Below are 57,671 nucleotides of genomic sequence, written 5' to 3'. Positions count from 1 at the left end.
ATATGCTATCTCAGAATCCAGTTTGAAGAGATGTTTTATATACATAACTGGAAGCTCAATAGGTAATTTTATTAGGGAAAATTGTTTAGAAGCCGCTGCTAAATTATTAATTCATAAACCCTTAATGTCAATAGGAGAGATTTCTGATTTGTCAGGATATTTGAATCCTAGTAAATTTTCTGAGTCATTCAAAAAACATTTTGGGCAAACTCCTCAAGAATATAGAAAAAAATCAATCTGACCTTTTTAGAGCAAATAAAGAGCTGTCAGGTTATAAAGAAAATATCCATCTTACTTTATAATAAAGTTGAGATGGATATTTTTTTGTAAATATTCTCTATACACATTCTATGTACATTTTATTAATTGACGGAGGTGTTTTATGAACAATAAAAAAATGACTACAAAAGATGTAGTAACAGTAGCTATTATGATTGCCTTGTTTTATGCAATTTCTATTGTTGTTGGAATGAGTATGGTTGCTGTTCCAGTTGTGTATATTTATGGTACTGCTGGAATCGAAATGTTTATAGGAGCTATTTTCTACTTGGTAGCAGCTAACAGACTTAATAAACATGGGCTATTATTTATATGGATATTAATTTATGGTCTTATCACAGCAGCTATGGGTTATGTGTTTATGCTTCCATATTTTATTGGACTTGCTATTTTGTGTGAAATAGTAATGATAGGCAAAGACACTTATATAAATCCAATAAGAAATATGATTGGCTGGAGTGTTTATGGTGCTGGTATGTTCATGGGAATAGGAGTTCCATGTTGGATAGCTTGGGAATCTTATCAAAAGCAAGCTTTAGAGAGTGGGTTTGCAGATAGGACATTAACATTGCAATATAATTTGGTATCTTCACCAAAACTACTATTATTAGGTGTAACAATAACCGTTATATTATCTGCTTTAGGTGTTTTGTTTGCACAAAAAATTCTTAAAAAACACTTTAAAAAGGCGGGTATTTTAGAGTAAATGGAGATATATGGGAAATGAAAATAGAAAAAATAAGTGGAATAACTTGTCTTTTTTTAACTATAATTTCCTGTATGGTGTCAATATTTACAAAAAGTTACTATATGCATGCTCTGTTTGTAGGATGGCTTTGTATGCTTTTAGCATATTTTGGTTTTATCAAGCAGAGCATTATTTATTTTATGATATATAGTTTTACTACATTTTGGTTATTAAAAATGATACCTAGTGGTGTAGTTATAATTTCTCCAATGCTTTTGGGAATGTTGTATAAATTCATAGTTCCAATCATGGCAGGATTTTTAACTTTTAAGATACCATCAGGAAAATTAATTTCAATATTTCACAAATTAATGTTGCCACGAAATTTTGTACTTATATTAACGGTAATTATTCGATTTGTACCAACAATTGCTGGGGAATTTAGAACAATAAAAGAAGCTATGAAAGTAAGGGGATTTACAGGTAACTTCTTTCATATTTTATCAAATCCTTTGAGGACTCTTGAATATGCCATAGTTCCTTTAATTTTTCGTTCTATAAAAGTAGGAGATGAATTATCAGCAGCAGCGATTGTTAGAGGAATTGAAAACCCAATAAAAAGGGATTCATATTATAGTAACAAGTTGTGTAAATTAGACATAATTATAATAACTGCAAGCTTTGTTTTATTTATATTATGTCTTATATGAGAGGTGCATCATTGAATAATAAACTGGAAATTAGGAAATTATCTTTTTCGTATAATAGCAATAAAGATGAACAGTTGAAAGATATAAATTTAGACATTAAAGATGGTGAATGTTGTGTAATTATAGGGGAGTCGGGATGTGGCAAGTCTACTTTGACAAGAGCTATAAATGGATTAATTCCAAATTTTTACGAAGGAAATTTAGATGGAGAAGTATTTATTGATAGCAAATCTATAAGAAATTTAAAATCATGGGAGATAGCAAAGTTAGTCGGTAATGTATTTCAAGATCCTAGAAGCCAATTTTTTGCCAATGAAGTTAATGGAGAAATTGCATTTGGACCGGAAAATTTGGGATATAAGCGTGATGAAATAATAAGAAGAGTAAATGAATCAAGTGAGAAAATGAATATTGATAAATTGCTAAATAATAGGATATACAATTTATCCTATGGAATTAGGCAAAAAGTAGCAATTTGTTCAGCGAGAGCTATCGAACCATCTATATATGTATTTGATGAACCATCTGCAAATCTTGATTTGAAATCAATATATAAATTTTCAAAACTTATAATGGACTTAAAAAACGAAGGGAAAACTATAGTAATTGTTGAGCATAGGTTATTTTATTTAAAAGGAATAGCTGATAGGTATTTATTGATACAAAATGGATCTTTAACAAATAGTTATAAAGCAGAAGAATTTGAAAAAATTAGTTCAAAAGACTTAAATGCATTGGGCTTACGCTCAATAAATCTTGATGATATTGTTGTAGATGACCACAAAGTTAAAGAAAAAGAAATTAGTAGTGACAATTTTTTTGATTTTGAGGTGAAAAATATTAGTAAAAAATATAAAAATAATTTCGTACTAAAAGATGTGTCACTTAAATTTGATAGCAATGAGACTATTGCTTTAGTAGGAATAAATGGAACAGGTAAAAGTACACTCGGTAAAATTTATTCTGGGATTCAAAATCAGACTGATGGAGAAATAAAGATAAATGGACACAAAGCTAATAAAAAGATGAGGTTAAGTAAAGTGTGGTATATTCCTCAAGATTTAGACTCTCAATTATTTGGGGAAGATTTGATGGATGAATTATTAACTGGGTTAAAAAATAGAGAAGATTATATCACGAAAGCAGAGGAACTTTTAAAAAAAGTTGGATTATTTGATATAAGAGATAAGCATCCAGCAACTTTATCAGGTGGTCAAAAACAAAGACTAGTTCTATGTGTAGCTATGTTGAGAGAAACCCCTTTTATTATATTGGATGAGCCGACATCAGGGCTTGATTTCAGGAGTATGGATAAGGTGGGGAGATTAATCAAAGAGGAACAAAGAAAAGGAACAAAATTTTTGATAATTTCTCATGATATTGAATTTATAGCAAAGACGTGTGATAGACTTGTAAAACTAGAGAATGGGATAATAACAGAAGATTTTTATATTGATAATATAGGACAGCTGTTAAGAGCTATGGAGGCTAAATAATTTAGGAGGTGCGTAATGGAAGTTTTAAAAAAGCATATAGGACAAATTTTATCGTCAGTTATTATAGCAATAATTGGTGTTTTTTGTGGTGTTGTACCATATTTTGCTTTGGCTAAGATTACTCAAAATATAGCAATTAATAATACAGATTTAGAATTCTATGTAAGACCAATTTTGCTTATTTTAGGTGGATTAATAGGAAGTGTTATTTTTCATGAGATTTCAACTTTAATTTCTCACAATTTAGCATTTCGCATAATAGAGGACGAGAGGAAGAAACTTGTAAGAAAAATTAATAGATTATCAATGGGAGAGATTGAAAAACGATCTAGTGGAGAATGGACTCAGTTTATGGTAGAAACTTTGAATAAAATTGAGCAACCGATAGCTCATGTTATTCCTGAAGTAATAGCTAATCTTATCATTCCAATCGCTTTAGTAGTTATTGTTTTTATTATAGATTGGAGAATTGGAATTGCAAATCTTATAACCTTACCTCTAGGGGTGTTATTTTCAATTCTAATGATGGGCGGATATGAAGAAAAATCACGAAATTATCAAGAAGCCGCAAAAAACATGAATACAACAGCTGTTGAATATATTAGAGGTATTCAAGTTATAAAGGCATTCAATAAATCTGCATCATCATATGGAAAATTTGTAGATGCTGTAAATAGTAATAGAGACAGTATGCTAAATTGGTATTTAAGTGTTTGTTTCTATATGACAGCAGCAATGGAAGTTTTACCATCAACTTTATTATTTGTTTTACCAACTTCTTTATACTTGTATATGAATGGAAGTATTGAAGTAGGCAATCTAATAATGTGTGTTTTATTATCTTATGCCTGCTACAAACCTTTGATTAAAGCTATGAGTCATATGGATACTATGGCGAATGTGAGAGTTGTAATTGATGAAATAAAAAATGTTATTGAGTTACCAGAGTTAGAACGAGGTAATGGAGAGGAGAAAATAAGATCATACGATATTAATTTTGAAAATGTATGTTTTGCCTATAATGATAAGAAAAAAGTTTTTGATAACTTATCCTTTAGTGCAAAAGAAAATAAACTTACAGCTATTGTTGGTTATTCTGGCGGTGGAAAATCCACTATTGCTAAGCTAATTGCGGGATATTGGAACATTAATAAAGGGAAAATATCCGTAGGAAATGTAAATCTTAAAGATGTTTCTCTTGAAAAGAACATGGAACTTGTAACCTATGTATCACAAGAAAATTATCTATTTAGGAAAAGTATTATAGATAATATGAGAATGGCAAATCAAAATGCTAGTATTGAAGAGATAAAAGATGCTTGTAAAAAAGCTTCTTGTCATGACTTTATTATGAGTCTTCCTAATGGATATGAAACCATAATAGGAGAATCTGGAAGCAATTTATCTGGCGGTGAGAGACAAAGACTTACAATAGCTAGAGCTTTGCTTAAAGACAGCCCAATAGTTTTATTAGACGAAGCTACAGCATATTCTGATCCAGATAATGAAGCTGAAATTCAAAAATCGATAGATGCATTAGTAGAAAATAAAACTGTTATCATGATTGCTCATAGACTTTCTACAATAATAGGGGCAGATAAGATTATAGTATTAAACAATGGGGAAATTGAAGCGGAAGGAACTCATAAAGAACTTCTTGAAAAAAGTGAAACATATGCAAAAATGTGGAAATCACATATAAGTTTATCAAACGATAGGGGTGAGTAGATGAAAGAATTAATTCACAAATTATATTGGATTGCTGGAAAAGAATCTTCCAAAATTAGCAAGATGTTTTTCTTTGAAGTATTAAAAAGTATATTTGAAGGAATATCCCTTGGGGCTACAATGTTGCTTTTACTTAAAATATTTCAAAATATATATGAAGGAAGAAATATTAAACAAGAAGACATCTATGTCGTATTTGCTATAGCCCTACTAAGTGTAGTAGGCAAAATATTATCTAGTTATATGGCGGATAGAAATAAATATATCGCAACTTACAATATGGGAGCAGAAAATAGGCTATATATAGGTGATCAGTTAAAAAAAGTGAATATGGGATATTTTAGCAGCAACCGCCTTGGAAATATTTCAGGCGGATTAACCACAGTTATAGGTGAACTTGAAACCGTAGGTGTTAATATAATAGAAACTTTATTTGTAGGAGTAATTCAAACTATAATAATGGCGATATTCATGATTCCATTTGATATAGTTACAGGTTTTATAATTTTAGGAACTTTATTCTTGGGAATGTTATGCAATGCTATCTTTCAAAAGAAATCAGACGAGTTGACTAAAAAATTACAAGCTTTAAAAATAAATCTAAATGCATCTACTTTGGAGTATGTTAAAGGTATTAGTGTTATTAAATCATTTGGAAAAAGTGGTGAAATGACTAAAGAATTGGACAGAGAGATTTATAAAAATAGAAGAGGTTTTATAAATGTTGAAAAAACTGTAGCACCTGCTGCTTTGATATTTCTAATTATATTTAAATTGGGGATTTGTCTTATTATATTTTCAGCTATTTATAGATTTTGTATAGGAGAAATTGATCACTATAAAGCTGTAATGCTTGTAGTATCTAGTTTTATTGTTTTTTCCGGTTTTGAAATGGCTGGAAGTATGCAAAACGTTAGAGGAATAGCTATACAAAACTTGGATTCAATTGCTAAACTTAGGAATTTACCAACAATTTCAGAAGGCACAAGAACAAGTTTTGAAAAAGGAGATATAAATCTAAAGGACGTTGACTTCTCATATGACGAACAGAACTTATTTAACCGTTTAAATTTAGATATTCCAAAAGGTAAGACTACAGCAATTGTAGGTGGTTCTGGAAGTGGAAAAACAACACTTTGTAATTTGATAGCTAGATTTTGGGATGTAGATTCTGGAGAAATATTGATTGATGATAATAACATAAAAGATTTTAGGTATGACAATCTGTTATCTAATTTCACTTTTGTTTTTCAAGACGTCTATTTATTTGATGACACTATAAAAAACAACATTAAGTTCGGAAATCCAGAAGCTAGTGATGAGGAAGTTATTAATGTTGCTAAGCAAGCACAGTGTCATGAATTTATTATGAAGTTGTCAGATGGTTATGACACAGTTTTACAAGAGGGTGGTTCAAATTTATCTGGAGGAGAGCGTCAGAGAATATCTATAGCAAGAGCTATGCTAAAACCAAGCAGAATTGTTATTCTTGACGAAGCTACTTCAAGTGTAGATCCAGAAAATGAACAACAACTTATAACTGCTTTAAACAATTTGTTAAAAGATAAAACTGTAATTGTGATTGCACATAAACTTGATACTATTAAAAATGCTGATCAAATTGTTGTTATGGATAAAGGAAATATTGAAAGTATTGGTAAACATAAAGAGCTTATGGAAAAATCACACATATACAAGAGTTTTATTGAGAAAAGAGAAAAAGCTACTGGTTGGAAAATTGAATAAAATTTAATAGAGGATGATTTTATGAAACAAGATATGAAAGAACAATTATTAACAAAAAGACCTATAGATTTACTTTTTCAATTATCTATCCCTGCTGTAATAGGAATGATAGTAATAGGTCTTTATCCACTAATGGATGGAATTTTTGCAGGAAATATTATAGGACAAACAGCAATGACAGCTTGTGGTGTAGCTATGCCACTTACATTTTTCAATAGTGGTGTATCTACACTTATTGGTGTAGGTTCAGCATCGGTTTTATCAAGAGCTATAGGAAAGGGCGACAAAAAAACAGTTGATAAAATTATGGGGAATTTAATCTTTTGGGTTATTCTATTCTCATCAATTATTACAATAGGCGGAATTTTACTTGCACCACATTTTTTAGATATGGTTGGAGCAAGTGGAGAAATTAAAGAATATGGTATCAGATATTTACGAGTAATTTTTATTGGTTCTTTATTTGTAAACTTTACTCAATCAGCAAACATGGTTATGCGTGGAGAAGGATTAATGAAAAAAGCAATGCTCATTATGGGGCTAGGAGCTTTTTTAAACATAATTCTTGATCCCATTCTAATGAAATTAATGGGAAAATATGCAATTGAAGGGGCTGCACTTGCAACTATTACAGCACAATTTGTTCAAGCAATAATAACACTCCATTACTTCAAATATAAAAGTAAAGCAGTAAAAATAAATAAAATCAAACCTGATCAGGAAATAAAAAAAGAAATGTTTGGCGTAGGGTCATCTGCTATGATGATGCAAATTTTATTTATGATTCAACAAACAATGCTATATAAAATGTCATTTAAATATGGAGGAGATACAAATGCTATCTTAATGGCAGCAACTTTAAGAATATATGCCTTTTCCTTTATTCCACTTTGGGGAATGAGTCAAGGCTTGCAACCTGTTGTTGGTACAAACTTTGGAGCAAAAAGATATGACAGGGTAAAGGAGGCAATGAAGGTATTCTCCATTGGAGGACTTGTTCTTGCAGCCATATTTTGGCTACCAGTCTTATTATTTTCAAAAAACATCCTTTCCCTATTTGGAGTAGAAGAAAGTATTATAACTCAGGGAGTAGGAAACTTTAGACTATTTTATTCTATATTTATCTTATATGGAGTAATGGTTATGTCTATAACATTCTTCCAAGCAATAGGAAATGCTAAAAAGGCAGGCATAATCGTCATGCTAAGACAATTATTTTTATTCGTACCTGCCATGATTATTTTACCAATGATATTTGGAGTTAAAGCAGTATGGTTTGCAGAACCCCTTGTAGATTTAATTATGATAATAGCTGGTGTAGTAATGATGTTTGGGGAATTAAATAGGATGGATAAAATTAGTTTGAAAAATTCAAGTAATGAATATTAAGTGGTTTATTTAAAAGAATGGAGGGAAATATGCAAATAAATATAATTAAAGTACATTTACCTTTTTTCTTTGGTTTACACTATTTACAAGTTAGATAACTCAGTTAAAAAATTAAATACAATTACTATTAGAAAGAGTTTTTTTCATTCTAGAGGACTAACCATGCCCAAGAGCAGGAGTCCTCCTTTTTTTGTCTGAAAACATAAAGACAAAAAAGAATGGAGGAAACATAAATGACAAAAGAATATTACCTTTATGTCGGTGGGCAAAAAATCAAAGTAAGCGAGCAGATATACAAAGTCTACTGGCAAGAAAGAGAACATGAAAAATATTTAGAGCAGGTGGACAAGAAAAACCACTTGCTCTTTTTTTCGTCCCTAAATCATGATGGGAATTTTGAAGATAATCTAGAAGATAAAAATGATGATGCAGAAAAAGTTATAGCTACACAAATGAAGATTAAGAATAAAAAATGTATCAACCCTTACCCTTTAATCAGGATTTAGGTTGATACACAAAATTATTTACAGACCCTTATAAGCGTTAAGCGTATATTAAGTTATTCTTCTAATTTTTTAGTATCATCTTCTAATTCCAAGAATTTATCAAAATCACTTTTGTAGAGTCTATCTTGTATAATTCTATATTTTTCAAACTCACTCTCTGCGTGCTTTTTAGCAAGAGCTGCAGAGACTTTTCCTGCATCGTTTAGAATTTCTTTATCCCATAATTGTAAAAATCCATTTAATCTTTTTTCCCAATCTTCCATAGTCATAGGGATATGTCTTTCTGCTTGCAGCTCTGCCATGTCCAAATATGATGAAACAATTCTTTGCATTTGATTTAATTCTTCTTCGTTTAGATAATTTTTTGCAACGACTACATCATATTTATGAATTTTTGAATCTGGTGATCCTTCCCAAGTAGTAAGTCCCATATTTTTAGTTTTGTGATTGGCTCTATCTACAATTAATTCAGCTGCAGTTTTTCCATGAATTGCATAGTGCAATTTATTTTGAATAGCGGCAAAAAATCTTTTTGTTGCTTTTGCAGATGGATCATAGTCTAAAGATGTGGCATAAATATCTGTGATTTTTTGATAGAATCTTCTCTCAGATAATCTAATCTCACGAATTTTTACAAGTAATTTTTCGAAATAATCCTTGGTAAGTTTTGTACCAGAATTCTTGAGCCTTTCATCATCCATTGCCCAACCTTTAATTGTAAAATCTTTTACAATTTGGTTTGCCCACTTTCTAAATTGGACGGCACGTTCGTTATTAACTTTAAACCCTACTGCAATAATTGCTTGCAGATTATAGTGCTTTGTTTCCCTTGAAACATTTCTAGAACCTTCTTTTTGAACTATTAGGAAATTCCTAATAGTTGCTTCTTCTTGTAATTCACTATCGGCATAGATTTTTTTAAGATGTTCATTTATTGTGGCGACACTAACATTATAAAGAGCTGCCATCATCTTTTGAGTTAGCCAAATATTCTCATCTTCATATCTAATTTCAATAGCTTCTTGATCATCACCATTTGCTGCAATAAAAGTCAAGTATTCAGCAGCAGATGATCTAATTTGAAGTTCTTTTTTTTCTTGATTTTCGTTTTTGTTTTTATCAATTTCTTTACTCATAATTTCCTCCAAGTATAAATTTCATTCTACCTTTAAACACTGGAATACTAATCAAGAATACAATTACATAATGTATAAAGGAATTTATCATCATACTTTTTGTTATTGGTAATTGATGATAAGTTTGACCGATTATCTTAAAAGCGTTTAGTGTGTTTGTTATAAAATCTAGTGCCAACCATAGGGCAACTGATGATCCTATAAAAGCAATTATATAGTTTAAAAGTTTACTGATTTTTGGTAGCTTTTGATTTATTAAAATTAGCAATATTCCATAAATTATTACTACCGTAATTGAAAGGGGAATAGCTAATTTGTTATCTAGTTTATCTTTTATGGATATATAAAATCCTAAACCTACAACTATAAAATCAATCAAAAATGCTGAGATTTTTACAGAGTAGGTAGTGATGAGATAGTAGAAAACTATTCCAGAAAGGATTAATAAAAAATATCCTGCAATAAAAATTCCCATAGAGTCTCCTAATAATAATCATCATGTTCAGGGCGATAGTTTTTAAGAAAATCTCCCTGAGGTGTATTAACATTAATTGGTTTATTAAACTTGCCCATTTTTGCTAACTCAGAAATTTTTAAATTTAGTAAATTTATATCCACACCTAATTGTCCAGCAATTTCATAATCACAAACTTGATCATTGATATTATCGAAGACATCTTCATCACTTATTAATAAATGAGCTGCAAAAATATTAGCTTCAGTTTCAAATTTATTTGTAGGGTTTAGCACTGTTTGGTCATGAAAAGCTCCACCACTCATGCAATAATCTCTGTGAAGTTGATCGTGACCTAATTCATGTGCTAATATAGTCTTTCTATTAAAATTTGTGTTGCTACTAATAAAAATAAATCTGTTCCTTTGAATATAATGGTACATTCCTAAAAGTATTTCTGTTTTAGGTAGATATACCAGGTTAATATTCAAAGCTTCTATTAATTCGATAGGATCTCGTGTCTTATATTTTTTTATAAGTCGATTAACCTTATCATATATATAGCGATTCATACTCATAAAATCACCTAATCTTTTTTCTTACGACCGTATTTCTTATTTTCTCTTTTAGCCTCCCAATAAGCACGAGTAATAGCTTCAAAAGCAGCATCTTTATCTTCATCAGAAATTTCTCCACCTGCAAATAAAGAGCTTAGACCTTCTGTTAATGCTCTAGCTTTTTCTAATTCTCTTTTGCCACCCATGTTATAAACTCTATTTAAAAACTCATCACTTTCTTCTAGAAGGTAATTGTAATCACAGTCCATAACTTCAGCTATTTTTTTGTAAACCTCGACATCTCTTGGGTATCTTTCTCCGTCTTCATAATGTACAAGAGTTCTTGTACTTATTCCTATCATTTTTGCAAAATCTGCTTGACTTAACTTTTCTTTTTCACGAAAATCCTTTAATCTATCCGCAAAAGCCATAACTTTAACCTCCTGTACTAATGTGCATTTATAACTTTTAATACGAACAATAGTGCTTGAATTATTTTTCAATTTGAGATATAATACAAACTGAACTTATATTCATATTATAGCACAAACATTCAAGTTTGTAAATAAATTGTATTGGGGTGATTTGATTGAGAATAAGTAAAACTTTAAAGAATATAATGAACATGTATGCAGATAGCAACTTGAAATTTGAAGAAATCAGTTCAGCTGCAAAACTTATTTTAAGTTTATATAGACAAGTTACCTGGGCAGTAGATAGCAGGGCAAATTTTATGATGTTTGAGAGTAAAGAAAACTATGGATCAACTTCAGAATCTGCTTACTTGTATCTTTCTACATTTGCTCCAGAAAAAGTTGAAGAAAAGTTTAATAATAGAGTTTCCAATGTAATGGATAGTAAGCTTATGCTTTTAATAATTTATGATTCCTGTGTTAGGCTAAAAGTTTATCCAGAATATGGAGAAATTTATCATAAGATTATTTATAATTACTACATTTCTGAAAAAAAGATTACTGATGAAGCTTGTATGAGAAGTGTATCTTTAGAGAGAACTGTTTATTACCAAAGAAAAAAGGAAGCAATTGCATTGGTTGGTGTAATAATTTGGGGATATACTTTACCGACTGCTATTAGCCAACTTGAAGACGGTCGTAGCATTGAAGAAATAATGAACATCTAAGAAATTAATTTATGACGAACTTATTGCGTACTATTTCCGAATGAAAAAAGTACCATATACGAATTTTATGTGTACTTAAGTGCATATATAATATCCATGATGGGTGATTAGCACCTAAATTTAATATTGGCATTTATTGACTGAAAGAATTTATTTTCTTTCGGTCTTTTTTTATGCCCAGGAGAATATATGCAAAGAATTAGAAGCCCTCCTTGTGTGAATTTCATTTTCGAACAAAAGAAATTCATGTCAACAAGGAGGAAAAATTAATGGACAAAGAATATTATTTATTTGTAGAAGGGAAGAAAGTGGTTGTTAGCAAAGAGGTATATCTTGCTTATCATAGTGAATTGAATAAAGAGAAATATCAAATGAGAAGAGACAGGTTAAATAACTGTTTCTTTTTTTGTTCCTATAATCATGATGGTAATTTTGAAGAAAATTTAGAAGATCTGGAATTTGATGTTGAAAAAATTATCGAAACAAAGGAAATGATTGAAGAAGTAAGAAGAGCTATTTCTAAACTCAACCCTATTGAAAGGGATTTGATAGAAAGTCTTTTCTATAAAGAAGAAACAATTAGAGAAGTAGCTGATAAACTGAATATTTCTCATCCAGCCGTTATTAAAATGCGTAATAAAGTCTTAGAAAAACTAAAGGAAATGTTAGAAGACTTTTAGATGACAATTGCCAAGAGGGTCTAATTTTCACTGTTACTTATGCAGTGGGAATTGGACCTTTTCATTTAACCAAATTTATTTTTGAAAATTGGTTACCAAGAAAGACTTCTTTTCACTGTTAAGTATAAGAGGGTAATTTTAAACAATTTTGTTTCATCAAGATAAGTATTTTCTGATGGTCAAATTTTTAAAATATTAATAACTCTCGATAAATTTTGAACCTTAACAATTGAATAGACCAAGACAAGACATTAATCATTTTTGGAGCGTAATAACCTATCCGCCAAGATCTTTCTGCTGAATAATTCGGCAAAACAAGTACTGCTAAGCTAAAAGCAAGGGAAGAAGAAAGGGAGCGATAAGTAAGAGTTTGAATATAGGGAGGGATACCCTATTCGCTATGAAGAAAATGAGGATAATGATACTTCTAAGGTTGAAGCCGGCTCATCCTGAACAGAGGCGGAGGTGAGATTCCTATGTTGCTAATCCAAGGCACTTGTCAATGTCAAAAAACTTTAATTTTATATTGTGAGGTAAAACCTATGAATACAAAAGAAAAGAAGAAATGTAAACCTAAAGAGCAAATATCAAAAGAAGATTATTCTAAAAAAATTACTTACACTCAAAGTGATAAAGAGTCCCTCGACTTACTAGATATTGTTGAGCTTTATTTATGTAGAGCTTGTATAAGGCTATAAGCTGGGGTGCTGACTTAAAAACTTGGGTGCGGTAAAATATAAGTGGTAGAAGAACTCCTTAATGACTATTTGCCCAAATACAAATTAAGGAGGTTTTGTGATGGAAAAATTTGCTTGTATGTATCTTCGTTTATCAAGAGAGGATGGAGATAGCACAGAAAGTAATTCTATTTCAAATCAAAGACAGATTATCAAATCATATGCAAGGGACAATGATTTTAAAGTTGTTGCTGAATATGTAGACGATGGCTTTTCAGGATCTAATTTTGACAGACCAAAATTTAAGAAGATGATTCAAGATCTTGAAGAGAAAAAGTTCAAAACAATTATTGTGAAGGACTTATCCCGTTTTGGGAGGGATTATATCGAATCAGGTAAATATCTTCAAAAGATATTTCCAGAAAAAGGTATAAGGTTTATATCCGTAAACGATAACTATGACAGTGAAAATGCAGATGTAAGCGATACACACCTAATTCTTCCGATAAGAAACTTTATTAATGATTCTTATTGTAGAGATATTTCTATGAAAGTTAAATCTTCAAAAGAGATCAAAAGAAAGAATGGTGAATTTATTGGTGCATTTGCTCCTTTTGGTTATAAGAAGGACAGCAAAAACAAACATAAGTTAGTCGTTGATACAGAAGTTTCGCACATAATTGAAAGAATCTTCAATATGAAGATAGACGGCTACTCATCTAAGGCTATTGCAGATTTTTTAAATAGCATAGGTTGTGTAACACCATCTAAGCATAAAGAAAATTCTGGCGATAATCATACTACTGGTTTTATTGTTAAAGACTCTAAATGGGACGCAAAAATGGTCAATAGGATTATTACAAACAAGGTCTATATAGGAGTGCTTGAACAAGGGAAAACTAGAAAACTAAATTACAAGTCTAAGAGAGAAGTAGAAGTAAATGAAGAAGATTGGATTGTAATAAACGACTCTCATAAGCCTATTATTTCAAAAAGCATTTATGCTTTGGCTAATAAGATGATGCTCCGAGATGTAAAACAATCAGCAGATATACCACATATTTTATCAGGAATGCTTTATTGCAAAGATTGTGGATCTTCAATGGTTAGAAGAAAGGTTAAGTCCAAGAATGGATATAATATTTTTTATATTTGTTCTCACTATAATAACAAAGGAGATTGCACAAGACATAGTATAAAAGAAGACTATCTACTGGATATGACTCTTTTTGCACTTAAAGATTATTTGAAAAAATATAATGAGCTACTAAGTCAAGTTAATAAGTTAGATGTATCAAAAGTTACATTTAATATTGACTTTGAAAGCTTAAACTCAGAAAAAAGAAAGTATGAAAGACTTAGACAATCTTTATATATGGACTTAGAAGATGAACTTATAACTTCTGAAGAGTTTGAAAGGTTCAGAAAAAATTATCTTATTAAAATCAGGGAAATAGAGAAACAAATTGCTACAAAGAAAAATATACTTGCCAACTTGCAAGAAAAGATGAAAAATAAGGACAGTTTGGTTTCCGAAATTGTTCCCACTGATTTAAGTAGTCTAAATAGGCTAACAATTGTATCTTTTATAGATAGAATTGAAATCGGAGAAAATAATGAGATTAATTTTGTCTTTAATAATTTGGAAACAGTTAACTTACTGAAGACCCTTATAAAAGAAAAAAGTGAAAGCAAGTTCGAAGTAAAGAAGAATTTGATTTCAATAAATAAGGTATTTGGAAATGCTCTTGAAAATAAGACTCCAATGCAATTAGCTGGAGGTGTTTTATAATGGCAAGAACTTCCAAAAGATATATTGAAAAGAAAAGCGAAAAGACAGAAAGAAAAGTCTTTAAGGCCGGAATTTATACAAGGCTATCCAACGAAAGAACAGAAGAGTGGAGAGAAAAATCATACTCAATAGAAACTCAAATACTGTCTTGTAAAGAATATGCATTAAAAGAAAATATAGATGTTTTAGAAGTTTACACTGACTATGAATATAGTGGAACAAACTTTGAAAGACCATCATTTCAGAATATGATGCAAGATATTAGGGATAGAAGAATCAATTGCATTATTATCAGAGATTTATCAAGACTTGGAAGAGAATATCTCGAAATGGGAAGATTGATTGATAAAGTTTTTCCATTTTTAGGTGTTAGATTTATTTCAGTTAATGATAAATTAGACACAGTCAAAGAAACAGATTCAAAGAAATCTTTTGAGGTTACTCTTAAAAATATTATCAACGATATGTATGCTAAGGATATTTCAGTTAAGATAAAGACCTCAAAACACAATAGAGCAAGAAATGGATACTTTATTGGATCTGTTCCACCTTACGGGTACAAGATTAAAAAATCTAAAGAAGGTCAAAAGCTTGTAATTGATGAAAATGTTAGATTTATTGTGGAAGAGATGTTTGATTTGACTCTTCAAGGCAAAAGCCAATATGAAGTCGCAAAGCATTTTAATGAAAAAGGGTATGCTCCTGGAATGGTTTATTACAAAACTGGGAGAGTTTACAGAGAAAATGATGATCCTGAATGGAATAAAGGGACAATTTCAAAAATGCTTACAAACCCAGCTTATACGGGGACTTTAGTACAAGGAGTTAAGCAACAAAATCTTGCAAAAGGTATTAAACAACATTTTGTAGATGAAAGTCAGTATATAATTTGTGAGAATGCACATGAGGCAATCATTTCTAAGGAAGTTCACGAAAGAATACTACAAGAAAGATTAGAGAGAAAGAAAAATCATGTTTTCAGTTCGCCAATGCACAATTTTGAAAATAGGGACTATGAGAACAGATTTAAAGGTCTTGTAATTAACAATAATACTGGCAAAGAACTTAATAGAAGAACTCGTATCTATGGTAAAAATAAGGATAGACTTTACTATTCATTTCAGAATGAGAGATTTAGTGGAAGTATAAAACCAGAAAAATCAGTATTCATTATGGAAAGAGATTTGGATCAGGCTATTAGTGATAAGATTTCTGAGTTTATTATGAAGACAACTAGCAAGTCAAAATTTGTTAACCGAATTAAAGCTAGATTTAATACAGCAATAGATACTTGTAAAAAAGATATTGAAAATCTTAAAAGAAAAAATCTAAATGAAGAAAATATCATTCAAAAATCCTATGAAGAATATAGTCTAGGCAAGATTGATAGAGATGAGTATCTATTGAGAAGAGAGATTGCTCAAAGTCATATGTCTACATTTGATAACGAGATTTCAGCAATTGAAGTTAATATATCAAAGCTTAAAAAAGAAAGATTAAAATCAACAAAATGGATAAATGATTTATATGCTTCAAAGAATTTGGAAAAGCTACCTGGCGATTTAATCCATAACTTAATTGAAAAAATAATAGTTTATGATAAACACGAATTTGAAATAGTCTTTAAATTCAATATAGATAATTTGGTAGGAGGAACAGACGATGAGTAAGATTGCTCTTTATATTAGATTATCCGTTGAAGATATGATAAAGACTGATGAGAGTGAAAGTATCATAAACCAAAGAGCATATCTAAACGATTATCTCGACAAGAATGAAGAATTTAAGAACTTCACAAGAGAAGAATATGTCGATGACGGATATTCTGGAACAAATGAAAATAGACCAGCCTTTCAAAGAATGCTCGAAGATGTAAAGAAAAACAACATACAGACGATAATTGTAAAAGACTTGTCCAGATTTATGAGAGATTATATAACACTTGGAGATTATCTTGAAAATATATTTCCATTCCTAGGAGTAAGATTCATTGCCATAAATGATGGATATGATAGTAATAAAGAAAAGGGAAATGGAACAAATTTAGATATTCAATTCAAGGGACTATTATATGATTTCTACACAAAAGATATTTCTGAAAAGGTAAAATCATCTATGACTACACTTAAAAAACAAGGAAAATTTTTAGCTTGGAGTCCACCATTGGGATATATGAAAGATCCTAATGATAGACACAAAATCATAGTTGATGAAGAAACAGCTTGGATAGTAAAGAAGATTTTTAAACTTGCACTTGATGGTATATCTTCAAGAAATATAGCTAAGATATTGAATGAAGAAAAAATACCAACACCATCAAAAAGAAAGAGTGAATTAACAAATCTCGATTTTGAGTATTCAATAATTAGAACTGCGAAAAAGCCTAGACCAACTTGGACTAATGGCAATGTAATAGATGTATTAGCAAATGAAAATTATACTGGAACTTACACTTTCAATATGCAAGATAAGTCAGTATTAAATCCATCTTCTTTTAAATTCAAACCAAAAGAAGAATGGGGAAGAGTTGAAAATAACCATGAAGCTATTATATCTAAAGAAGACTTTGAAAAAGTTCAGAAGATTAAAGAGAAGAATCTATTTATGAAAGGTAAAAATACCGATTATGAATGGAGGAAAAAATCTCCACTACAAGGTTTTGCGAAATGTCCAACTTGTAATCACATTTTGGGGTGTATTCAATCAAAACACAAAAGACATGACGGAAGTCTTAGAGTACACACATATTTTACTTGTAGGATATGTAAGTGTAATAATGTAAAACACAAGAACTCAAGAGCAGGAAGCCTTGAAGAGCAAGTATTTGAAGCAATAAAAGAAAAATATGGTCTAGAAGATCCAATCAAGAATGAAAAAGTAAAAGTTAAACCAATGGAAAAATCTATCGAAGATCTTGAAGCTAAAAAAATGCAGAATTTTGAGAAGTATAAATTAGGCAAGATGAATAGACAAAAATTCATTGACTCTAAAAATTTGATAGATGAAGAAATACAAGCAATAAAAGAAAAAATACAAAAAGCAAAAGAAGAAAAAGAAGTAATAGACAACACTAAACTTACCAGAGAATTGATGGAGAAATATATAGACTCAGTATTCTGCGAAGGAAACGAAGTGTTGGACATAATATGGAAGTAGCAAAGGGAGTGAGTAATCACTCTCTTTTAAATTACATAACAATAACCTCTTTTTTGTCATAAGCTTGACATGAGAGGGCTCAGCCACCACCGCCCATGCAGTCATGGACCTAAATGCGGAAGACGGGGGTAAGCGTAAATATATCATGGTCCAGCTTCCAGAAGCAACCGACGAAAATTCTGAGGCCTACAAGGCGGGTTATAAAAATATCTGCGAGATAGGCAAGGAGAGGATTAGGCGAGCTGGGGATAAAATCCTTGCTGACAACAAGGACAAGGAAGGAATCGAAAAGCTTGATATAGGCTTTAGGGTCTTTAGGGTTGATTCAACTAATATGAAGGATGTCTACTTTTCTCCAGATCTTTATGAACAAAACTTCTTGCTTAAGCTTCAATCAAATATCAAGGAAGATAGGAACGATTTGGACTTGCTTTTTGCTTGCCTACTTGATTGGGGTCTTTCTATAGATAGGCCTTATTCTGTAGATTCTGTTGGTTCTAGCAATATTCATATCTATAACCATGGCGATCTTGTGGCTTGTTTTTCAGAAAATCTTTCAGAAAATATCATCAAGCGCATAGCAGAGCTTAAGCCACTAATGGTTGTTTTTAGGGATTCTTCTTTTGGATCTAGTGAAGATAAGATTAATGTTGAGGAGATTTTTAAGGTTTATTCTCCAGAGACTGATATAAGAGTGTTATAAAATGAAACTTAAATTTACACAACAAGGCTTCCAAGCAGATGCTGCCCAGGCTGTAGTGGATGTATTTGATGGTCAAATCAATAAGCTATCTTCCTATACCCTAGATATGGGGACCCATGACCAGCAGATGGATATAGAGACACCTGCAGATTATTTAGGATGGGCAAATAGAGAACTTGAATCTTTTTTAGATTATGACAGGCTTTTGAAAAATATCAGGAAAATTCAAATAGATAATTTTATTAAACCTTCAACTAAATTAGAAGGTGATGGTTTAAATTTATCCATAGAGATGGAAACAGGTGTTGGCAAGACCTATACCTATATCAAAACTATGTATGAGCTATATGAGAAATACGGATGGTCTAAATTTATTATCGTGGTGCCTTCTGTTGCTATTAGAGAGGGAGTTTTTAAAAGCTTCCAAGTAACTGAAGATCATTTTGCAAGCCTTTATAATCACAGGATTAGGTATTTTATTTATGATTCATTAAGACTTTCTGACATTTCAAGCTTTGCTTCTGATTCTAAGATTAATGTAATGATTATGAATTATCAGGCTTTTGCATCAAGGAGTGAAGCAACAAGAAGAATTTATAGCGAGCTAGATGAATTTCAATCTAGAAGGCCTATAGATATAATCAAAAAAACAAATCCAATTTTGATTTTGGATGAGCCCCAGTCACTAGAGGGAAAGACCACTAAGGAGAAGCTAAAAGACTTTAATGCTCTTTTTACTCTCAGATATTCGGCAACCCACAAGAATCCTTACAATATGATTTACAGGCTAGATGCTGTGGATGCTTATAATAAGAAATTAGTAAAAAGAATCCAGGTTAAGGGCATAAGTCAAACAGCTTTAAATGGAACTGATGCTTATATCTACTTAGATAGTCTAAATATAAGCAAGGCAGCCCCAACTGCCAATCTAGAGATTGAAATAAAATACAAGTCTTCAATCAAAAGAAAGCTCAAAAAATTAAGCGAAGGCGATAACTTATATATAGAATCAAATGAGCTTGAAGCTTATTTAGATGGATACGTTATTTCAATGATTGATGGGAGGGACAATTCTGTAGAGTTTACAAATGGTGAAAAAATCTATGTGGGTGATGTCCTAGGTCTTGTTGATGAAGATATTATAAGACGAATTCAAATTAGAGAAACTATTAAGTCTCACTTAGAAAAGGAAAGAGAACTTTTTAGTAAAGGTATTAAAGTATTAAGTTTATTTTTTATAGATGAGGTTGCTAATTATAGGATTTATAATGATGATAATGAGGCCTCAAATGGAATTTATGCAGATATTTTCGAAGAAGAATACCATAATGTTTTCAGCTCTTTTCAGCTAAAATATGGGGAAGAAGCCTATATTAAGTATCTTGAAAAATTTGATCCAAAGACCACTCACCAAGGGTACTTCTCAGTGGACAATAAGGGTAGGATCAAAAATACTAAAGGAGCTTCAAAGGATGATATAAGCACCTATGACCTTATTATGAAAAATAAGGAGCTCTTGCTAAATAGGGATCCTGATATTAGTCCAGTAAGATTTATATTCTCCCACTCAGCCCTTAAAGAAGGTTGGGACAATCCAAATGTATTTCAGATATGTACTCTTAAGCAATCAGGCTCTGAAGTAAGAAAAAGGCAAGAAGTGGGTCGTGGGCTTAGGTTATGTGTGGATGAAAATGGCGAAAGGATGGATGAAAACGTCCTTGGAGATGGAGTCCAAGATGTAAATACCCTTACAGTTGTAGCCAGCGAATCCTATGATAGCTTTGCTAGAAGTTTGCAAAATGAATACTATGAAGAAAGCTCAGGCAGGGCTAGAAAAATCAGACCAGATTTATTTGAAGGAATTACTATCAAAGACAATGACGGAAATCCAAGAGTAATTGATTCAGATTTAGCCCTTAGCATATATGATAGTCTATTAAAGAATGATTATGTAGAAAACCAAAAATTAACAGAATATTATTATAGGGATGTATCTTTAAAAGCAGTGAATTTAGGCAAGGACCTAAGTATCTATGAAGAGTCTATTATAGAATTGTTAGGCAAAATTTATGACAGGGATATAGATATAAAAGATGCCAGGTCAGAAAATGTTGAGTCAAAAATCGACGATGATAAATTATATTCAAAAGAATTTAAGAACCTATGGGCAAAAATTAATCAAAAGACCTATTATACAGTCAAATTCAAATCAAATGAGTTAATAGAAAATGCAGCCGCAGCAATAAATAAGAATTTGAAAGTAAAAGAAATAAAATACGATATAAAAACAGCCTATATCGATAAACTTACTGGTGATAAGAAGGATTTCGATAAGAATGTAGTGGTTGTTAATGAAGATTCTGAAATAAATGAATATAGGACCTACAATGTTAAGTATGATCTAATAGGCAAGATTGCTTTTGAAACTGACCTTACCAGGAGAGATACAGTTGCTATATTAAGAGCTATTAAAGAAGATAAGTTTTTAGAATTTAAGAAAAATCCTGAAGATTTTATAAGTAAAGTTTCCGATATAATAAATGGCGAAAAAGCAACTAAAATAATCCAACATATTTCCTATGATCTATTAGAGGATACCTATGATACAGATATTTTCACTGAAGCTAAACAAAAAGGTCAAATCGGTAAAAACGCTGTAGAATCTAAAAAGGGATTGTTTGACTATACTATCTATGATTCAGAAGTAGAAAGGAAATTCTCAGAAGGATCGGACTCTAGAAGTGAAGTGGCAGTCTATGTAAAACTCCCATCAAGTTTCTATGTATCAACTCCAGTAGGCAAATATAGCCCAGATTGGGCTGTAGCTTTTTATGAAGGAAAGGTAAAGCACATATATTTTGTAGCAGAAACCAAGGGAACAATGGACTCAATGGAGCTAAGAGCTGTAGAAAAGGCTAAAACAGACTGTGCCAAAAAACACTTTGAAAAAATAAGTAACGGTGACTATATCTATGATGTAGTTGAATCCTATGAAAAGCTAATGGATGTTGTAAGAGGATAAGAAGGAATTTTATGAATCATTATCAATAAAATAAACTCATCCTATGGCGATAATTAGCTTGTAATCACAAAAAGCCAGAATGTGTATCAAGTATACATATTTCTGGCTTTTTTTGTGTTGTTGTTCTGTTGATTTTATTTAATAATCATTATAGTCAAATCTTTCTTTTTTGAATGTGAAGAGTTCTTTGCTTTCGTATTGTTTGTATATTTTGTAGATAGCGTAGAATTCTTCTTCTCTGATGGCGTGATTTCCTATTATGGTGCCAAATTTTACTCCAATCCTGGCTCTTCCGTAGAGTTTTTGGTTGAGGTCTATAAAAATCCATGGGCATATAGGGCTATAGCCACCGGGGTTGTGCTGGCTGAATCCTTCTTTTTTCAAGAATTCTACTAATTTAGCGTCCCCGTTTTTTAGGTCGTCATCTGCTACTAAGAAACTTATTTTTACTGTTCTATTTTCCATAATTTCCTCCTTTTTAGAGAAGAAAAAAACACCCATCGACGATGGATGCGTTCTGCCCCATCATTCAAGCTTTAGCACCTTAGACTTTGCCAGGTTGCTGAAGGATCGTCGAGCTTGTCTCTAGCCTTCTCTTTATGGTAGTTTCATTATATTGTATGGAGGATTTTACGCAAGTTGGATTATATTTTTATGATGAATTAACAAAATACCTAGTTATTTATTTATGAATAGATGTTTTATTTGTGTAATCTGTACGATTTTTTTATATTTTCTAAAACTTTAAGAATCCCCGTATTACTCAAAAGCGGCGTCTTGCATGCCTTCGTCGCCGGCGAATTTGTAGACTTTTATTTTGCCGCAGTTTTAAGGTTTTTGGTGTAGAATCTAATGGGATTTTTTTATATCTATCACAATCTCTCATTGCCCAACCCCAATAAACTATGCTATAATATTCTAAATAGGAAAATGTTTGCGGGAGTGATTTTTATCTTTGTTTTTGCAGGATAGGGGAATTACAATTTTATTTTTTCTAGGAGTTTTTATGAAGAAGTTTTTGTGGATTTTGGCTTTGGCTTTTTGCCTTTCTGCTTGTGGCAATGAGACTGATTTTTTGACTGAGGATGATTTTTTCTTTTCTAATAATGAACTTGTTAGTGTCATGGATGGGGAGGTTGTGAGTATCGTTTCGGATTTGAAAAATCTTGGCGATGATACTTATGCCTATCCTGTTTCCTTGTCTGATGATCTTTTTGTTTTTGTTACAGGTTCTGAAGGTTTCCATAATAGCACTCTTATGAAGATTGTGGGCAAGGACATTAAGGAAATTTATAGAATTAAGGACCAAGAATTTTTGCCATCTGCTTTGGTTGGAGATAAGGTCTATGGTTTTTTTAGGGGCAATGTTAACCTTAGTAAATTTGATTATCTTTATGCCTATGGTGAGATAGACCTTAAAACTGGCAAGACCAATATTTTCGAGGCTCTTAAGATAAAGAAAGAAAATGAATTTTTGCAGTCTATTGGTTTTACTGACAAGGAAATTCGTTATATTAAACTTAATATGTCTGGGGATTTTAAGGATAAATTTTATAGGCTTGATTTATCTAAGGGTTATGACCAAGAGCCTGAAGAAGTCGGGGATGTGGAAGGTTTTACCTGGCTTCAGTCAGTCAAATATGATAAGGATGGCAAGGATAATTATGATATTCTTGATGTAGACTATGACGATGAGGGCAAATGTTATATTAAGGGTATTGAGTGTCCGGGAGAAGGTACTCAGCTCATTTCGGCTGGGCCAAATATAATATTTCAGATTTTTATTGACCCTGCAAATGATCCATATTTGTTTAAGATGGATATACTTAATTTCGTAACTGGAGAATTTGTTGCCGAAGATGTAGAATCCTACGGTTATAGGGTTTTTAAGGGCAAGCTTTATTATCTGGATAAGGATAAGAAGGTCCAAGTTTTGGATGGTTTTAAATAAGATTTTGAATAGTTTTTTAAAGGCCTGCAAGTTTTTTAGGACTTGCGGGCTTTTTTATTTTTTAAATATTTTGCTTTTGCCTTTCTTGTTGGTTTTGTAAGAATAGCTGACTTTGGTTTTTGCTAGTATGAGCCTATTTTTAATTGGGTTTTGATTTGGTTTTTGTTTTAAAATGCCATTTAGGAAAATTTTTGGATGATTTTTGTCAAGCAAAAAGGACCCTGGTGGATCCTTTTTTATTATAATTTTCCCTTATAAGGGTTTGGTTTGTCTCTGAATAGTAGTTTTTGGAAACAGTTGTTTTCTGGGTCTTCTTTCTTTAATTCTGGTTTGGCATACCAATAATCTCGGTTGATTTCTTCTTCCATGAAGATTACTTCTCCCGGATAATCTAGGGCTTTCACAGGATTTTTGGCTATTGTGTACATATTCATTACCCCATCTTTTATATTTTCATCATAGCCAAGTTCGTGGGATACGCCTACTTGCTCGAGGTCGTGTAGGTTTGTACCTGGAAGGTAGACTATGTATTCTTGGCCTTTCATGGACTCGTCAAAATATATGGATGGGTAGTATACATCATTAGTTTTACTACCTTCTATATCACCCTTTGTTGGGGTTTGGTATTTTATTTCTTCGAGGGTGAGGGCATAGGATTTGTCGTCTAATTTCCTTGGCTTGCCAAAGCGTCCAGTGTAGAGACAGGCTACTTTTTCGCGTCCGCCAGAGTAGGTGCACCCATCAAAGGTTCCGTCCTTGTAGAAGTAGATAAAATCGCTTCTGTCGGTGATGTAGGCGACAAATTCCCTGTCTTCTAGCATGGAGAATATTTCTGAGTCTGTGTTTTCTTCATCTTTTGAGACTTTTTCTTCGTCGGTTTTTTCATCTTCTTTTTCTTCCTCGGATTTGGCCTCTTGGACTGGTTTATTTTCAGCTTCTTTATTTTGGCCCTTATCAGCCTTACAACCTGTGAAAACCAGGCATAAGGCAAAGACTACTAAGATTTTCTTTTTCATACGTCCTCCTTATTATTTTTTTATCATTATACTTGAGGGTTTTATCGTGGACAAGCGGAAACTTTTGAATTTTGCCAAGAAAAAGGGAACCTTGCGGGTTCTTGAGATTTTTATTTTTCTTCTTTTTTCTTATTTAAAACCACAAAGGCGATTATTGCCACGACTAGGACTATTCCCAAGTATCCTACGGCCTTGATGCCAGTTTTTACTTGGCTGGCTGGCTTGGTTAGGAGGGTTGGGGCGTCTTCTGACTTTACTCCTGGTGTATTTTCGCCTTGGGAAAGGGTGACAGTTTCTAGCACGCCTCCGGCTGGGTTTTGTTATGTGTTCCTTTCTACAGGCCTATTACTCGTATAATCCTTTATTTTTCCTTATGGTAGACAAGACCCGATTTATTAGATAGAATATAAGTAAGATAATTTCTTATTTTAAATTAATAAAATATTTTGAGGAAGGATTAGTTATGAAAAAGTTTGGGCTTATTTTGTTGGTGTTCCTGCTTTGTGCTTGTGGAGGGGACTTGTCTTCTTCTGGGGAAAACAATTCCAAGGCTGACCGTGTTGAGGATGGGTCTGATAGCGAGGATAGGTTTTCTGAGGATTTGCCTAATGAGGACTTTTCTAGCGAAGGTGGCAAGGAAGATTCTTTTGATTTGTCTGAGCCTTGGGCTATTTGTTATAGGGATATTTTGGATAATAAGCTTCCTTACTTAATTTATACCGATTGGGAGGGGAAGGTTTTTGAAAAATACCTTAATGACCTTTATGGTGACGGGTACTTTGGTTTTGCCATTTATGACCATAAGGATTTTTCATTTCCGCTTTTGATTATCCGCTATAGGCTCACTGGTCCTGGGCCTTATGAAAATATTTATGCCATTGTTTATTACCAGGAGGATGGGTCTTATAAGACTTTTTCTGTCCTTGATCCTGGCCAATTTACCCAGTTTGCCAATGGAATTTATGAAGATTCTTATGGAAATTTGTTTATTGATGATGCTAGCAATGATGATATTTTCGCCATTAATAAGGTGGACGATGAGCTTTTGATTAATTATTGTTATAGGCCGGGGGCTAAGGGTTTTGCTTCTAGGCTTGCTGGAGGATGTCGTGATGACGAGCCTAGTGGCGATGTTGATGATGATTATAAAAATGGGATGCCTGGATTTTTGGGTGTGAGCCTTATTGAAGCTAGAGCTGAGGATTTTTCTGAAGAAGCCTATAATGATTTTAAAAATTCTCTTAAGGAAATCACTATGACTGACCTTAGCAAGTCAAATTTAGAGGTAATCTTTAATGACTCTCCTGGCAAGGTTGGTCTAGAAGGAGAATCTGGTGATAAGGCTTCTCCTTTTGATGAAATTAAAAATGGGCCGGATTATGGCCTTTTGAGAAAAAGATACGATGAAAGCTATATTTACAATCTAGAGATTGATGGCAAGGATATGGGCCAAATTGCCCTTGTTTCCTATGGCGGCTCTAAGGGAAGTGATGTCTATACTGATGTTGGTTACTTAAATATGAAGCTGGTCAAGATTTGGAGGGCTGGCGATTTTGCTGACGATGGGGCCTTGGCTCAGATTGATGGTGAGGATTCAACTGCCTTTGTCAAACAGCATGAGGGTGGCTGGTATTATGGGTTTTTCCCGGGTGCTATGGAATTTGATTACGATTATTATAATTTTTATAATGTGACCCTTGTTAGTTTTTATGACTTTGATGGGGAGGAGACTATCTATGCGATTAAGCACCTGGCAGAAACAGTTATTTTTGATGAAGATTCTATGTCTATTGATCTTAAGACCCTGTCTAAGCTTTTTGGTTTTTCCTATAGTTTTGATTTTGATAATCAGAAGATAATCTTAGATACTAAAAATCTCCCTGGAGAAAATCCTTTTATAGAAATACCTAGAGAATCTTATGGAAGCCTCGAGGAACTTTTGGAGGATAATTTTGGGGCAAATGGCAAGTATAAATATGAGCAAGAGCCTGAAGACCTAGGAAAAAAGGATGAAGAAGTAGGCGAGGATAAGGCTATAGAAGATTCTGGTGATGCTGAGGAAGAAAAGAAGGAAGATAAGGCAAGCAAAGAAGATTGGCTTATAAAAAATATCACTAATATCAAACCAAAGGTCACAATTGCCAAGGATGGGGAAGATGAGAAATGGGATAAGACTTCTTCCTTTAAGATTGAGATAAAAAACAAAAAAGATTATCCTAAAGACGCAAAATTTATAATTAGTTCAAAGTATATCGACAATAAAAAAGTTGATAAAGATGGCTATTATATTAGCAGTGGACCTTATGAAATAGGCACAAAAAAGAGGCTTGCAAAAAAGGGTGCCGATTATATAGAGGAAATAAAAATCAAGGTATTTTATGGGGATAAGTGGTCAGAAGAATATAGCTACTATTACAATCCAGCTCTAAATTATTTTAAAAAGGAAATGGCAAGAAATGGCCTTAAGGATGATTACAACAAGGTAATAGATAAGATTAAAGAGCTTAGGGACTATGACCCTATTGTCTATGATAAGAATGATAAAAAATATAAGTATAGGGAAGAATATGCTTTTATAATCCCTGAAAAAACAGGCCATCCCAAAAGTCAAACTGAAAAAGCCTTGATCCGTCAGTGGTTTACCTTTGCTGACAATATGCAATTAAAGGAATATTCGAAGGCTTTGGAAAATGTAAAAGGAAATAAGATTAATAATTCGAACCTGGGTATTTTGGGAAAAATGTCCCCTAGATTAAGGTCTAAAGAAATTGCTAACAACATAACTAAAATAATAAGTGTTGAAAATAATAAAAAAATTGTCACCCAGGACGGCAGAGACTATCTTTTAGAAATAGACTCAATAGGGGTTGGAGCAGCCTTTATCACTGGAAAAGTTTACATGAGAGAGGGAGAGGATTGGAAGGAAATGAGGAGAATAGGATTCCTTTCTGCAACTCCGAAAGTTGATGATGCATCTATAAAATTTACAGAAAACTACATTATAGCTCTAGGTTTTCAATCATTGGGAGGAATCATTAACAAGCCAGGCCTAGTGAAAATGGCCACCCAAACTAATTTTGAAAGGGGAGTGAGTTTTGCCCAATATGTAGATGGACTTACAAAATTTTCTGATAAGATTTTAGAATCGAATCTCAAAAAATACGATTTTAAATCCTTATCAAAGCTCCTAGGCCTAACAAGTAATGGCAAGGATTTCTTCTCTTATTTGGATACCCTAAAAAGAATGAATACTAATCTTAATAAAAACACTGAAGACCTGAGTCTAGATGAGACTAGGCAAATGGTGGATGATAGTATTGTTATCCTTAAATATTTAGGCAAGATGAAATAAAATAAGAAAAGCTTCTTTCTTAGTGAAGGGAGCTTTTTCTCTGGAAAAAATATAGCTTTTGCAAAAGCTAAAAAATTAGCTTATATTTAAGGAATATAAAATATAAGAATCTAGATTTATGGGCAATGAAAGTAAGTAGGATTTTTGGGAAAAATCTGGGAAATTTTATAAGAAAAAAGGGACCCTGGCGGGTCTCTTAATTTTTATTTGTCTTCTTTTTTCTTACTTAGAACCACAAAGGCGATTATTGCCACGACTAGGACTATTCCCAAGTATCCTACGCCCTTGATCCCAGTTTTTACTTGGCTGGCTGGCTTGGTTAGGAGGGTTGGGGCGTCTTCTGACTTTACTCCTTGTGTATTTTCGCCTTGGGAGAGGGTGACAGTTTCTGGCACGTCTCCGGCTGGGTTTTGTGGTGTGGTTGGTGTTTGAGCAGGTTGGCTTGTTGTTTGGTTGGTTTGTCCAGCCACTTCTGAGCTGCTTACTTCCACATTATTCCCTTCTGGTTTGCCATAAAATGGCTTGATGAAGTTGTTATCATCTAGTGGTAGGGTGTATTGGCCATTGGCTTTTATTTCAGAATCTTCGATATAGTCATCGTTGTTGGTGTTGATATTATCTAGGAAGGTCCTTTGGTCTTCTTTAAGTTTTTGGTAGGCCTCCTTGATGCCTGACCTTTGAGATTTGTAGAAGGCAGAGTTTTCGTTTAGGGTGCCGTCAACTTGGTTACCACTTGTCAAAAACTTTGTTTTTTCAATTTTTGTAGATTGGTGGGAAAGGTCTTCTTTGGCATTTTCCCCTATAGTTTTGGCGAGTTTTTCGATTAAGTCTTGGGTTTTGGTCTTGTCTTCTTCTGTGATTTCCTTGCCAGTCTTGACTTTTTCGTCTATTTCCAAGATGTAGTTGTAAATGTCTTCAAGAACAGGTGTTATAGCCTTTTTCTCTTCCTCGCTTGCCCTTGCTAGGCCGTAGGAATTGACTGTTGACTCATAGAAAAGATAGAGGTTTTTGATGTCTTTTTTATCGAGTTTGTCAAGGAAAAATAGGTTTCCATGAAGGATGTAGGCCTTGACGTCTTTTTTGACCCCTTCCACATCTAGGTCTAGGGCAATTTTTTCGTTTGCGGCTTCGATTTGTTTGGAAAGCTCTTCTGTGACCTTTTCCAAATCTTCATTTTTGGCTGCCTTTTTATTTAATATGTCGATAAATTTTGTCACGTCAACTTCCCTTAGGTCTTTGGCGATTAAAATCTTGTTATAAAGGTCGTAGCGAGCCTTGAATTCTTCTTGGTAGGCTGGGTCATTTTCGTAAGATGGCTTTGTTTCTTTGTCATCTTTTTTTTCTGGACTTGGGGTTTTGTTTTCGCCAGATACTAGGATTTCAAATAGAGAAGGTGTTTTATTTGCTTCATCAGCAAGGGCCTTGGATCCTGTCCCCAAAATGAGGGCACAGGCTAGGGCTGTTGCTAGAGTTTTCTTAAATTTATTCATAAATCTTCCTTTTTGCTTATACTGTATTCATTATATTTATTTTTCCCGCAAAATCAATCTAAAATCTTTATTTAACCGAGGTATATAATTAGCCTAGATGATTAAAAAAATAAAGGAGTTGCAAGATTTTAGGGCAGATTTTGAAAAGATGAGAAAGGCGACCCTCAAGTAGGAAAAAGGCCAATCATATTGACAAGTTTCGCCAATAATTTATAATTATCTTAAGAATAAAAGGAGATTTTATGAAAAAAATATTATTAGGCCTAGTGATAATGGCGGGGCTTTTGGCGGCTTGTGGGCAAAAACAAGTGGTAAAAAAGCCTAGCAATGTAAATGAAAATGTTGAAAGCCCAAGCCTTTCTAATATGGCAAATGAGGCGAGTTTTGATTTTGTGAAAAATATCCTAAAGGATAAGCTAGGAGCAGACAATGATATGGCAAAGGCCAATGTTGACAAGTTTATGGACATGGTTAATGACTACAACAAGTCAGTTGGCGAAGAAAACTTAATCGGCGATTTTAAGGAAGACCTAAATCTGACCTACGATACCGGAAAATTAATTGAAAATAGACAAAAGGCCCAGAGGAAATTTCCCGATACAAATTGCAGGATCAATGCCTATTTGCTGGCTGTGGCCAATATGAAAGTCCAAAGGGCAGGCAATCCTGATGACGAGATGCTTTTTATGGACCTTGAAAAAATCAAGGAAGGCAAGATTTTTGACGGCCAAGTTACAGAAACTTTTAGGAAATTTTTCTCAAGGGTTCCTACAAATGATTCTAAAAATCCAGAAGACCAGGCCAAGGTTATGGAAAAATATTTTGAAGGCTGGGCATTTCCCAAAGACGCTAGTTTGGTATCAGTCGTAATCCACGATAATTTGGACGGAAACTACTTATTTATCGGCCATATCGGAGTCCTTGTAAAAACCGATGAGGGGTATTTATTTGTAGAAAAAATCTCCTTCGAAGAGCCATACCAAGCCATAAAATTCCACAACCGCCAGGCTGTTTACGATTATCTCAAAGAAAAATTTAAAGACTACACCGACCCAGATACCTGCCCGCCTTTTGTGATGGACAACGGGGAATATGTGGGATAGGAAAAAATAAAAATGGAAATAAAAACTGGAATAATACCTGAAAAAGACGAAGTTATGGCCCTTTATAGAGACGTGAGATGGACAGCCTACACTGACGAGCCAGACCTTTTAATGGAGGCTATAAAAAACTCCTTAAAAGTTTGGACCCTTTGGGATGGGGAAAAACTAATAGGATTGGCAAGAACTATAGGAGATGGGGTCACAATTTGTTATCTCCAAGACATCTTGATTTTAAAATCCTACCAGGGCCGAGGCCTTGGGAGTGACTTATTAAAAGAAATTATGAAAGAAAACGAAAATATCCGCCAATTTGTCCTCTTGACTGAGGACAGCGAGAAAACTAAGGGATTTTATAAGAAATCAGGCCTAAGCGAAGTCGGAGACTTCTCTTGCCTGGCCTTTATGTTGTGAGTGATAATATAGAAAAATTCTTAAAGTTTAGAATGGAAATAAAAAAGAGAGCTTTCGCTTTTGCGAGCTCTCTTTTTGGTTTTTAACCTTGCAAGCCGTCTGCTTGTCTTTGCATATTTTCTACGACTATGTCGTGGATATCGCCAAGGCTTGCGGCGTATTCTAGGACTTCCCATGGTTTGTTGGAATGGAAGTGGATTTTTATAAGGTCTTCATCTCCTACTGCAAGGAGGCTGTCGCCTTCTAGGTTGTCTGAAATGTAGTCGAAGATTTCGTCTTCGTCTAGGTCTTTGTCTGTCCTTGCGATTAGCATTTGGCAATCGAATTGAAATTCGATTTTTTCACCTGGTTTAAATTCGTGCATTATTTTTCCTCCGTCTTATCCAAGATAAGTTATTTTTTTATTACTTAATATTATTGTAAATTGTTTTTATTAACTTTAATACTTCGTAATGTTATTATATAGTAAATTGTTACTATAGGCTATTATTCTTCGTTCAAGGGGGAGGGCCAAGGACCCTTTCGCATGGGTCCTCATCGCCCTCCCCCTAACCCCCTCTTCGTTACACCCCACAAGCGACTCCTAGCGGAGGGCGGATAGGGTTGCTTGCCTAATGGCAAGCTTTTCTTATGTGAGGTTCTTAGTTCTTGATAAATATTCTCAATTAGATTATACCCTAGTTTCTTTTTGTGAGGTTCTTTTTTAATTCTTCTTCTAGGTTTCTGATTTCGGCTTGGGCTTTTTCTCTATTTTTTCTTCCTTCGATTTGGATGTTTCTTACTTCTTCGATGGTTGAGATTAGGGCCTCGTTGGTGTGTTTGATTGTTTCGACATCCACAATTCCACGTTCTGTGGCCCTCGCAGTTTCTATTGTGTTTTGCTTTAGGGTGTCGGCGTTTTTCTTTAGTAGGTCATTGGTGAGGTCGGTGACCATTTGTTGGGTCCTGATGGCCTGGTCGGTGTGGTGCATACCAAGGGCTAGGACCATTTGGTTTTTCCAGAGTGGGATGGTTGTGACTATGGTTGTCTGGATTTTTTCTGCCATGATAGAGTTTGATGATTGGACCATCCTTATTTGTGGGGCCATCTGAATTGAGACCATCCTTGTGAGGTCAAGATCGTGGAGTTTTTTCTCAAAACGATTGGCCTGGGCCTTTAGGTCGTTGACTTTTTGGGCATCGAGGGGAAGGTTTGACTCGGCTGCAGCTCTTTCTAGGGCTGGGAGGTCATTTTTATACAAATCTTCGAGTTTTCTCTTTCCAGCCTCAATATACATGGAGATTTCCTTGTAATATTCCTCGTTTAAGTCGTACATCTGATCAAGCATGGAGATGTCTTTCATGAGGGTTATTTGGTGATTTTCCAGAGCCCTTGAGACTTCGTTGATGTTTTTTTCGGTGGACTGGTATTTGACTTTTAGGTTGTCAATTTTTTTGCCAGCCTTTTTGAAAAAGCCTAGGGGTCCCTTAGATTCTTCTTCATCGTCCATGGTTTTAATGTCCATGACTACTGTATCAAGGAGTTTGCCGATTTCTCCAAGGTCCTTATCTTTTACCGCGTCCAAGGTTTTCTCGGAAAAGGTTGAAATCTTCTTTTGAGCGCCCGAACCGTATTGGAGGATGATGTTGGTATTGTCTAGGTCGATTTTTTTGGAAAAATCGTCTATCATCTTTTCCTCAGCTTCGGTAAAGACAATCCTATTTTCGATTTTTTCTGGCTCTGTTTTTAGGATTTGGTCGAGTTTTTCGTCGTTTTCTTCTATTCCGTCTAGTTTTAATTCGATATCACTCATGGTCTTTAAAATCTCCTTCTACTAGTCCTTCTTGTTTTAAAACAAGCCTAATGGTGTCAATATCAGTCTTTATGTCCATGGCTCTGTCAGAGATGAGGTCGACTTTGATTTTGTCAAAGGCCTCAGTGATGGTTCTAATTGACCCATCTATTTCTGCCATTGATTTTAAAATCTTTGGGTCGGTGGTTTCAAGCTCTTCAAATTCCTGGTAGGATTCAACGAGTTTGGCTGCGGTTGGCATGTAAAAGTCGTTGAATTTATTAAGGGCGATGGCTTTTTCTGGGTATTTGTCCAAAATATTTAGGATGTCCCTGATGTTTTCAAAAAGTGGTGCTAGGTCAGCCTTAAAGCTAGGCGAAGAAATTTTCCTAGCTATTTCTTCCATGTCCCTTAGGGTAGAACCACAATTTGATAGAATGTCGGAAGCATTTTGGGAATCGAAGTCATCCGATTGTGCAATTTGTTCTTTTTCGTAGGAAGGAATTTTTCCTAAGTTTTCCTTATAGAGCTTGAATGTTGGGATGTCAAGGATGAAAATCGAGTCATTTTCAACAATTCTTGCCTGTTTGAAATAGTTTTGCTTCATAAAATATAGCAAGTCCTTGATGGTTTCTTCCTCAGTTTGAGAAACTGCGCTTGCCAAATCTCTAATTGAGATAATGGTTGAGTTTCCAAGCTCACGCCTGTATCTAGAATAGTTTATGGCTAGCCTTTTGTAGTGGCTAGATAGCTTCCACATAAGGACTGGCGCTGCTACAGCACCTCCTAGACATAAGAGGCCGATCATTTTTGATCCAAGGCCCCAATTTTCAATTGTGTCCATCCCTATGGCAAAAAGGGTCATGCCTACAAAGACAGCCCCGATTTTTAAGAGGCTTGACTTGGATTTTTCCTTAGGTTTTTGCTCGCAAATATCAGGATTTTTTGCCGCTGGCAAATTTTTATTATATCCCTTGGAAAAGCTTGAAACGGCATAATTTACCGAATTTTTTATTGTCTGTCCAATAGATTCAAAATCTATGTCGTCAAAGTCAAAATTGATATTAAAGCCATCTTTTTGACTGTACTTATCTTTTTTCTTCATTTTATCTCCTTACAAAAGGTGATTTTCCTCTTGCTGATATTATACTATAGGATAAATATTTTTAAAATTCTTAAGACAAAAATTAATTATCTTAAAATTTTGGTCAAAGATTCCTTATTTTAGGTCCTTAATTTCGTCAAAGAGGTCCTTATTCTTTTCAATATCGGACCTTGCCCCAAACACAACCAGGTTATCAAGGTCCATGGCCTTGTCAAAAGATTCGCTTAAAGCCTTGATATCATCAAGACTTGCGGTCTTGATTTCAGCCAGGATGTCGTCTTCTTTTTTGGAAGAAGGAATCCTAAAGTAGGCGTAGTCAGCATCGCCCATTTGTTTTGGATTTCTAGGCCTCAAAATGGTACCCATAGAGGAAATTTTTTGGTTTTCAAAGTCCCTTTCGGTCATTTCAAGGTCTTTGGCTATTTGACCAATCTTGTTGAAAGAGTCAATAGTTGAAGAAATATTTGGGTCCCTGTAGGAATAGGTCGCAAGAAGCATAGACCTTGAAACAAACATGCCTGCACCGTAGGCACCGCCTTGGGCCCTGATTAGGGAGTAGAGGTATGGGTTTGACATGATTGATCCTGCAAGAAGGAATTTGCCGTCGTAGCCACCTTCAAAATCGTAGAAATTGGCTGATTTTGCGACGTAGTTGACATTTGCATCGGCCATTATGGCTTCTTTTTTGGCCTTGGCCACAAATTCTATTTCTAGGTCAGCTTCTCTCCCGCCAAGGTCTGCAAAAGCTTCATTTATTCCGGCTTTCATAAGGTCATACCCGTCTTTTTCGCTTGTGATATTTATAGAAAGGTCTTTTGTGAAAATCCTCTTATAAACACTTTCTAGCCTTTCTTGGACTTTGGCAAAGTCATTTTCCGCCAAGGCGATATTTTCCTTAATAAAGTCGTAATAGGCTATGCCTGACAGGTTTTCCTGGAGGTAGGCGTGCTTGTCGATGTGAGCGTTGGCCCTGTTTATGGCTATCATATGGCCAATGTCGTACATTTTTGACTCAAAAACTGCCTTTCTAATCTTTAAAAGTTCAAGGATCCTCGCCTGGTTTGCAAAAAGGGAATTTTCTGTGAAATCTTTTACGATTTGGCAAGCTTCCCTTGTGTAGGCAGGGAGGGTCTTAAAAGAAACCTTAAAGGTCCTGTCAATCTCGTCTGCACCTTTTTTGAAATTCATGATTGAGAAATTAAGGGGCCCAAGTTTTTGCCAGATGAGGTCGTCAATTTCTGTATATTTCATAGTTTTGGTGTCGATTGAACCCAGAAGTTCACCGATAATTTGGGCATATTTGAAGTCCTCAAGATTTAGGTGGTTTAGGTTAAAATACATATCTGTGTAGATAAGGCCGGCTGTGGATAGGTCGTTATAGACGTATTCAAATGTGTCGTTTTCAACCTCTCTTGGGACCTCTCTGGTCTTTGTAGGTACGTCTTTAATGTCGAGTTTTGGAATTGTCGCCTTTTCTTCCTCGGTATCTTCTCGGTCCTGGTAGGCCTTGAGTTTTTCCAAGTCTTCTTTGATTTTACTTAATTTTTCCGGACTCATTTCCTCGTTGACCTTATCTAGGTATCTTTGGAAATCTTCCTCTTCATTTTTATTATAATCTACCGAAGGCCTTGCAATATGGACAAGCTTAGTAGGATTGTCCAGGTAAAATTTCTTGATAAAGTCCTCGTAATAGGAAGTGTCGATTAGGGCCCTTAGGTCTTTGAGGTAGTCAACCAGCCTAAAGACCTCGAAAGGATCGGCGTCAAAGGACATGGATAGGTAGTAATTTAGGCCGGAATTTACTGAATTTAGGCTCTCTCTTTGGCCAAAGTCAAAGAGGGAAAAGGCAGATTTGAGGGCTTCCTTGTTAATTCCCTGGCTTGCCTTTTTTAGGCCTTTTTCAATTATTTCCACAAAGTCATTGGCCTTTCCTGCGTCAGTTTTTTGGGCCTGGATTATAAGGCCTGACCTATTGCCGTAGGCATTTCTTGCGTAGAAATATTCTGGAGATAAGATTTCCTGAATTTCATTTCTAATTTTTGAAGAATCCATATTGAAAAGGGCATTTACAAGGATGGTTGCTGTCAGAGTTTCCTTTATATCAAGGGCAGAGTGGGTCAGCATGGCGTAGGTCAAATAGTCTTGGCCTGGCTTTTCCTCACTTGCTGGATAGGTGGACTCGACCTCTTTATCATAGAAATTTTCCTTGACTTCTATGCCTAGGTCCATAGACTTTGCCTCATATTTTGACAAATATTCCTCGTCAAGCCTTGTCAAATAAGGGTCGATGTCGTCTATATTTCCATAAAAATAAATGTAGGCGTTTGATGGGTGGTAGTGGTCAGCGTAGAATTTTTGAAATTCTTCAAAGGTCAAATCCTTTATAAAACGAGGGTCGCCACCAGATTCGTATTGGTATGGGGAATTTTTATAGAGATAGGAATTTATATCATTATCTATGATGGATTCTGGGTCTGAAAGGGCACCTTTCATCTCGTTATAAACTACACCAGAAACTCCTACAACCTGATCACCATCTATATCATAATGCCAACCTTCCTGGTCAAGAATTTGCTTTTTATCAACAACAAGGGGTGCAAAAACTGCGTCAGTGTAGACGTCAACTAGGTTTCTAAAGTCCTTGTCATTTTCACTTGAAACAGGAAAAACTGTCTTGTCTGGATAGGTCATGGCGTTCAAAAAAGTCTGTAAAGACGAAGAATCCATAGCCATGAAAGGGTCCTTGGTTGGATATTTTTTTGACCCGTTAAGGACAGAATGCTCCATGATGTGGGCCATGCCCTTAGAATTTGTTGGCGGGGTCTTAAAGCCAATGGCAAAGGTCTTGTTGGTGTCGTCTTTTTTGGCAAAAACAAGCTTGGCCCCGGTTTTTATATGTCTGTAATGGAAAGCCTCGATTCCAATAGCAGGGAAATTTTCACTTTTAATTAATTCGTAATTTTTATTCATAAGTCATCCTTTGCTAATATTGTTCTTATTAGGACTATACCATTCTTGGAATTACTTAAAATAATATTTGACAAAGAATAAAAATCGAAGTAAGATTGCATTAGAAATAAGAATTAGTTTCGAACGAAAGATAATATAGAAAACAAAAATAGAAAGGGAAAAATATGACTCAGTCAACATACGGAAGTAATTATTTTGGAGCTTTAACTCCAAGGATGCAAGAATTAAGGGACGAGCTTTTAGACAAGACCCCAGAAATTTGTGTAGAAAGAGCGGAAATTGTAACAAAATCTTATAAGGAAAACCAAAACAAACCTCTTCACATCAAAAGAGCCTTGATGCTTAAGGATATTTTGGAAAACATGTCAATCTATATCGAAGATTGCGGCTTAATTGCAGGTAACCAAGCTTCTTCAAATAGGGCTGCGCCAATTTTCCCAGAATATGCAATGAGATGGGTAATTGACGAGCTAGACGACCTTGAAAAACGTGACGGAGACGTCTTTACAATTACCGAAGAAAATAAGGAAAAATTAAGGGATATCTATCCTTATTGGGAAAATAATACCATTTACGATAAGGGTAAGCCATATATGCCTGACCAGGCACAAAAATATGCGGACCTTGGAATAATTTCATTTTTAGGCAAGGTAACCAGTGGCGACGGCCATTTTGCGGCTGACTACACCAACATGTTAAGGGTTGGCCTAAAAGACTATAAGAAAAGGGCAGAGGAAAAATTAAGAAATCTTGACCTTTCAGACTACAAAAATATCAAAAAAACCTACTTCTACAAGGCTTGTATCATAGTAATTGACGCAGTTAGGGACTTTGCCCTCAGGTATGCAGTCCTTGCGGAAGAAAAGGCAAGAGAAACCACAGATGCCAAAAGAAAAGAGGAACTACTTGAAATTGGCCAGATGCTAAGAAGGGTTCCTTACGAACCAGCTAAGACCTTCAAAGAAGCAGTTCAAGCTATTTGGTTAGGCCACCTTATCTTACAAATTGAATCTAATGGCCACTCAGTTTCTTATGGCAGGGTTGACCAATACCTTGATCCTTTCCTAAGGCAAGACCTAGCTTGTGGTAGGATTACAGAGGATGAGGCAAGCGAAGTCCTAGTAAACCTTTGGCTAAAAACATATTCTATAAATAAGGTAAGACCTTGGGGTCATACAGTATTTTCTGCAGGAAGCCCACTTTACCAAAACGTTACAATAGGCGGCCAGACCAAGGATAAAAAAGATGCTACAAACAAGACATCTTGGCTAATCCTTAAAACCATCGCCCAATGCCACCTACCTCAACCAAACCTCACAGTTAGGTATCACAAAAATCTACCAGACGACTTCATGAAGGAATGTCTAGAAGTAATCAGATGTGGCTTTGGTATGCCAGCCTTTAACTCGGATGAGGTAATCATCCCATCTTTTATAGAAAAGGGTGTAAAAGAAGAAGACGCCTATAATTACTGTGCGGTAGGTTGTGTAGAAACAGCTGTTCCAGGCAAGTGGGGCTATAGATGTACCGGTATGAGCTTCTTAAACTTTACCAAGGGAATCCTAATAGCCATGAATGGCGGCAAGGACCCAGCTACAGGCACTTTATTAATAGAAAATGTCAAAGAATTTAAAGATTTGGATAATTTTGAAGACTTTATGGAATCTTGGGATAAGACCGTTAGGGAAATGGCTAGGCAAACAGTAGTAATAGACTCCGTTTGCGATACAATCCAAGAAGAAAACACAGCCGACATCTTGGCAAGCGTATTAACAGACGATTGTATAGAAAGAGGACTTACTATGAAGGAAGGTGGAGCAGTTTATGACTTTATTTCAGGCCTTCAGGTAGGAATTGCAAATACAGCCGACTCACTAGCAGCCATCAAGAAAACTGTTTTTGAAGACAAAACAGTAGGCAAGGAAGAACTCTGGGGCGCTCTCATGGATAACTTCCAAAGTCCAAGGGGTGAAGAAATTAGAGAATTATTAAAGGCAGCTCCAAAATACGGCAATGATAATGATTACGTTGACTTGCTTGGAACAAGGGCCTACAATTCTTATATAGATGAAATCAAAAAGGCTAAAAACACCAGATACGGGAGGGGTCCAATCGGTGGTTGCTACTATGCAGGCACATCTTCAATTTCAGCTAACGTCCCACAAGGAGCAGGAACGCTCGCAACTCCAGACGGCAGGAAAAAAGGCGAAGCCCTAGCAGAAGGATGTTCACCAAGCCATGGATCAGACTTAAATGGCCCAACAGCAGTCCTAAAATCTGTAGCCAAACTCCCAACCAGGGACATCACAGGTGGAGTTTTATTAAACCAAAAAGTAACTCCAACAATGTTAGATAAGCCAGGCAACAAGGACAAATTAATAAGCCTAACTAGAGCCTTCTTCGACGGTCTTGAAGGTTACCACATCCAATATAACGTAGTAGATAGGGCAACTCTGATAGACGCTCAAATCCATCCAGAAAAACACAAAAACCTAATTGTAAGGGTAGCAGGATATTCAGCCTTCTTCAACGTCTTATCAAAAGATACTCAGGATGATATAATAGCAAGGACTGAACAAAGTCTTTAAAGATAAGTAAAGCCCTACTAAGAAAGTTCGACCTAGGACTTGGCAAAAGTTTTATAAGCAAAGAGCCTAGGTAAAAATAAGCTGAAATTTAATAAAAAAAGAATAAAATAAAGACAAAGAAACTTATTTACAAATGATAACTCATATCGGATGAGGGAGGTAGAAAAAATTATGAAACTACTAATCGACCACGCAGACCTAGATTCTATCAAGGAACTGATAGCCTTATTCCCAATTGACGGGGTTACAACAAACCCTACTATCCTCGCCAAGGCAGGGGAAAATCCTAAAGATAGACTTGTTAAAATTAGAGAACTAATCGGCCCAGACATGGACCTTCATTGCCAAGTTGTGGCATCAAAAAAAGAAGAAATGATGGACCAAGCAAGAAAACTTGTAGCCTTACTTGGGGAAAATACTTATATCAAAGTTCCATCTTCTGGAGAAGGCTTCAAGGCCATGGAAGAACTCGCCAAGGAAGGGATAAAGATAACAGCCACAGGCATTTATTCTCCACTCCAAGCATTTCTAGCAGCCAAGGCAGGGGCCAAATACCTTGCTCCTTATGTAAACAGGATTGATAATTTGGGTTATGACGGTCTTGGTGTGACAAGAAAGATCCAAAACATCCTAGAAGCCAACGACTTTGAAGCACAAATTCTGGCCGCATCCTTTAAGAATTCCAACCAGGTTCTAGACCTTGTGGAAAGAGGAGCAGGTGCCTTAACTTTAAGCCCAGATGTCTTTAAAGGTCTGGTAAATGATAAAAATGTTGATTTTGCAATCAAGACCTTCGAGGAAGACTTTGAAAGTATTTTAGAAGAAGGCCAAACTTTTTCAAATATCCTATAAAGAAAAAATCGCCCCAAGTTGGGCGATTTTTTATGATAGGATTAGTTTGATGCCAGAATCTTTCAAGTGATCCCTAGTTTTTTTCTTGATATTTTTATCAGTCACCACCTTATTGACGGCAACTCCGAGACCTAGGTTGCCTTCAACATTAAATTTGTGGCTTTCTGTAAGTACGATGACATCTTTAGCCCTAGAGGCCATGTGCCTAACAGCCTCACCCCTGAAAGGATCCTTATTTGAAAAACCCCATTCGCAGGAATAACCATCTGCACCTATAAAAAGCTTATCAACCTTGTAATGTTTAATCGACTCAGCAAGGACAGGTCCCACCAAAACCTGGCTTTTAGTTTGGTAGATACCACCTAGGAGAATAATCTGAGCCCCAGTTTCACTTATATAATCAGCAATGAATACAGAATTTGTTATTATAGTAATATTTTTCTTAGTCTCAGCGAGTTTTTTTGCGAAAATCGCACAACAAGACCCAGACTCAATCATAACAGTTTCGTTATCCGCCACAAGCTCACAAGCCTTATCAGCTATTTGCGTCTTCTCCATAAAGTGAAAAGATAATTTTCTAGAAATTGAATCATCATCAGCCAACTCTGCATAATTATGGGTCCTAACTATAAGGCCAGCCTCATCAAGCTCAGTCAAATCCTTCCTTATAGTAACTGCAGACACCTCAAAGATGTCAGAAAGGTCATTTACAGAGACTTTTTTTCTTTTATTAATTTCTTCGACAAGCTTAGCCTGCCTTTGACTTTTATTCATACATTCTCCTTATTAATTTAAAGCTTAAGTCTATATCTTATATAGTATTTTACCTACTATTAACATTATAGTATTTAATATTATAGTATTTTTTTCAAAATTTTACACAAATTTACGAAGATAAGAAAAAAACAACCGAACAAAATAAAAAAACTTTCGTTTAAAATTGAAATTAGTTTCGTATAGAGTATGGTAATAAGGAGTCAACCTAGAAAACTATAATTTCCGGAAATGTTTTACTTAATGATTCTAGAACCATAGGGTATTAAAACTAATTATGGTGATTAAAGTTAGTTTATTTTTCTAACTACAATCTTATTGTTTTTTAATATCGTATCTAATAATATTGGTCTTTATAAATTATATTTACCCGTTTTTTAATAATAATCATAATTTTAAGACCTGGTACTTATTTGTCTTTTAAGAACGATTTCTTAGATGACTGCTCTTAGAAATATATAATTAACAGGTGCTTTTTAACGAAAGACATGACATATAAATAATTTGATTATTTAAATTTAAGAGATTTTTTTGATGCAAATTTTGAAAATTATACTAATTGAAAAGGAGGAAGAATGATAGGAATTATTTTAGCTAGTCATGGTGACTTTGCTAAAGGTATAAAAGAATCATCTGAGATGATTTTTGGCAGTCAAGAGAATTTAGAGACTGTAATGTTAAAACCCTCAATGGGCCCAGAAGAATATAGGAATAATCTAAAAAAAGCCATGGAAAAGGTCGGAAGTGGTGATATTTTATTTTTAGCAGACCTTTGGGGAGGAACACCTTTTAACCAATGCATGACCCTCTATGAGGAAGATAAGGATAGGATAGCTGTGGTTGCAGGTGTGAATTTACCTATGCTTATCCAAGCCCTATCTGAGAGGATGACATCAGAATCTGCCCACGACCTAGCCAAGATAATAATTAATACTGCTAGGGAAGGAGCTAAGGGTGTACCTGAATTTGTTAATCCACCAGATAAGGCTGCCTTGCTTAAGGAACTTGAGGAAAATACTGTCGGTTGCCAAATACCAACAGGTACTGTTTTGGGAGATGGCAGGATAGATATTGTTTTGGCTAGGGTTGATACAAGATTGCTTCATGGGCAAGTTGCTACAAATTGGACTAAGTTTGTAAATCCAGACAGAATTATAGTTGTTTGTGATAAGGTTTGCAAGGATGAACTAAGAAGCAGAATGATTAAGGAAGCTGCACCTCCAGGGGTCAAGGCACATGTCATACCTCTCAAGAAAATGATTCAGGTTCAAGATGATCCAAGATTTGGTTCAACTAAGGCCCTATTGTTGTTTGAAGAGCCTCAATCTGTTTTGAAGTTTATGGAATTAGGTGGAAGGCTAGATAAGGTCAACCTTGGTTCTATGGCTCATTCTAAGGGTAAGGTTGTTGCAACAAATGCTATAGCCCTTGACAAGGATGATGTAGAAACACTTGAAAAGATTAAGGATATGGGTGTTGAATTTGATATTAGAAAAGTTCCAGCTGACAGCCCTGAATCTTTTGATAGGATGATTGAAAAAGCTAAAAGAGAATTGAAAATTTCTTAGGAGTAAAATATGAGTATTATTAATATTGTATTAATCGCCGTTGTGGCATTTTTAGCGGGTTGTGGCGGTATAGTTGACGAGTTTCAATTTCACCAACCCTTGGTAGCTTGTACCCTCATTGGTATTTTCACAGGTCATGCAAAAGAGGGAATAATTCTTGGTGGTTCTTTACAGCTGATAGCTCTTGGTTGGGCTAATATTGGTGCTGCAGTGGCGCCTGATGCTGGTCTTGCCTCAGTTGCATCATCTATCATTATGGTCTTGGCACTAAAAGGTGGCAGTGCCGATGCAGAAACAGCAATAAACACAGCCATAACATTGGCTATTCCACTTTCCATTGCAGGTTTGTTCTTGTCTATGATAGTTAGGACCTTGTCTATAATTATCATCCACGGCATGGATGCAGCTGCTGAAGTTGCAGATTTTAGAAAGATAGACAGGCTTACCTACACTGCTTTATTCTTACAAGGTATCAGGATTATGATTCCTGCCATTATCCTTTGCTTTATCCCAGCTAAGGTAGTTACAGATGCTCTTAACGCTATGCCTGCCTGGTTAACAGGAGGTATGGCTGTTGGTGGTGGTATGGTTGCTTCTGTTGGTTATGCCATGGTTATAAACATAATGAGCAGTAAGGAAACATGGCCTTTCTTCATTATTGGTTTTGTATTAGCTGCTTTGCCACAACTAACTTTGATTGGTTTGGGAGCCTTAGGTTCAATGCTTGCTGTTATTTATATGACATTAAAACAGCTTGCTACAAGCAATAAGGCTGCTGTTTCAGGTTCGGGTGATGCATTAGGTGATATTTTAGATGATTTCGAGGGGTTAATATGACAGAAAATATAAATAACAATGAAAACAAGGTAGTTATTAGTAAGGAAGTAAGGAAAAAAGTTTGGTGGCGTCACCAATTTTTGCAAGGGGTTATGAACTATGAGAGAATGCAAAATGGTGGCTGGGCCTATTCGATTTCTCCTGCCTTAGAAGAAATTTATACTAACAAAGAAGATCAGAGTCAAGCCCTTAAAAGACACTTAGAGTTTTACAATACCCACCCTTATGTTTCAAATTCTGTAATGGGAGTTACCCTCGCCATGGAAGAGGAAAGGGCGAACGGAGCGGATATTGATGATGGGGCAATAAATGGTGTTAAAATCGGTCTTATGGGACCACTTGCAGGTGTAGGTGACCCAGTATTCTGGTTTACAATAAGACCTATACTTGGAGCTCTTGGAGCCTCATTAGCTCTAACAGGTAATATTGTAGGTCCATTAATATTTTTCCTAATCTGGAATGCTATGAGATTGATATTTGAATGGAAGAGCCAAGAATTTGGTTATAGGACAGGAAATGAAATAATAAAAGACCTATCTGGTGGACTTTTAGGTAGGGTAACTCTTATGGCATCCATCCTTGGTATGTTCATAATCGGAGCCCTAGTTCAAAGATGGGTATCAATTAACTTTACAATAAATGTATCATCAGTTACACAACAGCCAGGAACCTATATAGATTGGGCAACCCTACCAGCAGGAGCTGAAGGAATTAAAATGGCAATATCCAAAGCTTTAGAGATTGGACCAACAGCCTTAGACTCTGCTAAGGTGACAACCCTTCAACAAAACCTAGATTCCTTAATCCCAGGTTTATCTGCCTTGCTATTAACTTTAGGTATATGCAAACTTCTAAAGAAGAATATATCTCCTATAGCTATTATATTAGCCCTATTTGTTGTAGGAATACTAGCAAGAGTTTTCCATATAATGTAGATGATATCAAGTAAAAATGACAAGGTGGATTTGACTGCAAAGGGAAATTATCTAAAAAATTTCACTAGCCGAGGGGATATTTACATCGGGGATAAGGCATTTGAATATTATAACGAGAAAAATCCAAGAGATTATATACAAATACCATATTCAGAAATTTCCCTAGTTGGGGTAAGGCTCTTGTTTGGCAAAAAGATTTTGAGATTTAAAATTTGCACTAGAAGCAATGGAGATTTTGAATTTAATAGTTCAAGCAATAAAAAAATCCTACTCCTCTTACAGACCTACCTAGGCAAAGAAAAAATAAGAAAAATACCTAGTATCCTTGATACGCTTAAGGATAAAAATAAGAAATAAAAAGACCACCCACTTCAAGTAATAAAATGAAGTGGGTGGTTTTTATTAGTTTATACCCAAGCCTTGATGCCAGATTCTTCAAGGATTTTCACCATATCGGTAAGGTCGTCGTCAACTAAGGCTTTTTTATCGTTGTAATCGTATTTTATCCCGTAATTTTCATACTTGCCCTTGCCAAATTGGTGGAAGGGAAGGAGTTGGACCTTTTCTATCCCTATATCATTAAAGAGTTTGGCAAATTCATAGGCATCTTCTTTTGAATAATTAAAATCAGGTATTACTGGTATCCTTATTAGGTAGTCCTTTGCGTTTTTGACCACTTCCCTTAGGTTTTCTAGGATAATCCTATTTAGGACCCCGGTTTTTATTTGGTGGACTTCTTCATTCCAATTTTTACAATCGGCTATGAAAAGGTCCAGATAAGGGTAAAGTTTGGAGACATTTTCTGGATTTGTAAAAAGAGTGGTTTCGATGGCTGTATGAAGACCCTGGGCCTTAAGCTTTTTTACTAATTCTACAAGTAAAGTGGCCTGCATAAGGGGCTCGCCACCGGAAATGGTCACGCCACCTTTCGAAGAATCGTAAAAGACCTTATCTTCCATGGCGATTTCTACCAATTTATCAAGGTCCATAGGGCGGCCGACCTGATCGTATTTCACGCTATTATCCTCAATGCCATTGGCCTTTAAGAGGTCAAAAAATATATCATCCTCGATTATGTATCCGTCTTGGTCAAAATTTAGGTCATCTTTTTTTACATCAATTTTTGTTCTGTTTGCGTCTTTTAAGAATATATTCACATAGGGATTTTGGCTTTCTGGATTAGAACACCACTTACACCTTAAGGGACAACCCTTAAGAAAGATTGAAGTTCTAATACCTGGCCCATCGTGAAGGGAAAATTTTTGTATATTAAAAATTAGAATTTTTTCGTTTTGCATTTACTTTCTCCTATATTTTCCAATATACTACTTTTATACAAAATTACAATGAGTTTCATACGAAATATTTAGAAATGGAAAAATTGGGTAAGAATATTATAGATATAAGAAAGGAAGTTTTATGAAATTAGGAATAATTGGGGCGGGGATGATCGCCCAGGAAGTATTGACTTTCATAAATGAAATAGAAGGCATTGCCCCAGTTGCCATTGCCGCCACTCCTAGGAGTGAGGATAAGCTAAGAGACTTGTCTAAAAAATATGAGATAAGCGATTATTACACAGATTATGAGGAACTTTTGGCAAATCCAGATGTGGAAGTGGTTTATGTGGCACTACCAAACAACCTCCACTACGAGGTTATGGACAAGGCCCTAGACGCTGGAAAGGATATCATCTGCGAAAAGCCTTTTACAGCCAATATCAACCAGGCCCTTAGGATTTTCAAAAAAGCGGAAAGTAAGGGAAGAATAGTCCTTGAAGCCATGAGTAACCGCTTCATTCCAAATGCTTTGAGGGTCAAAGAGGAAATTTTAAAACTTGGGAAAATTAAAATCGTATCTTTTAACTATTCCCAATATTCTTCAAGATATGACCGTTTCAAAAAAGGGGATATAGCCCCAGCCTTTTCACTAGAAAATGCAGGCGGTGCTCTTATGGACTTAAATGTCTACAATATCGACTACGTTATCAACCTATTTGGCAGGCAAAAGGACGTGAGATACTTCCCAAACATTGAAAAATCAATCGACACCTCTGGAATATGCCTCCTAGACTACGAGGACTTTAAGGTCGTTTGTATAGGGGCTAAAGATAGCTCTGCCAGCCTAATAAATACCATCCAAGGCGAAGAAGGCACAATAGAAATCCCAGATGCAATAAACAACTTCGGCTCATACAGAATCAAAAAAACTGGCGGAGACTACGAAGAAATCAACGAAAACCAAGATAAATCAAGACTCTACTACGAATTTGTAGAATTTGAAAAAATCTTAAGAACCAGGGACATGGCCAGGGTAGAAAAACTAAAAGAAATTACTTTAATCACATCCGAAACCTTAAACCAAGCTAGGATAGAAGCGGGAATCTTCTACCCAGCAGACAGGGAAAATTAAGAAAAACAAAACCAAGTACAAAAAATAATGGAAAACAAAGACATGACAAGGCTTGGTGAAAAAAATCACAAAAAAGTTTTCTGTTTTTTGTGCTAATGTGATATAATAAAAGTGCTGATTTGTTGGAAAAGCAAGATAAAATTGAAAGGATAATCCAAGAAAAAACTCGTTTAAAACTCAAAACAAAGCTTCAAAGAAAAAATTATTGTAATTATTAAATAAGAAAAGAAGCGAAAAGAAGTTTAAATCGAAAAAAGATAATATTATATTTTAAAAACAAAAAAATACAAAATCTTGGATTTTAAAAATAATTTTATATTGTATAAAAAAGACAAATCACAAAGACCACGGAATGCAAAAAAAAACGCAGGCATTCCGGGAACGCAAAAGAAAAATCTGGAGATTTTCCAGGAAAAAAAGAAAGGAGAGATGTTATGGTAGGAATCATCCTTGCAAGCCATGGGGCTTTTGCAGAGGGGATCAAGGAGTCTGCTCAAATGATTTTTGGCGAGCAAGATAAGTTTGAAGCAGTTGTTCTCAAGCCTTCCATGGGTCCAGATGAATTTAGGGCAAACCTAGAGGCGGCTATTAAAAAAGTCGATTCTGAACAAATCCTATTTTTATGTGACCTTTGGGGCGGCACACCTTTTAACCAATCTTCAGCTGTTTTTGACGGTCATGAAGAAAATTGGGCTATTGTCTCAGGTCTAAACCTTCCTATGGTAATCGAGGCTTTATCTGAAAGATTCACAGTGGATTCTTCTCACGAGATTGCTAAGGTTATTATAAACAGTGCCAAGGACGGCATTAAGGGAAAACCTGAAGAAATTAACCCAGCAGAGAAAAAGGCGGCAGCTGATGGGGCAGTAGATAGTGAAGTTGAGAAAAAGGTTGTTGGGGGAACTATCCCAGAAGGCACAGTTCTTGGCGATGGCAAGATTAAAATCGGTCTTGCCAGGATTGACACAAGACTCCTCCACGGCCAAGTTGCAACTACTTGGACAAAGACAGTTGGCCCTGACAGGATTATTGTTGTTTCCGACAAGGTTGCCCACGATGAGCTTAGAAAATCAATGATTATGGAGGCTGCTCCTCCAGGAGTTAAGGTTCACGTTATTCCAATTGCGAAGATGAATCAAATCGACAAGGACCCACGTTTTGGTTTAACCAAGGCTATGCTTTTATTTGAAACCCCACAAGATGTTCTTGAATACGTTGAAGGCGGTGGAGAACTTTCTGAAATAAACCTCGGTTCTATGGCCCACTCTAAGGGTAAGGTTGTTGTAACAAACGCCCTTGCTATGGGTACTGACGATGTGGAAACCCTTGAGAAATTAAAGGCTAAGGGCATCAAGTTTGATGTTAGAAAGGTGCCAGCTGACAAGGCTGAAAACCTAGATAGCCTTCTTCAAAAAGCGAAATCTGAATTAAATATATAGGAGAGATTATGAATTTTATTAATATAATTTTAATCGGCCTAGTAGCTTTCCTTGCAGGTTGTGAAGGTATTTTGGACCAATTCCAATTCCACCAACCAGTTGTTGCTTGTACCCTAATAGGTCTTGTGACAGGCCATCTTAAGGAAGGTATCATACTCGGCGGATCACTTCAAATGATTGCCCTTGGTTGGGCAAACGTAGGTGCGGCAGTAGCCCCAGATGCGGCTTTAGCTTCAGTAGCTTCAGCTATTATCATGGTTCTTGCCCTAGAAGGTGGAGATGCTAATGCGACAGATGCTATTAACACATCTATCACCCTTGCAATCCCACTATCAGTAGCAGGACTTTTCCTAACAATGTTTGCTAGGACCTTAGCTATTCCGATAGTTCACGGTATGGATGCTGCAGCAGAAGATGCTAACTTTGGCAAGATTGAAGGCCTATCATGGCTTGCAGTAGCTATGCAAGGTGTTCGTATCCTTGTTCCTGCCCTTGCTCTTTGCTTCATCCCACCAGCAGTTGTTACAGAAACCCTAAACAAGATGCCAGAATGGCTAACAGGCGGTATGGCAGTTGGCGGCGGCATGGTAGCAGCAGTAGGTTATGCTATGGTAATCAACATGATGAGTACAAAAGAGACCTGGCCATTCTTTGCCCTTGGTTTTGTACTCGCAGCTATTCCAAACCTAACCCTAATCGCGCTCGGTGCTATAGGCGTTATTCTTGCGATGGTTTATATGACCTTAAAGACCCTTGCTACATCTAATCCAGGCGGAAATGCCGGTTCTGGTGACCCACTTGGCGATATAATCAATGATTATTAAGGAGGACCTATGACAGATACAGTTAATAACAAAAAAATAGTTCTTTCAGATGCGACCCGTAAAAAAGTTTGGTGGCGTCACCAATTCCTTCAAGGTTCTTGGAACTACGAAAGAATGCAAAACGGTGGTTGGGCATTTTCTATGATCCCAGCTATCAAAGAATTATATCCAGCAAAAGAAGACCAAGTAGAAGCTCTTAAGAGACACTTAGAGTTCTATAATACCCACCCTTACGTTTCAAGCCCAGTTATGGGTGTGACCCTCGCTATGGAAGAGGAAAGAGCCAACGGCACACCAATTGACGATGCAGCTATCCAAGGTGTGAAGGTTGGTATGATGGGACCTCTAGCAGGTGTAGGGGATCCAGTATTCTGGTTTACCCTTAGACCAATCCTAGGTGCCCTTGGTGCATCTATGGCCCTTACAGGTTCAATTGTTGGTCCACTTATTTTCTTCATTGCATGGAATGCAATCAGGATGATCTTTGAGTGGAAGACCCAAGAAATGGGCTACAAGGCAGGAAACCAAATCACAAAAGACCTTTCAGGCGGACTTTTAGGTAGGATTACCCTTATGGCATCCATCCTTGGTATGTTCATAATCGGCGCCCTAGTTCAAAGATGGGTATCAATCAACTTTGCAATCGATGTTGCAAAAGTAACCCAACAGCCAGGATCTTACATTGATTGGGCAGCCCTACCAGCAGGTGCAGAAGGTATCCAAGCAGCTCTTAAACAATTTGCAGCCATAGGACCTACAGCCCTTGACCCAGTTAAGGTAACAACCCTGCAACAAAACTTAGACTCACTAATACCAGGCCTTGTACCATTACTACTAACCCTTGGTATTTGTAAGCTCTTAAAGAAAAACGTATCACCAATCACAATTATCCTTGCTCTTTTTGCTATAGGTATAGTTGCGAAATATTTCCACATTATGTAATATGGTAGAAAGTCAAAACACCAAGATCGACTACCAAACTAAGGCAAATTACTTGGGAGGTTTCACCAGTCACGGTGACCTCCTAGTAGGTAATAAGGCCCTAGAATATTACAACGAAAGAAATGTCAGAGATTTTATTCAAATTCCGTACACAGAAATTAAAATGGTAACTGCATCGGTAATTTTTAAGAAAAAGATTACCCGATTTGCTATCCACACCAAACAAAACGGGGACTTTATCTTTAATAGCCCTGACAACAAGGCTATCCTAAGGGCCCTTAACAAATATCTTCCAGATGACAAATTAAGAAGGTCTTTGACTGTGTGGGATTATTTGAAAAGGAAGTTCAAAAAATAAACTCCTGTTTCAGGGAGTTTTATTTTCCCAACAAGTGAAAACATTTTCTTGTAGGGGTAGAAATTTTATGAGAAATACTATATAATATTATTATAAATATAAAAATGGACAAATAATTAACAATAGATTTAGGTCCAGAAGGAGATATATTATGAAAAATTATAAGACATCTAAGCTCAGGAATTTAGCCTTAGTAGGGCATTCGGGTGCAGGTAAAACATCACTTACTGAAGCCCTTTTATTCAAGACCGGAGTTATAGATAAAAAAGGTAGGATAGAAAATGGCAATACAGTTTCTGACTACGAAAAACAAGAGAAGAAAAGACAAATTTCTCTTCAAACATCAATAATTCCAATAGAGTATAACGATTTTAAACTAAATTTCATAGATTCTCCAGGATTTTTTGACTTTGAAGGCGAAGCACTCCAGGCTCTAAGGGCTGCAGAAAGTGCACTTTTTGTAATAGACGGTGAAAAGGGAATCGAAGTTGGTACAGAAAAATATTGGAAATATACCCAAAAGATTAACCTCCCATCTGTTATCTTCGTTAATAAACTAGATAAGGAAAACGCTCACTTTAACAAGGTTGTTTCTGACCTTCACATCGAATTTGGCAAAAAAATCATCCCTCTAACTCTTATGCTTGGCGAAGGTGAAAACTTCGAAGGCATAATCGACGTTATGGATAAAAAAGCCTATTCTTATGAAAATAACGAAAAGAAAGAATTAGAAATTCCAGAAATCAGAGTGGCAGAAGTTGAAGAAGTTTATAACCAAGTTATAGAAGCCGTTGCCGAATCTGATGACGAATTAATGGAAAAATTCTTTGAAGGCGAAGAATTCTCTGAAGAAGAAATCAGAGAAGGTCTATCTAAAGCCATCCTTCAAGGTAAGGTTGTTCCACTAATCGCTGGTTCTACAGAAAAGATGATTGGTCTAACTTCACTTCTAGATGTGATTTGCAAATATATGCCATCTATAGATGACGAATCTGCAAATATAGGTTTTAGGGTTAAAGAAGGTTACGAAGCTTTCGAAACCAAGGAAGATGCACCATTCTCAGCTGTAGTTTTCAAAACTCTTGCAGACCCATTCCTTGGTAAGATTTCAATCTTCAAGGTAGTGAGCGGTTCCATTTCCAAAGACGATAAACTTTACAATGCAACTAAGGAATCTGAAGAAAAAATATCTTCACTATTCTTCCTCAGGGGCAATGAACAAATCAAGACAGACAAGGTTGTTGCGGGCGATATAGGTGCCTTTGCTAAGCTTGATAAGACTCAAACTGGCGATACACTTTGCTCTAAGGAAAACAAAATCGAATACAAACAGATTAAGTATCCAAAACCAGTTTTATTCTATGCAATCAAGGCAGTTAGCCGTGCGGACGAGGATAAGATTTCAGAAGCTTTACAAAAACTAAACGAAGAAGATCCAACCTTTGCAAACGAGATGAACAGAGAAACCAGCCAACAGGTATTATCAGGCCTTGGCAATGTTCAGCTTGAAGTTTTGATGGATAAATTAAAAGACAACTATTCTGTAAATACAGAAATTATTGAATATAAAATTCCTTACAGAGAAACAATCAAGGGCAAGTCAGATGTCCAAGGTAGGCATAAAAAGCAATCCGGTGGTGCAGGCCAATACGGTGACGTATTTATCAGGTTTGAACCAAGCGAAGAAGACTTTGTCTTTGATGAAGAAGTATTCGGCGGCGCTGTGCCAAAGAATTATTTCCCAGCAGTAGAAAAAGGTCTTGAAGAATCCCTAGCAGAAGGCCCACTAGCAGGCTACAAGGTTACAGGTATTAAGGCAACACTTTACGATGGTTCTTACCACCCAGTTGACTCAAACGAACAAGCCTTCAAAACAGCAGCAAGAATTGCCTTCAAGAAGGGTATTGAAGAAGCAGACCCAATCCTTCTAGAACCTGTTATGAGTCTAGAAATCAACGTTCCAGACGCAAACATGGGCGATGTTATGGGCGATATGAACAAAAGACGTGGTAGGATTTTAGGTATGGAACCACAAGCGGACGGTAGCCAAGTCATCAAGGCGGAAGCTCCACTTTCTGAAGTCCTAACCTACGCCATCGACCTTAGAAGCCAAACATCAGCTAGGGGAACATTCTCAATGGACTTTGTAAGATATGAAGAAGTTCCAAAAGAAATTACTCAAAAAGTTATAGAAAGCAAGAAAGAAGACTAAAAGTCAGGAGGCGGCAATGGCAAGATGGGAAATACTAGATATAGACCCTTACTTAAGTGACTATGAAAACGACATAAATCTAAGGATGGATAGGCTAGAAGAGCAAAAAAAGATTTTTTTAGCTGGTGGTAAATCACTTAAAGAATTTGCCAACGCTCACAATTACTACGGTTTCCACAAGGTTGAGGGAGGCTGGATTTATAGGGAATGGGCTCCAAATGCAGACGGGCTCTATCTTATAGGAGACTTTAACAATTGGGATAAGCATTCACATCCTCTAACAAAGATTAACGGAGGGGACTGGGAAATCTTTGTAAAAGGCATTAGGACCATCCCTCACAAGTCCCGCCTAAAAGTCCTAGTTGACGCGGGTGGAAGGATTATGGAGAGAATTCCAATCTATGCTAGAAGGGTAGAAAGGAATGAAGACTTTGACTATGCAGCAATATTGGAAAATTCACGCAAGGACTTTGAGTGGACCGACCAAGATTTCAAAATCCAAAACAAAGACCTTTTAATCTACGAAGCCCACATAGGCATGGCAGGTGAAGAAGGCAAGGTTTCATCCTACAAGGAATTTGAAAAACACGTCCTTCCAAGGATTAAAAAAGGCGGCTACAACACTGTCCAGCTCATGGCTATAGCTGAACACCCTTACTATGGATCTTTTGGTTACCAAGTGGCAAACTTTTTTGCCCCATCTTCTTGGTACGGGGAGACCAAAGACCTTAAAAGTTTGATAAATAAAGCCCACGAAATGGGCCTTAATGTAATAATGGACCTAGTCCATTCTCATTCAGTTAAAAATATAGCCGAAGGTATCAATGAATTTGACGGTACAGACTACCAATTTTTCCACGCAGGAAATGAAGGTAACCACCCAGATTGGGATTCCAAACTTTTTGACTACCACAAGGGCGGAGTTGTCCACTTCCTCTTATCAAATGTGAAATATTGGCTTGAAGAATTCCACTTTGACGGATTCAGGTTCGATGGGGTCACATCCATGATCTACAAGGACCACGGCCGTGGAGAAGTCTTCGACTCTTACGCAAAATACTTTTCTATGAATACAGACATAGATGCCTTAAATTATCTGCAAATGGCAAACGAGCTCATCAGAGAAGTTAAACCGGATGCTATCACCATAGCAGAGGATATGTCAGGTATGCCTGGCATGTGCCTACCTGTTAGTCAAGGCGGAATCGGCTTTGATTACAGGCTTGCCATGGGTATGCCAGATTTCTGGGAGAGAACCCTAAAGAGGGACGACCACGATTGGGACCTTTCTAATATGTGGTATGAACTTACAACCCACAGGCCAAGCGAAAAGAGAATTGGCTATGTAGAAAGCCACGACCAGGCCCTAGTTGGTTCAAAAACTACAATCTTCCAGCTTGCTGATGCTGAGATGTATGATTCTATGGCCATAGATATCCACAACTTTGAGATAGATCGTGCCATAGCCCTCCACAAGATGATTAGGTGGATAACCCTATCTATGGGAGCTGATGCCTACCTAAACTTTATGGGCAATGAATTTGGCCACCCTGAATGGATTGATTTTCCAAGGGAGGGCAATGGTTATTCTTACCACTATGCCCGCCGCCAATGGTCCCTAAGAGATGCAGATTATCTCAAATATAAGTTCTTGGCAGACTTTGACGAGGCAATGATAAATTTTGTCAAAGAAAATAACCAACTAGGCAACGATACCTACAGGCTCTGGCTAGATAACGACAGGAAAATTATTGCCTTTAGAAATAAGGACATAGTTTATCTTTTCAACTTCCACCCAACAAATTCCTATGAGTCCTTCCACCTTCCAATCCACGACATTGGAGAATTTAAGGTAGTTATGGATACAGACGAGACAAGGTTTGGTGGCTTTGAAAGGATTAGCCACGGCGTTGTCTACGATACAGAAAAACTTCCGGGCACAGACTACGACGGAATCAAAATTTATATTCCTTGTAGGACAGCCCTTGCCCTAAAAAAGGTAAAATAATGAAAATAATATGTTTGGGAGATTCCTTCACAGAAGGTTTTCTCGTCGAAAACAACTCATACACCCGCTTTCTTGCTAAGGCGGGTTTTGATGTTGTAAATCTTGGCAGAAATGGGTCCACTACTAAGGAAATGCTGGAAAGATATGAGGGCTACACCATGACTACAGATCCAGCAGATCTTTTGATAATTTTTGGGGGAACTAACGATTTTATGCTCGGACTTTCAGTTGATTTGGTTTTTAAAAACCTAAAAAGTATAGTAGACCTAGGTCAGGCAAGGAAAATCCTACTCATAAGCCCACCCTTCGTCGAAGAGAACGAATTTTACCCGGTTTATGGAGAGATAAATAGGAAAATCACAAGCCTTAAGGAAAAAATTAAGACCTTGGGAAAAGACTATATAGATGCCGAGGCAATTCCCGGCCACTACCTAGATGGAGTGCATTTAGGAGACGACTTTCACGAAAATCTTGCCGCAAAGATTATAGAAAAGATTGGAGAATAAATGGAAAACTTAGAAAGCCAAGTATTTGAAAACCTTGAAAAAAACCAGATGGTAAAAAGCCTTATGAAAAATGTCTTGATTTCAAGACTCATAACCATTGGCCTTGCCATATTAGCTGGCTTTATCCTAATAAGGATTGCCAGAAAGGCCTTGGATAAGTTTTTACACAAAAACCAGTCTTCCAGAATGGCAAATCCAGCCAAGATTGAGACAATAAGCAAGCTTTTGTATTCGATAATCAAGTTTGCCATTATTTTTATAGTAATAAATATCATCCTCGATTCTGTTGGAATCAACACATCTTCCCTAATCGCAACAGCTGGTATAGGTGGTATTGCCATCGCCTTTGGTTCCCAAACCATAATCCAAGACTTCATAATGGGCATTTTTATCGTGGTTGACGATAGGATTAGGGTCGGAGATTGGGTAATAGCAGCAGGTTGCGAGGGTACAGTTGAACAATTAAACCTAAGGACCACCCTCATCAGGGATTTCAACGGTTCCCTACACATTATTCCAAATTCAAAAATCGCCAACGTTCAAAACTTTAACAGGGGCAAGGCCCTAGCCCAGGTTACTTTCTCCCTTCCTTATGAGGTAAGCCTTGAGGAAGCCAAGGAAATTGTTCAAATCGTGGCAAGCAAACTCAAGAATGATCCTGACTTTAAGGGCAAGGTAGTCGAAGGTTTTGAATTCTTTGAAATTTCGTCTTTTGAGCCGATTGTCTACATCGTAAAGATGATTGCAACCACCAAGGACGGCTACCAATGGGCCTACCAAAGGGCGGCGCGTGTCCTAATTAAGGAAGAGATGGAAAAAAGAGAAATCAGGGCGAAAAAAGTGGAGATAGGAAATGAAAAAATACAAGTTAAATGACATAATCACCCTCAAAAAAGGCCATCCTTGCGGAGAAAACCTCTGGCAAATCGAAAGGCTAGGGGCAGACATCAAATTAAGGTGCTTGGGATGTGATAAAATTATTTGGATGAAAAGATTAGATTTTGATAAAAAAATCAGAAAAATAAAAAATAAGGAAGGCAAGATGGTTTCTATTGTAAACTACGAGCCTGAAGAAGATTAAGAAAAACAAAACTCCTAGCTGATAAAGACTCAGCTAGGAGTTTATTTTTTGCTAAATTAGAAATCTTTTATAAAATTCTGATTTTAATTTGTTCTAGAAATTCGAAATTTTCAGCAGATTCGCTTTAAAATTTATAGGTAAAAGCGAAAATGTATCTTAGATACTAGCCTGGTAAATTGCCTCAATAGACTTATCTAGCTTGTCGGTAAATTCCTCCTGGGTGTCATTCACATTTAGACCTTGGGCAAGGGCCCTTGAGAAAGATGCAATGACATTTTTGTTAGCCTTTAATTTCTCGTTGGCCTCATCCCTTGAATATCCGCCAGAAAGGGCTACAACCCTTACAGTTTGCGGATAATCCAAGAGGTCGTCATAGTGGTTGGCTTCTTCTGGAAGGGTAAGCTTAAAGATAAACCTATAATCATCAGGTATATCCTTGAGGGCCTCAACCATGTAAATATTAAGGATTTCCTCAATTTTTGCCTTATCTTGGGCGTGGATATCAACTTCAGGTTCGATAATTGGGACAAAACCAGCCCCGAAAATCCTCATGGCATAATCAAATTGTTGGTCAACCACATCCTTGATGCCCTCCTCGTTATATTCATATATAACAGAACGCATCTTAGTACCGAAGATATGCCTTTGTCTAGCATTTTCCAATAGCTCGTCAAGATGGGCCATAGGCTTCATAAGACGGACCCCGTTTAATTCCTCAGCCAAACCCTCGTCAACTTTAACAATAGGAACAACACCCTTATCTTCCCAAAGATAATCGGCAGTGTATTTATCGCCAATCTTAGAATTCATAGTAACCTTAAACAAAATCGCACCAAGAATCCTATCCCTATTAAAGGCAGGGTTAGTGATGATCCTCTTTCTCATCTCATGGACCAGGCCAAACATCTCCTCGTCATTCTTATAGGCATCTTCATTCACACCATAAAGCTTAAGAGCCTTAGGTGTAGACCCACCACTCTGGTCAAGGGCAGCTACAAAACCCTTATCATTTTGCATTCTTTTTAATTGTTCAGAATTCATAATCTCCTCCTAATATACCTATACCCAGGAAAACAAAAAAGCCATAAGATAATACAAAAAAATGCACCTATTATATACATACAATAGAAGGAAAATTGAAAGTAAATATCAAAGAATAAAAGAAAGAGAAAAATTTAAAAAAATATTTGACAAAGAACTTTTCAGGTGCTATAGTATTAAATGTCGGCAAGAGAGAAACTTGTTCAAAGTCAAAAAAATCATAAAAAAATGATAAAAAAACTTGACAAGCAAAAAAACGTGTGG

General features: G+C 35.7%; 50 protein-coding genes, 1 pseudogene and 1 riboswitch (1 of these 52 running past the window's edge). Of the genes and pseudogenes, 36 read left to right on the top strand and 15 right to left on the bottom strand.

Going from position 1 to position 57,671, the window contains the following annotated elements:
• The 8 genes and pseudogenes from J2Z38_RS08515 to J2Z38_RS08480 form a co-directional block, all read left to right on the top strand.
• Positions 1 to 241: the end of a helix-turn-helix domain-containing protein gene (locus tag J2Z38_RS08515; RefSeq protein ID WP_209774782.1), read on the top strand. The gene continues 731 nt to the left of window position 1, outside the view; the window shows 241 of its 972 coding nt (coding positions 732–972); its start codon lies off the left edge, out of view; the stop codon is at positions 239 to 241.
• A 141-nt stretch (positions 242 to 382) separates the two neighbouring features.
• Positions 383 to 985, top strand: coding sequence for an MptD family putative ECF transporter S component (locus tag J2Z38_RS08510; RefSeq protein WP_209774781.1), 603 nt, complete (start codon positions 383 to 385; stop codon positions 983 to 985).
• Between the two features lie 17 nt (positions 986 to 1,002).
• Positions 1,003 to 1,677, top strand: coding sequence for an energy-coupling factor transporter transmembrane component T family protein (locus tag J2Z38_RS08505; RefSeq protein WP_000687642.1), 675 nt, complete (start codon positions 1,003 to 1,005; stop codon positions 1,675 to 1,677).
• Complete coding sequence (locus tag J2Z38_RS08500; RefSeq protein ID WP_209774779.1) at positions 1,665 to 3,173, top strand: ABC transporter ATP-binding protein; 1,509 nt, start codon at positions 1,665 to 1,667, stop codon at positions 3,171 to 3,173. Before J2Z38_RS08505 ends, J2Z38_RS08500 begins: the two co-directional genes overlap by 13 nt.
• Before the next feature lie 15 nt (positions 3,174 to 3,188).
• A complete protein-coding gene (locus tag J2Z38_RS08495) occupies positions 3,189 to 4,901 on the top strand; it encodes an ABC transporter ATP-binding protein (RefSeq protein WP_209774777.1) in 1,713 nt (570 codons plus the stop codon).
• The gene (locus J2Z38_RS08490) at positions 4,902 to 6,647 is read left to right on the top strand and encodes an ABC transporter ATP-binding protein (RefSeq protein WP_209774776.1); all 1,746 of its coding nucleotides are present in this window, start codon (positions 4,902 to 4,904) and stop codon (positions 6,645 to 6,647) included.
• 21 nt (positions 6,648 to 6,668) lie between these two features.
• Complete coding sequence (locus tag J2Z38_RS08485) at positions 6,669 to 8,036, top strand: MATE family efflux transporter (protein WP_209774774.1); 1,368 nt, start codon at positions 6,669 to 6,671, stop codon at positions 8,034 to 8,036.
• Positions 8,037 to 8,269: 233 nt separating this feature from the next.
• A pseudogene (locus J2Z38_RS08480) lies at positions 8,270 to 8,500 on the top strand (sigma-70 family RNA polymerase sigma factor); the annotation flags it as partial.
• Between the two features lie 95 nt (positions 8,501 to 8,595).
• On the opposite strand, the gene J2Z38_RS08475 reads toward J2Z38_RS08480, so the two are convergent.
• The 4 genes from J2Z38_RS08475 to J2Z38_RS08460 are packed head-to-tail and all read right to left on the bottom strand — an operon-like array spanning position 8,596 to position 11,120.
• The gene (locus tag J2Z38_RS08475; protein ID WP_209774773.1) at positions 8,596 to 9,678 is read right to left on the bottom strand and encodes a virulence RhuM family protein; all 1,083 of its coding nucleotides are present in this window, start codon (positions 9,676 to 9,678) and stop codon (positions 8,596 to 8,598) included.
• Entirely contained in the window at positions 9,671 to 10,153 is a 483-nt protein-coding gene (locus J2Z38_RS08470) for a hypothetical protein (protein WP_209774771.1), read from the bottom strand. Before J2Z38_RS08470 ends, J2Z38_RS08475 begins: the two co-directional genes overlap by 8 nt.
• Before the next feature lie 8 nt (positions 10,154 to 10,161).
• The gene (locus J2Z38_RS08465; RefSeq protein WP_209774770.1) at positions 10,162 to 10,710 is read right to left on the bottom strand and encodes an ImmA/IrrE family metallo-endopeptidase; all 549 of its coding nucleotides are present in this window, start codon (positions 10,708 to 10,710) and stop codon (positions 10,162 to 10,164) included.
• Positions 10,711 to 10,718: 8 nt separating this feature from the next.
• Positions 10,719 to 11,120: a helix-turn-helix domain-containing protein gene (locus tag J2Z38_RS08460; protein WP_000852880.1), complete on the bottom strand. Its 402-nt coding sequence runs from the start codon at positions 11,118 to 11,120 to the stop codon at positions 10,719 to 10,721.
• A gap of 188 nt (positions 11,121 to 11,308) precedes the next feature.
• On the opposite strand from J2Z38_RS08460, the gene J2Z38_RS08455 reads away from it, so the two are divergent.
• The 8 genes from J2Z38_RS08455 (at position 11,309) to J2Z38_RS08420 (ending at position 21,860) form a co-directional block, all read left to right on the top strand.
• Positions 11,309 to 11,830 (top strand): hypothetical protein, encoded by a 522-nt coding sequence (locus tag J2Z38_RS08455; protein WP_225304651.1) that lies wholly within the window; start codon positions 11,309 to 11,311, stop codon positions 11,828 to 11,830.
• A gap of 269 nt (positions 11,831 to 12,099) precedes the next feature.
• Entirely contained in the window at positions 12,100 to 12,510 is a 411-nt protein-coding gene (locus J2Z38_RS08450) for a sigma factor-like helix-turn-helix DNA-binding protein (RefSeq protein ID WP_209774768.1), read from the top strand.
• Between the two features lie 476 nt (positions 12,511 to 12,986).
• The gene (locus tag J2Z38_RS08445; protein ID WP_000924586.1) at positions 12,987 to 13,208 is read left to right on the top strand and encodes a hypothetical protein; all 222 of its coding nucleotides are present in this window, start codon (positions 12,987 to 12,989) and stop codon (positions 13,206 to 13,208) included.
• A gap of 100 nt (positions 13,209 to 13,308) precedes the next feature.
• Entirely contained in the window at positions 13,309 to 14,979 is a 1,671-nt protein-coding gene (locus J2Z38_RS08440) for a recombinase family protein (RefSeq protein WP_209774766.1), read from the top strand.
• The gene (locus J2Z38_RS08435) at positions 14,979 to 16,649 is read left to right on the top strand and encodes a recombinase family protein (protein ID WP_209774764.1); all 1,671 of its coding nucleotides are present in this window, start codon (positions 14,979 to 14,981) and stop codon (positions 16,647 to 16,649) included. Before J2Z38_RS08440 ends, J2Z38_RS08435 begins: the two co-directional genes overlap by 1 nt.
• Positions 16,642 to 18,135 (top strand): recombinase family protein, encoded by a 1,494-nt coding sequence (locus J2Z38_RS08430; protein WP_209774762.1) that lies wholly within the window; start codon positions 16,642 to 16,644, stop codon positions 18,133 to 18,135. The genes J2Z38_RS08435 and J2Z38_RS08430 overlap by 8 nt, the downstream gene beginning before the upstream one ends.
• 103 nt (positions 18,136 to 18,238) lie before the next feature.
• Complete coding sequence (locus tag J2Z38_RS08425) at positions 18,239 to 18,838, top strand: hypothetical protein (RefSeq protein ID WP_209774760.1); 600 nt, start codon at positions 18,239 to 18,241, stop codon at positions 18,836 to 18,838.
• Position 18,839: 1 nt separating this feature from the next.
• On the top strand, positions 18,840 to 21,860 hold the full coding sequence (locus J2Z38_RS08420; protein ID WP_209774759.1) for a type III restriction-modification system endonuclease: 3,021 nt from the start codon (positions 18,840 to 18,842) through the stop codon (positions 21,858 to 21,860).
• Between the two features lie 138 nt (positions 21,861 to 21,998).
• Here the strand turns inward: J2Z38_RS08420 and J2Z38_RS08415 are convergent, their stop codons facing one another.
• Complete coding sequence (locus J2Z38_RS08415; RefSeq protein ID WP_209774757.1) at positions 21,999 to 22,325, bottom strand: hypothetical protein; 327 nt, start codon at positions 22,323 to 22,325, stop codon at positions 21,999 to 22,001.
• Between the two features lie 29 nt (positions 22,326 to 22,354).
• Positions 22,355 to 22,466, bottom strand: a riboswitch (SAM riboswitch).
• 400 nt (positions 22,467 to 22,866) lie between these two features.
• Between J2Z38_RS08415 and J2Z38_RS08410 the strand changes: the two genes are divergently transcribed.
• A complete protein-coding gene (locus J2Z38_RS08410; protein WP_209774756.1) occupies positions 22,867 to 23,811 on the top strand; it encodes a hypothetical protein in 945 nt (314 codons plus the stop codon).
• A 239-nt stretch (positions 23,812 to 24,050) separates the two neighbouring features.
• Here the strand turns inward: J2Z38_RS08410 and J2Z38_RS08405 are convergent, their stop codons facing one another.
• Together J2Z38_RS08405 and J2Z38_RS08400 are read right to left on the bottom strand one after the other, a co-directional pair.
• Positions 24,051 to 24,827, bottom strand: a complete 777-nt coding sequence (locus J2Z38_RS08405) for a hypothetical protein (protein ID WP_209774755.1) — start codon at positions 24,825 to 24,827, stop codon at positions 24,051 to 24,053.
• 110 nt (positions 24,828 to 24,937) lie between these two features.
• The gene (locus tag J2Z38_RS08400) at positions 24,938 to 25,129 is read right to left on the bottom strand and encodes a hypothetical protein (RefSeq protein ID WP_209774753.1); all 192 of its coding nucleotides are present in this window, start codon (positions 25,127 to 25,129) and stop codon (positions 24,938 to 24,940) included.
• Between the two features lie 161 nt (positions 25,130 to 25,290).
• Here J2Z38_RS08400 and J2Z38_RS08395 point away from each other — a divergent pair, with 161 nt between their 5' ends.
• Positions 25,291 to 28,179 carry a hypothetical protein gene (locus J2Z38_RS08395; protein ID WP_209774751.1) on the top strand — a complete coding sequence of 963 codons (2,889 nt, stop codon included), beginning with the start codon at positions 25,291 to 25,293 and terminating at the stop codon, positions 28,177 to 28,179.
• A 203-nt stretch (positions 28,180 to 28,382) separates the two neighbouring features.
• Here J2Z38_RS08395 and J2Z38_RS08390 read toward each other — a convergent pair whose 3' ends face one another.
• Positions 28,383 to 29,669: a DNA topoisomerase 2-like domain-containing protein gene (locus J2Z38_RS08390; protein WP_209774749.1), complete on the bottom strand. Its 1,287-nt coding sequence runs from the start codon at positions 29,667 to 29,669 to the stop codon at positions 28,383 to 28,385.
• A 242-nt stretch (positions 29,670 to 29,911) separates the two neighbouring features.
• Between J2Z38_RS08390 and J2Z38_RS08385 the strand changes: the two genes are divergently transcribed.
• Both J2Z38_RS08385 and J2Z38_RS08380 read left to right on the top strand, forming a co-directional pair.
• Positions 29,912 to 30,772: a DUF4300 family protein gene (locus J2Z38_RS08385; RefSeq protein ID WP_209774747.1), complete on the top strand. Its 861-nt coding sequence runs from the start codon at positions 29,912 to 29,914 to the stop codon at positions 30,770 to 30,772.
• 12 nt (positions 30,773 to 30,784) lie between these two features.
• Entirely contained in the window at positions 30,785 to 31,183 is a 399-nt protein-coding gene (locus J2Z38_RS08380) for a GNAT family N-acetyltransferase (RefSeq protein WP_209774746.1), read from the top strand.
• Between the two features lie 82 nt (positions 31,184 to 31,265).
• Here the strand turns inward: J2Z38_RS08380 and J2Z38_RS08375 are convergent, their stop codons facing one another.
• The 4 genes from J2Z38_RS08375 to J2Z38_RS08360 all read right to left on the bottom strand — a co-directional run bounded on the left by J2Z38_RS08375 (position 31,266) and on the right by J2Z38_RS08360 (position 37,030).
• Positions 31,266 to 31,547: a kinase to dihydroxyacetone kinase gene (locus J2Z38_RS08375; protein ID WP_209774744.1), complete on the bottom strand. Its 282-nt coding sequence runs from the start codon at positions 31,545 to 31,547 to the stop codon at positions 31,266 to 31,268.
• 313 nt (positions 31,548 to 31,860) lie between these two features.
• Positions 31,861 to 32,976, bottom strand: coding sequence for a toxic anion resistance protein (locus tag J2Z38_RS08370; RefSeq protein ID WP_209774742.1), 1,116 nt, complete (start codon positions 32,974 to 32,976; stop codon positions 31,861 to 31,863).
• Complete coding sequence (locus tag J2Z38_RS08365) at positions 32,969 to 34,060, bottom strand: 5-bromo-4-chloroindolyl phosphate hydrolysis family protein (protein WP_209774740.1); 1,092 nt, start codon at positions 34,058 to 34,060, stop codon at positions 32,969 to 32,971. The genes J2Z38_RS08370 and J2Z38_RS08365 overlap by 8 nt, the downstream gene beginning before the upstream one ends.
• Before the next feature lie 114 nt (positions 34,061 to 34,174).
• On the bottom strand, positions 34,175 to 37,030 hold the full coding sequence (locus J2Z38_RS08360; RefSeq protein WP_209774739.1) for an insulinase family protein: 2,856 nt from the start codon (positions 37,028 to 37,030) through the stop codon (positions 34,175 to 34,177).
• Between the two features lie 164 nt (positions 37,031 to 37,194).
• On the opposite strand from J2Z38_RS08360, the gene J2Z38_RS08355 reads away from it, so the two are divergent.
• Together J2Z38_RS08355 and J2Z38_RS08350 are read left to right on the top strand one after the other, a co-directional pair.
• On the top strand, positions 37,195 to 39,618 hold the full coding sequence (locus tag J2Z38_RS08355) for a glycyl radical protein (RefSeq protein ID WP_209774737.1): 2,424 nt from the start codon (positions 37,195 to 37,197) through the stop codon (positions 39,616 to 39,618).
• Positions 39,619 to 39,789: 171 nt separating this feature from the next.
• Positions 39,790 to 40,470, top strand: coding sequence for a transaldolase family protein (locus J2Z38_RS08350; RefSeq protein WP_209774735.1), 681 nt, complete (start codon positions 39,790 to 39,792; stop codon positions 40,468 to 40,470).
• Between the two features lie 30 nt (positions 40,471 to 40,500).
• Here the strand turns inward: J2Z38_RS08350 and J2Z38_RS08345 are convergent, their stop codons facing one another.
• A complete protein-coding gene (locus tag J2Z38_RS08345) occupies positions 40,501 to 41,244 on the bottom strand; it encodes a DeoR/GlpR family DNA-binding transcription regulator (protein ID WP_209774733.1) in 744 nt (247 codons plus the stop codon).
• Positions 41,245 to 41,819: 575 nt separating this feature from the next.
• Between J2Z38_RS08345 and J2Z38_RS08340 the strand changes: the two genes are divergently transcribed.
• The 4 genes from J2Z38_RS08340 to J2Z38_RS08325 are packed head-to-tail and all read left to right on the top strand — an operon-like array spanning position 41,820 to position 44,941.
• Positions 41,820 to 42,812 (top strand): PTS sugar transporter subunit IIB, encoded by a 993-nt coding sequence (locus tag J2Z38_RS08340; RefSeq protein ID WP_209774731.1) that lies wholly within the window; start codon positions 41,820 to 41,822, stop codon positions 42,810 to 42,812.
• 9 nt (positions 42,813 to 42,821) lie between these two features.
• A complete protein-coding gene (locus J2Z38_RS08335; RefSeq protein ID WP_209774730.1) occupies positions 42,822 to 43,649 on the top strand; it encodes a PTS mannose/fructose/sorbose transporter subunit IIC in 828 nt (275 codons plus the stop codon).
• Complete coding sequence (locus J2Z38_RS08330; protein ID WP_209774728.1) at positions 43,646 to 44,584, top strand: PTS system mannose/fructose/sorbose family transporter subunit IID; 939 nt, start codon at positions 43,646 to 43,648, stop codon at positions 44,582 to 44,584. Before J2Z38_RS08335 ends, J2Z38_RS08330 begins: the two co-directional genes overlap by 4 nt.
• Positions 44,585 to 44,941 carry a DUF956 family protein gene (locus tag J2Z38_RS08325; protein ID WP_209774726.1) on the top strand — a complete coding sequence of 119 codons (357 nt, stop codon included), beginning with the start codon at positions 44,585 to 44,587 and terminating at the stop codon, positions 44,939 to 44,941.
• Between the two features lie 50 nt (positions 44,942 to 44,991).
• On the opposite strand, the gene J2Z38_RS08320 is transcribed toward J2Z38_RS08325, so the two are convergent.
• Positions 44,992 to 45,882: a glycyl-radical enzyme activating protein gene (locus J2Z38_RS08320; RefSeq protein WP_209774725.1), complete on the bottom strand. Its 891-nt coding sequence runs from the start codon at positions 45,880 to 45,882 to the stop codon at positions 44,992 to 44,994.
• Between the two features lie 121 nt (positions 45,883 to 46,003).
• On the opposite strand from J2Z38_RS08320, the gene J2Z38_RS08315 reads away from it, so the two are divergent.
• From J2Z38_RS08315 to J2Z38_RS08270, 10 genes are all read left to right on the top strand, one after another.
• A complete protein-coding gene (locus J2Z38_RS08315; protein WP_209774723.1) occupies positions 46,004 to 46,996 on the top strand; it encodes a Gfo/Idh/MocA family protein in 993 nt (330 codons plus the stop codon).
• Positions 46,997 to 47,430: 434 nt separating this feature from the next.
• Positions 47,431 to 48,435 carry a PTS sugar transporter subunit IIB gene (locus tag J2Z38_RS08310; protein ID WP_209774721.1) on the top strand — a complete coding sequence of 335 codons (1,005 nt, stop codon included), beginning with the start codon at positions 47,431 to 47,433 and terminating at the stop codon, positions 48,433 to 48,435.
• 8 nt (positions 48,436 to 48,443) lie between these two features.
• Positions 48,444 to 49,259 (top strand): PTS mannose/fructose/sorbose transporter subunit IIC, encoded by an 816-nt coding sequence (locus tag J2Z38_RS08305; protein WP_209774720.1) that lies wholly within the window; start codon positions 48,444 to 48,446, stop codon positions 49,257 to 49,259.
• A 9-nt stretch (positions 49,260 to 49,268) separates the two neighbouring features.
• A complete protein-coding gene (locus tag J2Z38_RS08300) occupies positions 49,269 to 50,201 on the top strand; it encodes a PTS system mannose/fructose/sorbose family transporter subunit IID (RefSeq protein WP_209774718.1) in 933 nt (310 codons plus the stop codon).
• Position 50,202: 1 nt separating this feature from the next.
• On the top strand, positions 50,203 to 50,559 hold the full coding sequence (locus tag J2Z38_RS08295) for a DUF956 family protein (RefSeq protein ID WP_209774717.1): 357 nt from the start codon (positions 50,203 to 50,205) through the stop codon (positions 50,557 to 50,559).
• Between the two features lie 151 nt (positions 50,560 to 50,710).
• Positions 50,711 to 52,771 (top strand): elongation factor G, encoded by a 2,061-nt coding sequence (gene fusA / locus J2Z38_RS08290; RefSeq protein ID WP_209774715.1) that lies wholly within the window; start codon positions 50,711 to 50,713, stop codon positions 52,769 to 52,771.
• A 16-nt stretch (positions 52,772 to 52,787) separates the two neighbouring features.
• Positions 52,788 to 54,779 carry an alpha-amylase family glycosyl hydrolase gene (locus J2Z38_RS08285; RefSeq protein WP_209774713.1) on the top strand — a complete coding sequence of 664 codons (1,992 nt, stop codon included), beginning with the start codon at positions 52,788 to 52,790 and terminating at the stop codon, positions 54,777 to 54,779.
• The gene (locus J2Z38_RS08280; protein WP_209774712.1) at positions 54,779 to 55,285 is read left to right on the top strand and encodes an SGNH/GDSL hydrolase family protein; all 507 of its coding nucleotides are present in this window, start codon (positions 54,779 to 54,781) and stop codon (positions 55,283 to 55,285) included. The genes J2Z38_RS08285 and J2Z38_RS08280 overlap by 1 nt, the downstream gene beginning before the upstream one ends.
• Positions 55,286 to 56,161 (top strand): mechanosensitive ion channel family protein, encoded by an 876-nt coding sequence (locus J2Z38_RS08275; protein WP_209774710.1) that lies wholly within the window; start codon positions 55,286 to 55,288, stop codon positions 56,159 to 56,161. It begins immediately after the preceding gene.
• Entirely contained in the window at positions 56,139 to 56,366 is a 228-nt protein-coding gene (locus J2Z38_RS08270; protein ID WP_209774708.1) for a DUF951 domain-containing protein, read from the top strand. The genes J2Z38_RS08275 and J2Z38_RS08270 overlap by 23 nt, the downstream gene beginning before the upstream one ends.
• A gap of 156 nt (positions 56,367 to 56,522) precedes the next feature.
• Here the strand turns inward: J2Z38_RS08270 and J2Z38_RS08265 are convergent, their stop codons facing one another.
• A complete protein-coding gene (locus J2Z38_RS08265) occupies positions 56,523 to 57,407 on the bottom strand; it encodes a fructose bisphosphate aldolase (RefSeq protein WP_209774707.1) in 885 nt (294 codons plus the stop codon).
• Positions 57,408 to 57,671: the final 264 nt, after the last annotated feature.

Source organism: Anaerococcus degeneri (assembly GCF_017874475.1).
In the GTDB taxonomy this organism is placed as follows: Bacteria; Bacillota; Clostridia; order Tissierellales; family Peptoniphilaceae; genus Anaerococcus; species Anaerococcus degeneri.
This window is presented reverse-complemented; position numbering and strand designations above follow the sequence as displayed.

What these genes read in the sequence shown, in the direction of transcription:
- J2Z38_RS08485 (WP_209774774.1), top strand. Translation starts at nt 6,669, where the DNA reads ATGAAACAAGATATGAAAGAACAATTATTAACAAAAAGACCTATAGAT.
- J2Z38_RS08395 (WP_209774751.1), top strand. Translation starts at nt 25,291, where the DNA reads ATGAAAAAGTTTGGGCTTATTTTGTTGGTGTTCCTGCTTTGTGCTTGT.
- J2Z38_RS08455 (WP_225304651.1), top strand. Translation starts at nt 11,309, where the DNA reads ATGAACATGTATGCAGATAGCAACTTGAAATTTGAAGAAATCAGTTCA.
- J2Z38_RS08295 (WP_209774717.1), top strand. Translation starts at nt 50,203, where the DNA reads ATGGTAGAAAGTCAAAACACCAAGATCGACTACCAAACTAAGGCAAAT.
- J2Z38_RS08350 (WP_209774735.1), top strand. Translation starts at nt 39,790, where the DNA reads ATGAAACTACTAATCGACCACGCAGACCTAGATTCTATCAAGGAACTG.
- J2Z38_RS08420 (WP_209774759.1), top strand. Translation starts at nt 18,840, where the DNA reads ATGAAACTTAAATTTACACAACAAGGCTTCCAAGCAGATGCTGCCCAG.
- J2Z38_RS08460 (WP_000852880.1), bottom strand. Translation starts at nt 11,120, where the DNA reads ATGGCTTTTGCGGATAGATTAAAGGATTTTCGTGAAAAAGAAAAGTTA.
- J2Z38_RS08410 (WP_209774756.1), top strand. Translation starts at nt 22,867, where the DNA reads ATGAAGAAGTTTTTGTGGATTTTGGCTTTGGCTTTTTGCCTTTCTGCT.
- J2Z38_RS08430 (WP_209774762.1), top strand. Translation starts at nt 16,642, where the DNA reads ATGAGTAAGATTGCTCTTTATATTAGATTATCCGTTGAAGATATGATA.
- J2Z38_RS08310 (WP_209774721.1), top strand. Translation starts at nt 47,431, where the DNA reads ATGGTAGGAATCATCCTTGCAAGCCATGGGGCTTTTGCAGAGGGGATC.
- J2Z38_RS08385 (WP_209774747.1), top strand. Translation starts at nt 29,912, where the DNA reads ATGAAAAAAATATTATTAGGCCTAGTGATAATGGCGGGGCTTTTGGCG.
- J2Z38_RS08445 (WP_000924586.1), top strand. Translation starts at nt 12,987, where the DNA reads ATGTTGCTAATCCAAGGCACTTGTCAATGTCAAAAAACTTTAATTTTA.
- J2Z38_RS08505 (WP_000687642.1), top strand. Translation starts at nt 1,003, where the DNA reads ATGAAAATAGAAAAAATAAGTGGAATAACTTGTCTTTTTTTAACTATA.
- J2Z38_RS08265 (WP_209774707.1), bottom strand. Translation starts at nt 57,407, where the DNA reads ATGAATTCTGAACAATTAAAAAGAATGCAAAATGATAAGGGTTTTGTA.
- J2Z38_RS08370 (WP_209774742.1), bottom strand. Translation starts at nt 32,976, where the DNA reads ATGAGTGATATCGAATTAAAACTAGACGGAATAGAAGAAAACGACGAA.
- J2Z38_RS08275 (WP_209774710.1), top strand. Translation starts at nt 55,286, where the DNA reads ATGGAAAACTTAGAAAGCCAAGTATTTGAAAACCTTGAAAAAAACCAG.
- J2Z38_RS08280 (WP_209774712.1), top strand. Translation starts at nt 54,779, where the DNA reads ATGAAAATAATATGTTTGGGAGATTCCTTCACAGAAGGTTTTCTCGTC.
- J2Z38_RS08475 (WP_209774773.1), bottom strand. Translation starts at nt 9,678, where the DNA reads ATGAGTAAAGAAATTGATAAAAACAAAAACGAAAATCAAGAAAAAAAA.
- J2Z38_RS08435 (WP_209774764.1), top strand. Translation starts at nt 14,979, where the DNA reads ATGGCAAGAACTTCCAAAAGATATATTGAAAAGAAAAGCGAAAAGACA.
- J2Z38_RS08495 (WP_209774777.1), top strand. Translation starts at nt 3,189, where the DNA reads ATGGAAGTTTTAAAAAAGCATATAGGACAAATTTTATCGTCAGTTATT.
- J2Z38_RS08330 (WP_209774728.1), top strand. Translation starts at nt 43,646, where the DNA reads ATGACAGAAAATATAAATAACAATGAAAACAAGGTAGTTATTAGTAAG.
- J2Z38_RS08510 (WP_209774781.1), top strand. Translation starts at nt 383, where the DNA reads ATGAACAATAAAAAAATGACTACAAAAGATGTAGTAACAGTAGCTATT.
- J2Z38_RS08345 (WP_209774733.1), bottom strand. Translation starts at nt 41,244, where the DNA reads ATGAATAAAAGTCAAAGGCAGGCTAAGCTTGTCGAAGAAATTAATAAA.
- J2Z38_RS08305 (WP_209774720.1), top strand. Translation starts at nt 48,444, where the DNA reads ATGAATTTTATTAATATAATTTTAATCGGCCTAGTAGCTTTCCTTGCA.
- J2Z38_RS08300 (WP_209774718.1), top strand. Translation starts at nt 49,269, where the DNA reads ATGACAGATACAGTTAATAACAAAAAAATAGTTCTTTCAGATGCGACC.
- J2Z38_RS08450 (WP_209774768.1), top strand. Translation starts at nt 12,100, where the DNA reads ATGGACAAAGAATATTATTTATTTGTAGAAGGGAAGAAAGTGGTTGTT.
- J2Z38_RS08335 (WP_209774730.1), top strand. Translation starts at nt 42,822, where the DNA reads ATGAGTATTATTAATATTGTATTAATCGCCGTTGTGGCATTTTTAGCG.
- J2Z38_RS08465 (WP_209774770.1), bottom strand. Translation starts at nt 10,710, where the DNA reads ATGAGTATGAATCGCTATATATATGATAAGGTTAATCGACTTATAAAA.
- J2Z38_RS08320 (WP_209774725.1), bottom strand. Translation starts at nt 45,882, where the DNA reads ATGCAAAACGAAAAAATTCTAATTTTTAATATACAAAAATTTTCCCTT.
- J2Z38_RS08355 (WP_209774737.1), top strand. Translation starts at nt 37,195, where the DNA reads ATGACTCAGTCAACATACGGAAGTAATTATTTTGGAGCTTTAACTCCA.
- J2Z38_RS08490 (WP_209774776.1), top strand. Translation starts at nt 4,902, where the DNA reads ATGAAAGAATTAATTCACAAATTATATTGGATTGCTGGAAAAGAATCT.
- J2Z38_RS08340 (WP_209774731.1), top strand. Translation starts at nt 41,820, where the DNA reads ATGATAGGAATTATTTTAGCTAGTCATGGTGACTTTGCTAAAGGTATA.
- J2Z38_RS08285 (WP_209774713.1), top strand. Translation starts at nt 52,788, where the DNA reads ATGGCAAGATGGGAAATACTAGATATAGACCCTTACTTAAGTGACTAT.
- fusA (WP_209774715.1), top strand. Translation starts at nt 50,711, where the DNA reads ATGAAAAATTATAAGACATCTAAGCTCAGGAATTTAGCCTTAGTAGGG.
- J2Z38_RS08415 (WP_209774757.1), bottom strand. Translation starts at nt 22,325, where the DNA reads ATGGAAAATAGAACAGTAAAAATAAGTTTCTTAGTAGCAGATGACGAC.
- J2Z38_RS08325 (WP_209774726.1), top strand. Translation starts at nt 44,585, where the DNA reads ATGATATCAAGTAAAAATGACAAGGTGGATTTGACTGCAAAGGGAAAT.
- J2Z38_RS08270 (WP_209774708.1), top strand. Translation starts at nt 56,139, where the DNA reads ATGAAAAAATACAAGTTAAATGACATAATCACCCTCAAAAAAGGCCAT.
- J2Z38_RS08365 (WP_209774740.1), bottom strand. Translation starts at nt 34,060, where the DNA reads ATGAAGAAAAAAGATAAGTACAGTCAAAAAGATGGCTTTAATATCAAT.
- J2Z38_RS08470 (WP_209774771.1), bottom strand. Translation starts at nt 10,153, where the DNA reads ATGGGAATTTTTATTGCAGGATATTTTTTATTAATCCTTTCTGGAATA.
- J2Z38_RS08360 (WP_209774739.1), bottom strand. Translation starts at nt 37,030, where the DNA reads ATGAATAAAAATTACGAATTAATTAAAAGTGAAAATTTCCCTGCTATT.
- J2Z38_RS08390 (WP_209774749.1), bottom strand. Translation starts at nt 29,669, where the DNA reads ATGAATAAATTTAAGAAAACTCTAGCAACAGCCCTAGCCTGTGCCCTC.
- J2Z38_RS08375 (WP_209774744.1), bottom strand. Translation starts at nt 31,547, where the DNA reads ATGCACGAATTTAAACCAGGTGAAAAAATCGAATTTCAATTCGATTGC.
- J2Z38_RS08440 (WP_209774766.1), top strand. Translation starts at nt 13,309, where the DNA reads ATGGAAAAATTTGCTTGTATGTATCTTCGTTTATCAAGAGAGGATGGA.
- J2Z38_RS08315 (WP_209774723.1), top strand. Translation starts at nt 46,004, where the DNA reads ATGAAATTAGGAATAATTGGGGCGGGGATGATCGCCCAGGAAGTATTG.
- J2Z38_RS08425 (WP_209774760.1), top strand. Translation starts at nt 18,239, where the DNA reads ATGGACCTAAATGCGGAAGACGGGGGTAAGCGTAAATATATCATGGTC.
- J2Z38_RS08380 (WP_209774746.1), top strand. Translation starts at nt 30,785, where the DNA reads ATGGAAATAAAAACTGGAATAATACCTGAAAAAGACGAAGTTATGGCC.
- J2Z38_RS08500 (WP_209774779.1), top strand. Translation starts at nt 1,665, where the DNA reads ATGTCTTATATGAGAGGTGCATCATTGAATAATAAACTGGAAATTAGG.
- J2Z38_RS08405 (WP_209774755.1), bottom strand. Translation starts at nt 24,827, where the DNA reads ATGAAAAAGAAAATCTTAGTAGTCTTTGCCTTATGCCTGGTTTTCACA.